This window comes from Bacillus sp. FSL K6-1106 (assembly GCF_038005245.1).
In the GTDB taxonomy this organism is placed as follows: Bacteria; Bacillota; Bacilli; order Bacillales; family Bacillaceae; genus Bacillus; species Bacillus altitudinis.
This window is the reverse complement of record NZ_JBBOSV010000001.1, coordinates 1,093,872-1,151,542: the sequence shown is the minus strand read 5'-3', so window position 1 is coordinate 1,151,542 and position 57,671 is coordinate 1,093,872. Positions and strand designations below refer to the sequence as shown.

The window sequence follows — 57,671 nt, the reverse complement described above, 5'->3', positions numbered from 1 at the left end:
AACTACTGGGGCAGAAAAGGCGCAACACGTGCTGTTCTTGCCAAAGAACTCAATATGGATAGCGTGATTGATATCAAAGAAAACGCCGAAGTGGAGATTGAAATTCAAGTCCACGGCATGACCTGTATGTTCCAATCCAAACGGACACTTGTTGGCAACTATTTTGAATATCAAGGCAAACAAATGGACGTGGAAGGCAGAAATATGGAAGAAGGTCTATTCCTTCACGACCAGGAGCGTCAAAACAAATATCCTATTTTTGAGGATGAAAATGGCACACACATTATGAGTCCAAATGATGTATGTATGATTGATGAATTAGAAGAATTTGTCGACGCAGGCATTGACTCATTTAAAATTGACGGAATTTTAAAGTCACTTTCTTATATGACAGAGGTGACATCCCTCTATCGAAAAGCCATTGATTTACTAGTGACTGATAAGGAAGCCTATGAAGATCAGAAAGATGAATGGGTGGAGCGTATTGAAGAGATCCAGCCTGTCAACCGTTCAATCGATACAGGGTTCTTCTTTAAAGAAACGGTTTATTAAGATAAAAGGAGGCAGAGGAAATGGCACTTTTAAAAGATGGAATTTCTGAAGTGATCGATGGAAAACGTGTCATTACAAAAAAACCAGAACTGCTAGCGCCAGCAGGAAACTTAGAAAAACTAAAAATTGCTGTGCATTATGGAGCGGACGCTGTTTTTATTGGTGGGAAAGAATTTGGACTTCGTTCCAATGCAGATAACTTTTCAATCGAAGAAATGGCAGAAGGTGTCGCATTTGCGAACAAGTACGGTGCTCGCATTTATGTGACAACGAATATTTTCGCCCACAACGAAAACATGGACGGGCTAGAAGAATATCTTCAAGGGATTGAAGGAGCCGGTGTAGCGGGAATTATTGTCGCTGATCCACTCATCATTGAAACATGCAAACGAGTAGCTCCAAAGCTTGAAGTTCACTTAAGCACACAGCAGTCTCTTTCAAATTGGAAAGCGGTGCAGTTTTGGAAGGAAGAGGGGCTTGAGCGTGTGGTCCTTGCACGTGAAACAAGCGCCCTAGAGATTAAAGAAATGAAAGAAAAAGTGGATATTGAAATCGAAACGTTCATTCACGGGGCGATGTGTATTGCTTATTCTGGCCGCTGCGTGCTCAGTAACCATATGACAGCGAGAGATTCAAACCGCGGGGGCTGCTGCCAATCTTGCCGCTGGGATTATGATCTTTATAAACTAGAAGGCTCTGAGGAAGCGCCTTTATTCAGTGAAGAAGATGCACCATTTGCGATGAGTCCAAAAGATTTAAAACTCATCGAATCCATACCGCAAATGATCGAAATGGGAATTGATAGCTTAAAGATCGAAGGACGAATGAAGTCCATTCATTATGTAGCAACAGTTGTCAGTGTCTATCGTAAAGTCATTGATGCTTACTGTGCGGATCCAGACAATTTCGTCATTCAACAAGAATGGCTCGATGAATTAGACAAATGTGCCAACCGTGACACGGCTCCTGCCTTTTTTGAAGGTGTACCAGGAACGGATGAACAAATGTTTGGCATTCACGGAAAGAAAACGACCTTTGATTTCGTCGGTCTTGTACTTCATTATGATGAACAAGAACAAATTGTCACATTACAGCAGCGTAATTTCTTTAAAGCTGGCGACGAAGTTGAATTTTTCGGTCCAGAAATTGAAAATTTCACATGCAAGATTGAGACGATTTGGGACGAAAAAGGGAACGAACTCGATGCCGCTCGTCATCCACTGCAAATTGTGAAATTTAAGCTTGATCAAAAAGTATACCCTAGCAACATGATGAGAAAGGGGAAATAACCGGCACATGGGGAAAAAACCAGTGGTGATTGGAATCGCTGGCGGCTCGGGTTCAGGTAAAACGAGCGTCACCAATTCCATTTACGAAAAATTTAAAGGACATTCAATCCTCATGCTTCAGCAAGATTTATATTATAAAAATCAAAGTCATATGCCATTTGAAGAGCGCCTGCTGACCAATTATGATCATCCGCTTGCTTTTGACAATGACCTGATGATTGAGCATGTAGAAGCGCTGCTAAAGTACGAGTCCATTGAAAAACCAATTTATGATTTTAAACTAAACACACGTTCAGAAGAGACGGTACATGTTGAGCCCAAAGATGTCATCATCGTTGAAGGAATCTTTGCTCTTGAAAATGAACGTCTAAGAAACTTAATGGATATTAAACTGTATGTGGATACAGATGCAGATCTTCGGATCATTCGCCGTATTTTACGTGATACGAAAGAAAGAGGCAGATCGATTGATTCCGTGATTGAACAATATGTATCTGTCGTCAGACCGATGCACAATCAATTCATTGAACCGTCAAAACGATACGCGGATATCATCATTCCAGAAGGTGGACAAAACCATGTCGCAATAGACCTCATGGTGACAAAAATTCAAACGATTCTTCAAAACCGCGGAGAGTAAATGGTGGAGAAGAACAAAGACCTTTACGACGTAAAGGTCTTTTCAACATCATGCTCTTGTAGTCAATACTTTAGTAATGGCTAGTCCGAAATCATCGGTGAGCATTGTAAGAAGCAGTCCTCTGAATAAAAGATTTGATATGATAGGAAAACAATGCTGCGAAATGGAGACAGGAAAATCACGATGGGATGCTGAAAGTTTCAGTTATTCCTGCTTTGTAAAAGTATATTAAAAAAACGACAAACAAATCATCACAAATTTTCAAACAATTCTTGATCAAAATGCAATTTTGTAATAATATAGCATAGACATATCGTACACTGACCATATTATGTATTGGAAGATGGAGAATGGATAAGCTATTCTTCTACATATGATCGAAATGGCCGAACGAGGTACAGGAGCTTCCTGTGCCTTTCCACAGTTTGTGCGATGAAGATAATATATCATCATGAGACCGCTGCTGTTCCTGCCTAATAAAAAGGCATAATAGTTGCATCTAAAAGGGACGCCATGTAAGATGGACTTTTACGAATATGGGACAGAAGGAATGAGGGCCGGAATATGTCCTCATTCTTGTATATTTCAGTCGTCACTCACATGCAGAAAGCTTGTATGATGAGGATTAATAGAAGGAGTGAATGATTCATGGCACAAGAGAAAGTATTTCCAATGACAGAAGAAGGAAAGCGCAAATTAGAAGAAGAGCTTGAATATTTGAAAACGGTTAAACGTAAAGAGGTTGTAGAGCGTATTAAAATCGCTAGAAGTTTTGGAGACCTCTCTGAAAACTCGGAATATGATTCTGCTAAAGAAGAGCAAGCGTTTGTAGAAGGTCGTATTACAACGCTTGATAATATGATTCGTAATGCCAAAATTATTGAAGATGAAGGTAACTCAAATATTGTTTCACTCGGTAAAACGGTCACATTCGTTGAATTACCGGACGGTGAAGAAGAGTCTTATACGATTGTAGGAAGTGCAGAAGCTGATCCGTTTGAAGGCAAAATTTCAAACGATTCACCAATTGCAAAAAGCCTTTTAGGCAAACAAGTAGACGACAAAGTCACGGTTCAAACACCTGGCGGAGAAATGTTCGTCCAAATTGTAAAAATTTCATAATTACGTTTATACGATCAACACCTCGTCCACAATAGGGACGAGGTGTTTTTATGCTGAAAACAAGAAGAATCCAATGGACAGGTGTCATTATTTTTATCTTATTGCTCGGTCTCCTATTTAGACTAGCGGAAATTCAGTTGTTTTTCACAGAATCTTTTTCAAAGCTGGATATTAATTTGATCCAAGAAAGTGTCAGGCAGCGGACAGAAGAAGTAGTCATTTCAGACGGACGCGGCGAATTTTTAGATCGAAACGGCGAGGCACTTCTCACAAAAGAAGAGCCTGCGGTCATCATATTTCCTTTCCTGCAATATGACCTCCCTCACTTAAAACAAACCGCTTCTATACTTGAGATGGAAGAAGATGAATTGAAGAGCCAGCTGACAGAAACGAAGAAACCACTCATTTTAAAAGATGATGTCACGAAAAAAAAGCTGAAAGACATCAATGATATGAAATATTCAGGTGTTTACGGCGTATATATGAAAGAGAAGGACAAAAAAAGACTTGCCCTCCACACATTAGGTTTCACAAGCGAGAATCCAGAACTCTTGAGAAAACGTTATCCGGACAAAAAAGAGCTTTCAATCCGCACTGAGATCGGTACATTCGGTTTGGAAAGTACATTTGACGAATTTCTATTACCAGAGCAAGACACAAAATTGTTATATCATGTGGACGGAAGGGGAAACCCTTTGTTTGGGATGGACGTCAAATATACAGCAGAAGCTCATTCGTTTTATCCGCTGCAAGTGCAGACAACCATGGACGAAGACATGCAGAGGGAAATGGAGAATGTTCTCAAAGCACAAGGTGTTGAAAAAGGCGGAGCGGTTCTGCTCGACATTCAAAATAGCAGTGTGCTGGCGATGGCGAGTGTTCCAAATGTGACCAGCAAAAACCGGCATGAGGCAAGAAATTACATGCTGACCGCAATGGCTCCCGGTTCTGTATTTAAAACGGTCGTACTTGCCGCAGCGATTGAAAAAAACTTGAACCAGCCACAAACGATGTATGATTGTCGAAAGAATTTATATGGAGAGCCAGAAGGAAAGCAGGAAGTACTGAATCTGTCTGAAAGCTTTGCGCAAAGCTGTAATTATACATTTGCGACACTCGCTGAGCAGCTCATCCAAACAGATGATCAAATCCTTGAAAAGACAGCTTCAAAGCTTGGGCTTGTGGATCGAGCCGGCTGGGAAGGGGATGTATACCATAAGCAACAATTCAAACAGTTTGATCGTGAAGAAACAGGCAGTGTGTGGGGAGATAAAAGAGACAAGCATGTCAAAAAAGCCATTGCGCAAACGGCGATTGGTCAAAAAAATGTCAAAACAACCCCCTTACAAATTGCCAATATGATGGCAACGATTGCAAGGGGCGGAGAACGAAAAGAAGTGAGGATTGCAGATAAAGTGATGTATCAAAACGGAACAACGATGCTATCCTTTCAAAACAAACGACCTGATGGTGACAGTATTGACCGCTATACAGCTCAAACCTTGCAAAAGTATTTAAGGCAGGTGGTGACGTCTGACAAAGGAACAGGAAGAAGATTTCAAGACCTGCCGTTCCATATAGCAGGGAAATCAGGCACGGCCCAAACCGGCAGCAAAGATAAACAGGGGAATCCACTTTATCACAAGTGGTTTGCCGGATACTTTCCGGCAGAAAAACCAAAATACGCTCTCGTCGTTGTTCACCTTGATGAGGCAAGTGGCCGGGCTAAGACAAATGAAGCGTTTTATGATATTGTAAAAAAGGTCAATGAAATTGAAAAGAAACAGACATAGAACATTCCTTCATGTCATGTTAGAATAGTAACGACTTAGGGAACAGAGGCAAAGGAGTGCAGAGATTTTGAGTAGAAATTCTCGATTTGAACATCGTGATAAGCGCAGAAAGGCGAATATGGTGCTTAACATATTAATTGGTATCGTTGTGGTGCTTATTTTGGTTGTCGCATCGAGTTTGTTAATTTTTAATAAACCGAAAGATACAAATGTAGCAGACGAACCATCCAAAACAGCACCGGCATCGAGTGAAAATAAACAAAACTCAGAAGAAGATGTGAAAGATCAAAAGAAAGATACATCCGATGATGCGGATGCAAAAAAAGACGATTCATCTGACAAAAAAGACGATACAAAGAAAACAGATGAAGAAGAAGAGCCAAACAAAGATGCGTTAAAAGATGCCACAGAAACAGATGGCGGTAAAACAAGTGACGTAGACAAAACATATGAAAACGATAACTGGGAGCCTGTAGGAACAGAGCAATCGGGATCACATACAGCAACCTATGATGCTAACTCAAAAGACTGGAAAGAAATGATCAAAGCCATGTCCTATGCGACAGGGATCTCAGAAGATCAAATGACTGTTATTTGGTTAGGAAATAACGGAGGACCTCAAGATGCAAAAGGAACCATCCGTGATAAATCAACAGGTGAACGCTACCGTGTAGAAATTACGTGGGTGGACGAAAAAGGCTGGAAACCTGTGAAGGTTGAAAAATTAAAATAAAATAAAAAAGTTGCATGCAAAAAGGCTAAAATGAACTTCATTTTAGCCTTTTTCTTCTTTTTAGCGTGATAGAAAACCTTTGCAGTCTAGGAAGGACTAGCACCGGCGCACAGACCTGACTGCCTACACGCTGATCTTTTTTATGAGACATTCGCTTTAAAATGAACAACTGCTGTATACAAAATCTTATCATCAATGACAGTCGTTTGATGACTCACAGAATGAACAGTCAGCAAGATCGCCTGATTATGTTCAATTTGTTTTTGGATCTTTTGTTCAAGTTCTTTTAAAGACGTTGCTTCAAAAAATTCAATTTTGTCCTTTAAAAAATCCAGTTGAAAATCCATTTCATTCATCCCTCCATGCTCTAGATTCATCATAATCTCTCCCATTCAAAAGGGCAAATATTTTTCTACCCACTCAGTATTTTTTAGTAGGAAAGAATCAGAAGATGTGGTAGGATAGGAACTGTTCGACGGAATAAAACATACTATACGGATAGGAATAAATAGATAAAGTGGAGGGAAAGAAAAATGGGACGTGAGTTTCTTTCTTTATTTGATCATTGGGCTGAATCTTATGATGACACTGTAAGTGGTCATGACGAGCAGTATAAAGAAGTGTTTCGCCGGTATCCGGCCATTCTAAAAGAGATTACTCGCCGTGCAGGTCAACATGTCATTGAGTTTGGAAGCGGCACAGGAAACCTAACGGCGGCACTGCTTCAAGCAGATAAGAAAGTGTTTGGCGTTGAACCTTCAGAGGCCATGAAGAAAGCGGCTCTTCAAAAAGGAATACCAAATGTATTTCATGACGGAGATTTTTTATCGTTTCCAGCCCCACCTTTTGAGCCTGATACGATCGTCAGTTCATATGCTTTCCATCATTTAACGGACGAAGAAAAAAAACAAGCCATCCACACCTATGGCAACATCCTTCCCTCAGGTGGTAAAATAGTCTTTGCTGATACAATGTTTCAAAATCAAGCAGCACATCAAGCTGCAACGAACAAAGCGAAAGCCGCTGGGTTCGATCAGCTTGCAGAGGATTTAGAAACGGAATATTATCCATCCATAGGTGTGTTAAAGCAAATCTTTGAAGAAGAAGGTTTTAGCACATCTTTTCATCAAATGAATGATTTTGTGTGGATCGTAGAAGCGAAGAAAAGGGAATGAAAGGATGTTTATGATTTGAAAATCGCAGTGATAGGTGCAATGGAAGAAGAAGTGACGATTTTAAGAGACCAACTAAAGAATGCCACACAAGAAAACATCGCTGGGTGTGAATTTACAACAGGTGTTTATGAAGATAAAGAAGTGATTTTATTAAAATCAGGGATTGGAAAAGTGAATGCAGCGGTCAGCACAACACTTCTGCTTGACCGCTTTCAGCCAGATTATGTGATCAATACGGGATCAGCTGGCGGTTTCCATCACTCATTAAATGTAGGTGATATTGTCATCTCTACTGATGTTAGACATCATGATGTGGACGTGACGATCTTTGATTACGAATATGGACAAGTGCCAGGATTACCAGCTGCTTTCATCGCAGATGATCAGCTTGTGAAGCTGGCAGAGGAATCTGCTTCAGAAATCGATCATATTCAAGTGGCAAAAGGAACGATTGCAACAGGAGATTCATTTATGGATGATCCTGGTCGTGTCGCGTTTGTGAGAGAGAAATTTCCAGAGCTGTATGCAGTGGAAATGGAGGCAGCAGCAGTTGCGCAAGTTTGCCATCTATTTGAAACGCCATTTGTGGTCGTTCGAGCGTTATCAGATATTGCTGGGAAAGAATCCAATATCTCTTTTGATCAATTTCTAGAGCAAGCAGCGATTCACTCAACAGACCTTGTCCTGCGTATGATAAAGCAAACACAATAAAAGAAGGGGTTTCCCCCTTCTTTTCCATACAAAGGAAGGGATTTATATGGCTGTCATACATGATATTACGGAATTAATCGGCCACACACCGCTTTTAAAACTGTCAGGGATGGGTGTGCCGGCAGGTGTTGAAATTTATGCAAAACTTGAAATGATGAACCCAGGCGGAAGTATTAAGGATCGCTTAGGTGATATGCTGATTAAAGAAGCGCTGGCATCGGGGAAACTGCGCCCAGGCGGAACCATTATTGAAGCAACTGCAGGAAACACAGGCATCGGGCTTGCGCTAAGTGCAAGAAAACATCAATTGCATCCGATCTTCTGTGTACCAGAACATTTTAGTCAAGAGAAACAACAGCTCATGAAGGCGCTTGGTGCAGAGATTATTCATACACCAAGAAAAGATGGGATGAAGGGTGCGATTGATCGAGCCCTTGAACTAGAGGCAAGCCTTGACAATGCTTATTGTGTCTTACAATTTAAAAACCAAGTAAATCCATTGACTTACTATAAAACGCTCGGGCCAGAAATATGGTCTGACCTCCAGGGGAACATAGACGTGTTTGTAGCAGGAGCGGGCTCTGGCGGAACGTTTCAAGGCTGTGCTGCCTATTTAAAAGAGCAAAAAGAAGCGCTAAAAACAGTAATCGTGGAACCAGAAGGATCTATTTTAAATGGCGGAAAGCCGGGACCGCATAGAACGGAAGGAATTGGCCTTGAATTTATTCCAGATTATATGGAATCGACTTTATTTGACGAGATTTATACCGTCAGTGACGATGATGCTTTCCGAATGGTGAAAGAAGCAGCTGAAAAGGAAGGTGTTCTGATCGGAAGCTCGTCTGGAGCCGCTCTATTTGCCGCTTTAGAGGAAGCGAAAAAGGCATCACCTGGGACGGTGATCGTGACCATTTTTCCTGATAGCAGTGAACGTTATCTAAGTAAAGGTATTTATGAGGGAGGAAAATAAAATGAAGCCAAAAACAATGATGATTCATAGTGGAATCACTGGTGATGAAAAAACAGGAGCCGTGTCTGTTCCCATTTACCAAGTCAGCACCTATAAGCAGCCTAAAGCAGGCGAGCACACAGGATATGAATATTCCAGAACTGCGAATCCAACAAGAACAGCACTGGAAACAGTCATTCGTGATCTTGAAGGCGGGGCAAACGGCTATGCATTCGGTTCAGGGATGGCTGCAATTACAGCTGTGATGATGCTGTTTAACAGCGGAGATCATATCGTACTGACTGACGACGTGTACGGCGGAACCTATCGTGTGATGACAAAGGTGCTCAACCGGATTGGCATTAAAGCCACATTTGTAGACACAAGTGATCCTGAAGCGGTGAAAAAAGCAATTTTACCAGAAACAAAAGCCGTCTATATTGAATCACCAACCAATCCATTGCTGAAAATGACCGATCTACAAGCCATAAGCCGGATCACAAAAGAAGCTGGCATCTTGATGATTGTTGATAATACGTTTTTTACCCCATATTTTCAAAAGCCGATTTCATATGGGGCTGACATTGTCTTGCACAGTGCCACAAAATATTTAGGCGGCCATAGTGATGTGGTGGGCGGACTTGTCGTGACAGCTACTGAAGAGCTTGGTGAAGAACTGCACTTTGTTCAAAACTCTACAGGCGGTATTCTTGGACCGCAAGATGCGTGGCTTCTAATGCGAGGGATGAAAACGCTCGGACTAAGAATGGAAGCACATCAACAAAACGCGCAGAAAATTGCTGAGTTTTTAGAACAGCATCCTGCGATTACACGTGTCTATTACCCAGGTTTAAGCGCTCACCCAGGTCATGAGCTTGCAAAAACTCAAGCAACAGGCTTTGGCGGTATGATTTCTTTTGATATTGGAAAAGAAGAAAATGTCGACGTGTTTTTAAGCCAATTGAAATTGTTTACAATCGCAGAAAGCCTAGGGGCGGTTGAAAGTTTAATCTCTGTTCCTGCTCGTATGACCCATGCATCCATTCCAAAAGAGCGCAGAGAAGAGCTTGGCATCACAGATGGTTTAATCCGTATTTCTGTCGGTATTGAGGATATTGATGACTTATTACATGATATTGAACAAGGGCTCGACGCAGTAACGAATGGATAGATTTACATGCCCCTCGCTTTCTCTCACTATGGTAAGCTATCAATAGACATTGATAACGGGAAGGTGAAACAAGTGAAGAAAAAGTGGGATGGTTTAGTGACAGATTACAAGCAATACGCTTTTATTTTGCTTGCTGTCAGCACCTTTTTATATATTGGTACGATTTTACCGAATCAGCACATAGAAGCATCACCAAAAATGCTGATGCTGGCAGTTGATTGTGTTTTCCTATTGGCTGCTTTCCTTTGCGTGAAACGTGCGATCTTTTTTCAAAAAAAGCTACAAGAACTAGATGAAGATTAAGCAAAAAGTCTCCTCATATGATGAGGAGACTTTCAGCGTGTAGACAAACCCTCGCATTCTTTGTCAGTCCTGCGTGCCGGTGCTCACGAATGTCAAATTCGCTCCGCGCCGGTACTCGTCCTTCCTAGAATTCAAAGGTTTTCTATCACGCTGAAAAGAAGACAAAGGGCTAAAATCAAGTTCATTTTAGCCCTTTGTCAACATTCTGAAGTTTCCTCATGTGATGAGGAAACTTTTTTTTAATTGCACTGGATAATCGGACAAGAATCACTGTAGAAATTTAGTCAAACACACAAAAATCATCTAATTTACTAAAAACAGGTTTACAAAATGGTGCTTGCTGGATATACTTACAAAGTAATTAAAAACGTAAAGGAGGCTGAAGAATATGTTATTCGTATCTACTTGTGATCAATTCAACAACCAATTTCATCATGTCATCAGCCTGTGGAAGAGCTCGTGTCCTTCCTTTACCTTTTACGGTTCACGCTACAAAACTGTTTAAGTAAACGAGGATTTCACGTATCATCCATCGCAGGTTAGAAGACACTGTCTTTTGATCTGCATTTTTGTGTGCCCGCAGGTCAACTGATAAAGAAGATCTGCGGGCTATTTCGCGTGCTGCGAACTGAAGGGAGGTGAGCGTATATGACAATCCATTTATTTTTTATTACTTTGACGATCCAACGTAAATACAAGGACATTGAAACCGTTCTTTATGAACAACAAGTCGAAACGTTTTATGAAGAAATGAAGCAGAAACAACTAAAGTACATGAACTAAAAAGGACAATAAAAACATGAAAAGGAGGAGATTGGCATGTTTATGATGCTTGCAATGCTTGATTGTTATACAAGGGAGAAGGACCAGGTTTAGACACGCTCCACATTGATCACCTGCACATATGATAACCGTAAAAGGAGATTGTGAGGTGATCAATGAATGTCGATGTCACCATATATGAGGTTTCCGTCAGTGGGGCACGGGTATGCGTCTATTCCGCATTCTTTAAAGCACGGATACGGCAATCCATACAGAATGCAAAGAGAGCAAGAAGAAATGCTCAGACGCTATATGTACAATTATCCAACCTATTGGTATTAAAGAAAAGGAGCAGGAAACGTTATCGTTTCCTGCTCCTTTTACATTAGCAAATCCAGCTTGCACCGATGATGATTAACAAAATGAACAGTACAACAAGCAATGCGAATCCGCCTGCAAAACCGCCACCGTAGCCACCGCAGTAGCCTCCAGAATAACCGCCAAAGCCCATAATCTAGCACCACCTTTATCTAATCAAGATACATTCATAAAATATGCAGCTCATGCAGAAAACGAAATCAATCTGAGCACAATTAATGAAAATGCCTATTTGTTTAAATATTTTTCATTACGTGCGAAACATTTTCAGAAAAGGTGCCGTCTAATAAAAGACAAAGAAATTAGGACTAGGTCTTAACTTTTGTTAGGCGAGAGCCGATATGAAAAGTAAGAAAATTCGTAAATAGTTTTATTTACTGGTGCAAAGCAGGTGTTGACATTGATTCAAAGCTGGATTGGAAAACAAATGAGGGAACCAAAGGGCTTGTTCTCAAAATGGGTTGCCCGCTATATGGAAAAAAATCATCATAATATCAATCAATGGACGATTCAACTCTTAAATATACAAGAAAACGACCGGATTTTAGAAATTGGTACTGGAAGAGGTATGACATTATCTAAAGTAGCGGAAAAACTTGATCGAGGAAAAGTATATGGAATCGATGCTTCGCGTCATATGGTAAAATACGCGAAAAGAAAACATAAGAGGCTTGTCGAGCAGGAAAAAGCCGTTATCACACTTGGAAAAGCTGAGAAATTACCTTTTGAAGACAGATCATTCAATAAATTGTTCACAGTGCAGACCATCTATTACTTGCCAGATATCGAACAAGTCATGAAAGAGGTATATCGTGTTCTTCAAGTGGATGGAGAAGTATTCTTATCTTTTCAAAAGCAGGAACTAATGAAGGAACAAAAACGCTCACAGTCTCTTTCAACGTACAGTGAAGAAGACATCAGCTGTCTTTTTTCAGCGTATCACTTTAGAGACGTCTCTGTTTACCATTATGATACATACATCTGTATCAAAGCCTTAAAATGATGAAAATATTTCCCAGGTAATGAACAAGCACTCAAAAAAAGGCTCTTCGCCAGAAGGGCCTTTTTTGCATGTGGGAATTGATCATTCATCAATAAAAAAGACTCTTCACAAGAAGAGTCTTTTGCATTCATTTCATACATTTCATATGTAGGGGCCAGCCAGGTGTGTAAGGAATGATAGTATATATAAGGAATTTGTTTGTCGATTAAGGATACCTGTCTGGCTTATTCCTTATATCGACAATGTTCTGCAAATGTTTAGCTTTTTTTTCAATATTTTCTTTTTTATTTGACTGGAAAATACATTTTTCTCTCCTAGATAGACATTTGTCACTTATTTTTTGAGTCAATGTGCGGTTAAAAGAAGGAAAAAGCCCGAGAAAGAGAGAATTTTGGAGAGACTTCATTTTTAAACAAAAAGGGAGGAATGAAAACATGTCGGGAAACAAAGGTGTCGTTTACAAAGGAGCAGGAAATGTAGCAGTTGAGGATATTGGATACCCTGATTTGGTTTTAAGGGATGGCCCTGGTGTACCTAAAGCCAATGTTGGACGTAAGTGTGAGCATGGCGTCATTTTAAAAGTGGTGACAACAAACATTTGCGGGAGCGACCAGCACATGGTAAGAGGGCGTACAACTGCGCCTGAAGGACTTGTCCTTGGTCATGAAATTACTGGTGAAGTCGTTGAAGTTGGACGAGATGTAGAGTTTATCCAAAAGGGTGATCTCGTATCAGTTCCATTTAATATTGCCTGTGGTCGCTGCGTCATGTGTAAAGAACAAAAAACCCATGTGTGTTTAAATGTGAACCCCGATCGACCTGGCTCAGCTTATGGTTATGTAGATATGGGCGGATGGGTTGGCGGCCAATCAGAGTACGTCATGGTGCCATATGCTGATTTCCAGCTGCTTAAATTTCCGGACAAAGATCAGGCGATGGAGAAAATACTTGATTTGACAATGCTTTCCGATATTTTCCCGACAGGTTTTCATGGTGCGTATTCGGCTGGCGTAAAACCAGGCTCTACTGTCTATATTGCTGGTGCAGGGCCAGTAGGTCTTGCAGCAGCGCATTCCGCTCAGCTCCTTGGCGCTTCTGCTGTCATCGTCGGCGATCTCAATGAACAAAGGCTCGAGCAGGCGAGAAGCTTTGGCTGCGAAACGATTAATTTACGAAAACATGATCGAATCGGTGAACAAATGACAAACATCCTTGGAGAGCCAGAAGTCGACTGTGCGGTCGATTGTGTCGGTTTTGAAGCTTCAGGTCATGGAGATCAAGGAGAAGCACCAGCCACCGTTTTAAATACAATTATGGATATTACCAAAGTTGGCGGTAAACTTGGAATTCCAGGACTTTACGTCACAGAAGATCCAGGTGCTGTGGATGAAGATGCAAAAGTTGGATCTCTGAAAGTGCGAATTGGACTTGGCTGGGCCAAAGCCCATACTTTTGTGACAGGCCAAACCCCTGTCATGCAATATCACCGCAGCTTGATGAAATCTATTTTAAGCGGAAGGGCACAAATCGCCAAAGCCGTTAATGCAACCGTCATTTCCCTTGATCAAGCCCCTAAAGGATATAGCGATTTTGATTCGGGTGTGGCGAAGAAATTTGTGATTGACCCGCATGGCATGATTTCTAAATAATGATCCATCGAAAAAAACTTACAGGATTTTTCCTGTAAGTTTTTTGTTTGTTACATATAAAAAGATGAAGCTTTTCTGCTACATTCCATGTCAATTGTTAGCCGTGCCTGAGTATATATTCCTCTGTTAAATCAACAAACGCCTTCAAAGCAGGAGACATCCATTTATTTTTATGCCAGAATAGTTGGATTTTCGTTGTGAGACAGGGTCCCATCCAATTGATTTTAATCATATGGCCTTCTGTTATTTCTCTTTTTATAGAAATTTCGGGAAGTACAGCAATTCCTAGACCAGCCATTACACATTTTTTAATGGCTTCTACATCTGCTAGTTCTAGTTTACTTCTCGGTTTTGCTCCTGCCTGTGTCAAAGAGTGTTCGAAGGCATAACGATAATCGCAGTCTTCAGTTAACAACAATCTTTGCTCGTCTAAATCGATAGGATATACTTTTTGTTCTTTGCTCAATGGATTTGTTGGACAGCATACAATGGCCATCGGTTCATCTTTTAATTCTTTTACAATTAAATGTGAGGATACGACAGGATTCATTGATAATAGGGCGACATCAATTTGTCCTTCTAGTAATAGATTTAAAACATCCTTTTCAGCTATTCCGGGACGGAAAATCAGTTCTACTTTAGGATACGTTGTTTGAAAGTCCGTTAAAATATGAGGAAGTCGATAGGTACATTGTGTTTCAGATGCACATATTCTCAAAATGCCGCTTGGCTCACTCATCCCGCCAACAGCCTCTAATGCTTCTCCTGTTAAACCTAAAATCTTATCCGTATAATCTTGAAACTTCATACCAGCTTCTGTTAAAATCACCCTTTTTCCAAGCCTTTCAAAAAGAGGGGTTCCTAACTCTTCTTCTAATGCAGCGATATTTGCCGTGATACTAGATTGAGCATAGCCAAGTATTTGTGCTGTTTTTGTAAAGTTTAATACTTTTGATGCTGTTTGGAACATCATCAGTTGCTTTATTTCCAACGTCAATCCCTCCTAAATCGGATAAGCCGATTGATGCAATCAGAAAACTTCTATAGATAGATCATAACATTTTTACTATGATAAAAGTAGGCGCTTTCATTATTTAGAATGTTCAGATTTTATAGGGGGGATGGCTTTGTTTGAAACGATTGTCAATTCAATAAATGACTTTTTATGGACATATATTTTAGTCGTTATGTTAATAGGGATTGGAATCTACTTTACGGTGAGAATGAAGTTTATGCAAATTGTCTTACTAAAAGAGGTCTTCCGTTCTATTTTTGAAAAAGCCCCAAAAATAAAAGGGAGTCAAGACATTTCTTCAATGCAAGCTTTCTTTATCGGAGCAGCGACGAGGATTGGAACTGGAAATATGGCAGGTGTTGCTATTGCCATCACAGTTGGTGGTCCTGGAGCTATTTTTTGGATGTGGTTTGCAGCAGTTTTAGGGGGAGCTTCTGCATTTGTCGAAAGCACACTCGCTCAAATATATAAAGTGAGAACAAGTGATGGTTTTAAAGGGGGGCCAGGCTATTATATACAAAAGCAATTTGGACTGAAATGGCCAAGTAGGATCTTTGCCTTTTCTGTTATTCTTAGTTTTGGCTTAATTTTTAATGCAGTACAAACGAACACCATCACAAATGCCTTTCGATATTCATTTGGTATCAGTCCAATTGGTATGGGGGTATTCGTAACCATTCTTACGGCTTTCATCATTTTTGGTGGTGTAAAGAGAATTGCCCGCTTTACCCAAATCATTGTGCCAATCATGTCCTCATTTTATATTATCTTAGCACTTTATGTGATAGTGACAAATATCGCTGATGTACCCGCAGCATTAGCAAGTATTATGAAAAGTGCGTTTGGATTAGAGCAAATGGTTGGAGGCGGAATCGGCGCTGCAATAATGAACGGTGTCAAACGCGGTTTATTTTCCAATGAAGCAGGAATGGGAAGTGCGCCAAATGCAGCAGCTGCTGCCCATGTTTCACACCCAGTAAAACAAGGGTTTGTTCAATTATTAGGCGTATTTTTTGATACATTAGTTGTTTGTAGTTGTACAGCATTTATTATTATGCTATCAACAGTAGAAACAGCAGGTGATTTGTCAGGTATTGAAATTACTCAAGCTGCAATGGCGCAGCATTTCGGTTCTTGGGCTAGTATTTTCTTAGCATTTGCGATCTTTACTTTTGCATTTAGCTCCATTGTAGGTGGCTACTATTACGGTGAAGCCAATATCGGTTTTATTCATCACAGTGTAACCGCGCTATTCGTGTATCGAATCACTGTTTTAATGATGATCATGTTTGGTGCTCTCGCCAACTTACAAATCGTTTGGACGTTAGCGGACTTGTCGATGGCGATTATGGCTATTGTTAACTTGGTTGCCATTGCGATTTTAGGCAAATTTGCTTTTGCGGCTCTAAATGATTACATGGGACAAAGAAAGGTAGGAAAGAACCCTGTTTTTTACGCTTCTACCATTCCAGGTTTAAAAGGAATAGAATGGTGGGGAGCAGAAAAACAAGCGATTAAATCAACAAATGAAGGGGTAGAAAATCAATGATAAATTTTGAATATGATTGTCATACGAAAATGAGGATGGGGACCGGTAAATCTAAAGATATTGCCTCTATTGTAGAGGACATTGTTTTGCCTAGTGCTACAATTATGATTGTGACTGACCCTGGTGTAAAAAGCGCAGGATTGGTGACGCCTATTGAAGCATATTTGCAAGAAGCTGGTTATTCCGTTGTCGTCTTTGATCAAGTATCTCCAAACCCAAGAGATCATGAATGTCTAACGGGTGCAGAGCTCTTTAGAAAAGTACAAGCATCAGCGGTTATTGCGATTGGTGGAGGCAGCCCAATGGATACGGCAAAAGCCATTGCTTTATTAGGTCCAAATGGCGGTAATCCTGAAGAGTATATAGCAGGGAAGAAGGCGTACACAAATGTATCACCCTTAATTTGTATTCCAACCACGGCTGGAACTGGCTCTGAGGTGACCCGCTCATCTGTGATTACGTTAGCTGCTTCACATAAAAAAATCACCTTAAAACATGCCTTGCTTCGACCAACTATTGCGATTTTGGATCCTGCTCTTACTTCTACGGTGCCAAAAAGTATAACAGCGGCAACAGGTGTTGATGCACTGGTCCATGCGATTGAAGGCTATACATGTAAAGAAACAAACCCTATATCTAAGGCGATGGGGGCAAGCGCAATGAAAACCATTGTGACCTATTTACCGAAGGCGTATGAAAACGGATCTGATTTAGAAGCAAGATACAAAATGCAGGAAGGTAGTTTACTCGCTGGCTTATGCTTCGGTTCCGCTGATGTAGCAGCCGTGCATTGTTTAGCCGAAGCGCTCGGCAGTCTTTATGATACGCCTCATGGTATCGCAAATGCTGTGTTTTTACCTTATGTCATACAATTTAATGCAACTGAAAACAAATCATTGCACATAGAGCTTGCAAACATAATGGGCTTTGCAGATAAAACGGATGCAGATGATGTGGCGATTCAAAAATTAATGGATGGTATGTATACATTCACAAAGAATTTAGGTATTCCATCACTAAAAGAATTATCTTATGTAAAAGTAGAAGATTTTGAAAAAATGGCTGAACTAGCAGAACAAAATAACTCTACAAAAAGCAATGTTCGTGCCGTTACGAAAGCGGACTACTTAGATATACTAAAGGCTGCTTTTTAATTATAGTCATACAGAAAAAGAGCCGAATAGAATGACTGAATGATAAACACAAACTTTCCCAGACTTTACACAAGAAGCAAACGACTATGTCGTCAATATGGAGAATTACAAATATACCACCCTCCTAATGTATGATTTAGGTGGTGGTTTTTCTATGTCCCATTTGACTAGGTATCATGTATACATGAGTGGTATGATAGACGACAACATCTCAAGAGAGAAAGGATAGGATAAACGATGAACTTTCACAATAAAACAGTTGTCATCACTGGCGCAGCCAATGGAATTGGTGAGTCGATTGCGTATGGCTATGCGAAAGAAGGGGCGCGTGTTGTGCTTGCGGATATTGACGAAGAGAAGGGCAAGCGCTTGGAAGATCAGCTGAAAAAGGAGTCCTTTGAGGCTTTTTTTAAAAAAACGGATGTGAAACAAGAGAAGGATATTCAAGACATCATGTCGGCTGCTGTGGCTCGTTATCAAACGATCGATATTCTCATCAATAATGCAGGGGTTATGTGTACAAAATCGCCTTATGAGCTAACGGTTGATGAGTTTGATCATGTGCTACATACAAACCTACGAGGTGCTTTTTTATGTGCAAGGGAAGCGGCACGTTATATCAAAGAGAATCCAAACGGCGGTTCCATTGTGAATATTTCATCTACCCGTGCGACCATGTCAGAGCCTCATACAGAAGCGTATGCTGCATCAAAAGGCGGGATATCAGCACTTACTCATGCGCTGGCTGCTTCTTTTAGTCAGGATCACATAACAGTAAACAGCATTTCCCCTGGATGGATTGAAACGAAGGATAAGAAAAGCCTGCGAGAAATTGACCATCAGCAGCATCTTTCCAATCGAGTAGGAACGCCAAAGGATATTGTCAAAGCTTGTTTTTATTTAACAGATGAAGACAATCAATTTGTGACAGGAACAGATTTGGTTGTTGATGGCGGCATGACTAGAAAAATGATTTATGCGGATTAACATGAAAAAACATTGACGCCCTGACGGAGGCGCAGTACAATATAGAACAATTCAGCTGAAGATCGTGATGAAAAAAAGATAAAGCGCAAATAGAGAAGAGTATGTAATGGCTGCCTCACACAGAGAACTCCGTGAAGCTGAGAAGGAGCTGGGAAGCGTTACAGAACCAAGCCTCTTAGCTCTGCACCGGATTCATTGTGATGGTGGTGCAGCGGCATTCTCCCGTTATAGAGAAGGGTTAGCGATAACCTGCTAAGGTTCATCTGGTAACGGGTGAATGAACTGAGGTGGCAACGCGGAGTCAATCCCGTCCTCAAGACAGAAATGTCTTGGGGGCGGGATTTTTTTATGACAAAAAGGAGGGCACCACGATGAAAAAACATTGGCGGGATATGAGCATGTTACTTGGAGCGATTGGTATTGCGAACATAGGAGAATGGATTTATATGATTGCTCTCCATCTGCTGATTTTTCAGGAAACGGGCTCCGTTCTTGCTGTAACAGCCGTCTATATGTTAAGACCTGTCTCGGCTCTTTTAACAAATAGCTGGTCTGGTAGTTTAATAGATAGACTGAATCAGCGGAATGTCATGATCAGTCTAGATTTATGCCGGGCCATTCTGATTGCTTGTTTACCCTTTGCCTTATTTTCAGGCCACTTATTGATCGTATATGTGATGCTATTTCTCATTCATATGGCACAAGCCATGTTTCATCCAGCTTCGATGGTGTATATGACAGCACTAATCCCGGCGGATAAACGAAAACGGTTTAATGCCATTCGATCTTTGCTTCAGTCTGGTGGATTTTTACTCGGACCCGCCGTAGCAGGGTTGCTTTTTCTCATTGGTACACCAGTCCTTTCAATTTATGTAAATGCAATCTGCCTTTTGATATCTGCTGTTTTGACGATGTGTTTACCGATTTTGTCAAAAGCAGCCGGGGCACAAAAGGGCTTTTCTCTCTCGGTATTAAAGGAAGATGCAAAACTTGTATTTCGTTTCAGTCTCACATCCCGGCAAGTGATGGCCGTGTATTTATTATTTAGTGCCGCCATCACGGTGCTGCCGACTGCGATTGACTCACTTGAAGCAGCTTTTGCAAAGGAAGTGCTGATGTTGACCAATACCGAATATGGATTTCTTGTCAGTGTAGCTGGAGCAGGGATTATCGCAGGGGCATGTCTCAATACGGTCATTGTCGAAAGGCTGCCTATTTCAGTGATGCTTGGTGCGGGAAGTTTGTTTGTGGCTTTTGGATACTTGATCTATGCTTTTTCAAGCACATTGACTGTCGCAGCAGCTGGCTTTTTTGTTCTCGCTTTCTTTTTAGCATTTGCAAACACTGGTTTTATGACTTTTTATCAAACGAATATCCCGGTAGAGGTTATGGGGAGAGTGGCAAGTTTTTATGCGTTATGTGAAGCTGTTCTGACGATGATGATGACAGGAATATGCGGCGCATTGGCGCATGTTTTATCGATACGTACTTCTGTCATGATTGGCTGCCTATGTATGCTTCTTATTTGTCTGTTGCTATGTTTTGTCATTTTTCGTCCATTGACTGTCAAAAAAATAGTGCATCTTACTTAGAAAATTAAAAAAATTATGTTATCATTATTTAAGTAAGTTAATTAAATTGATGAGAAAAGGAGTCTTACAAATGAAAGCACTACGCTGGCACGATCAAAAGGACATTCGACTAGAGGAAATTGACGAACCAACAGTTGCTCCAGGAAAAGTGAAACTGAAAGTAAAATGGTGCGGCATTTGTGGTAGTGATTTACATGAATATTTAGGCGGACCGATCTTCATTCCTGTGAACGAACCTCATCCACTTACAAAAGAAAAAGCACCCATTACACTGGGACACGAGTTCTCTGGTGAAATTGTAGAAGTTGGAGAAGGCGTGAGTAATTACAAAGTAGGCGATCGAGTGGTTGTTGAACCTATTTTTGCAACTCACGGGCACCAAGGTGCTTACAACTTAGATGAAAACATGGGCTTCTTAGGACTTGCTGGTGGCGGTGGAGGATTCTCTGAATATGTATCTGTCGATGAAGAATTACTTCATTTGTTACCAGACGAAATTTCATATGAGCAAGGTGCACTTGTTGAACCTTCTGCAGTTGCTTTATATGCCGTTCGTTCTAGTAAAGTACAAGCTGGGGATACAGCAGCTGTGTTTGGCTGTGGACCAATCGGTTTACTTGTCATTGAAGCATTAAAAGCAGCTGGTGCTACTGACATTTATGCAGTGGAATTATCAAAAGAGCGCCAAGAAAAAGCAAAAGAACTTGGAGCGATCATTGTAGATCCTTCTCAGTATGAAGATGTTGTTCAAGAAATCGCACGCCGCACAAATGGTGGAGTCGATGTTTCTTTTGAAGTGACAGGTGTACCTGTTGTATTGAAGCAAGCAATCCAATCAACTAGAATTTCAGGTGAGACAGTCATTGTAAGCATTTGGGAAAAAGGCGCAGAAATTATGCCGAATGACATTGTCATTAAAGAACGTACAGTCAAAGGAATCATCGGCTACAGAGATGTTTTCCCATCTGTATTAAACTTAATGAGAAAAGGCTATTTCTCTGCAGATACACTCGTCACGAAGAAAATCAAGCTGGACGATGTGATCGAAGATGGCTTCCATGCATTAATCAATGAAAAAGATCAAGTGAAAATTTTAGTCAGTGCTGAATAAGTAGGACGATAAAGAGAATGGCAGATGCCGTTCTCTTTTTTTATAAGAGCATGCGATTTTTCATAAAGAGGGGATCGGCTGAATAGTGATAAGTGCAAAGATGTTTGTAAATAAAGGAGATGACATCATGTTTTATCACATTAAAGAACTGCAATATGAAGCAAAGCCCTCTAAGCCGGACCCTCTTTATGCGAAAAAATTACAAGAGGTGTTAGGCGGTCAATATGGAGAAATCAGCGTGATGATGCAATATTTATTTCAAGGGTTTAACTGCCGAGCGGATCAAAAATATAAAGATTTGCTCCATGACATTGGAACGGAGGAAATCGGTCATGTCGAAATGCTGGCAACGATGATTGCTCGATTACTTGATAATGCCCCAGTTAAAGAACAAGAAGAAGCGTATCAAAGTGATCCAGCACTTGCAGCCGTCATGGGCGGAATGAATCCTCAACATGCAATTGTTGCAGGCTTAGGGGCAATGGCAGCAGATAGTCAAGGGTATCCGTGGAATGCAAAATATATCATTGCAAGTGGAAATTTAATGGCTGACTTCCGGGCAAATTTGAACGCGGAGTCACAAGGCAGACTTCAGGTTACACGGCTTTATGAGATGACCGATGACCGCGGAGTGAAGGATATGCTCTCCTTTCTCATTGCTCGTGATACATATCATCAAAATATGTGGCTGGCTGCAATTAAGGAATTGGAAGAACGAGAAGGGGATGTTGTTGTCCCAACCATCTTCCCGCGCTCACTGGAAAAACAGCAAGTATCCTATGATTTGTTTAACTTCTCAAGAGGAGAAGAAAGCAAAGAAGGCAGATGGGCACATGGCCGAAGTATGGATGGAAAGGGGGAATTCAGATATATTTCTGCTCCTGTCGTGTTCGGCTCTGCGCCTAAACTCAAACCAGCACCGAAAGAGCTATATAACACACCGAAAAAAGGAGAATAAAAAAGTCGATCAGGGTTTGTACCTGATCGGCTTTTTTAACGTCCAAGAGATTTTCCGTACACGCTGACTCGTTTCTCTAACAAAGCAAAAGCGAGTTCAAAGAAAATACTAAGCATCCAATAGATCAAAGCAGATACGAGATACGTTTCTAAAAACTTGTAGCCGTCATTTGCAATGATGCGAGAGATTCCCATGATTTCCAGTACACCAATTGTAAACGAAAGGGATGTGGCTTTTAACAGCTGAATGAGCTGATTCCCTAGGTTTGGCAGGGCAACCACAAACGCTTGCGGTAAAATAATGCGAATCATCGCCTGTCTGGTGGTCATGCCAACGATTTTCGCCGCTTCAAGCTGCCCTCTGTCTACCGCAAGGAGTGCGCTGCGGACCACTTCTGTTAAATGTGCGGCTGAATGCAGGCTGAAGGTGATAAGGGCAACGGTAAGCGGGGAGACCATATCCGGGTGAAAGGTCAACCCAAAAGTGCTATTCATTTTGGTCAGAACAAATGGAATGCCATAAAAGAAAGCAAACAACTGAACAATGAGAGGTGTTCCTCTAAAAAATGAGACATAGAGCGTGACCAGCTGGCGGAGCACAGGGATACGAAAGAGGCGAATGAAAGCAAAAACAGATCCAATCAAAAGGCTCACAGCCATAGAAACAAGTGCAATCAATAAGGTAAAGGGAACGCCTTTTAGAATATGTGGTATTTGGTCAATCGCAAATGATATATCAATGGTTTGCATCAAATCGCCTCCTTAGCGTGACAGGCTGGTGCGGCCTTTCACAAATTTTCTTTCCAGTAGCATCGTGATCAGTTCAATACTGATGCAAATCAGCCAATACACAATTGCAATGATGACGTACACTTCAAACATCCCTATCCCGTAGTTATTGCCTAGGATGATTTTGACCTGTCCCATCATATCAATGAGTCCGATTGTAAATGCAATGGCGGTATCTTTTACGAGATCAATGGTGTAATTTCCGAGGTTCGGAAGTGCAATGAGAAAGGCTTGCGGAATAATGATCCTCATTAATGCCTGCGTATCTGTCATCCCAACAATGTAAGCTGCTTCAAGCTGATCTTTCCCAACAGAGGAATATGCACTGCGAAAGACTTCAGATAAATAAGCGCCCGTATGTAACGAGAATGTGATCATCACAAATAACACACGATCCCAATGATTGATTTGAATTCCCGCCATGAGTAAAAGCTGAGGCAGGCCAAAATAAATCAGAAATAACTGAACAATGAGCGGCGTACTTCGTGTAAATGACAAATAAATGACCGCCAATTGTTTCAGCACTGGAATTTGTTTGATTCGAATGCAAGCAAACAGCAATCCGATGATGATGGCAAAAAACAATGACACCACAATCATCAGAAATGTGAGTGGCAGACGATCCACCACTTGTAAAAAGATTCTTAGCCAATCTCCAGCTGTAAACGTCATGGCGATTCCTTCCTTTCTTCATATTGATAGCCTTGCTCTGATATATAGTCAATATCTTGAAAGAAATCAACGCCAAACCATTTCTTCGCAAGGTTAGGTAATGTTCCGTCTTCTATCATCTCTTGTGTCACTCGGTCCAATTGTGATGCTAGTTTCTTTTGACTAGGCTGTAAGACAAGATAAATAGGTTCCTTTGAGACAATGCCGCCCACTTTGACTTTCAGGTGAAGATGTTTTTGAATCGTATCAAAGGTCGAAATATTCATAAAAGCCGCATCGGACCGTCCACTTTCGACTCGTTTTAAATTGAGTTCGTTTGAAGGACTTTCAATGGTCGTGAGCGGAATTTTCCGATCATTTTCTTCATTATATTGATTTAATATGGAACGAAGGCCGCCGCTAGGACTGACGGGAGCGAGCTTTTTTGATGTCATATCGTCTAGAGATTCAATATCTTGCTCTGATTCATTCACAATTAAACCTGTCATCGAATAGCCGTATGGAACCTTAGGATAAAGAAAGCGTTTTTCACGTTCAGGATTACTAAAAAACCAATTAGCCGCCATTTCAAATTTCCCAGCGCCGATCCCAATTAAATTGGATTCTTCCTCGCCAAAGATATAATCAAAATGAATGTGTGGCAAACGTTTCTCGACTTCATTTAAATAATCGATGTTATAGCCAATCGGCTCGTTGCGGTCATTTGTGGCTAAAAAAGGCGGATTGACTTCTGCGCTTAGTGCGACTTTGACAATTTGTCTGCCATCATCTGTTGTCGTTTTCACACTGCTGCAGCCAATGAGAGAGAGGAGAAACAGAAGGATACTAGCGGCAGTGAATAAAGTCTTGCGCTTCATCTGTCTTCCTCCAATCCTTGCCACATCCCGCGATGAATTCTTGATAAAAATTGTTTCGTCCGTTCATGCTGAGGCTTCATCAGGACGTCTTCTGGTGAGCCTTTTTCAACGATTTCCCCATCTGCCATAAAGATCACTGTATCCGCTACATCTTTTGCAAACGAGATTTCATGCGTCACAATGACCATCGTCATGCCTTGGCTCGCAATATCTTTCATCATTTCAAGGATTTCTCCGACCATCTCTGGGTCCAGTGCGGACGTTGGTTCATCAAACAAAAGCACCGCAGGATTCATGGCAAGAGCACGGGCAATCCCAATCCGCTGCTGTTGACCGCCGGATAATTCACTTGGAAACGCATCTTTTTTATGAAGCAGCCCAATTCGCGTTAACAATTGCTCTCCGATTTTTTCCGCCTCTTTTTTAGACATGTTTTGAGACACAATCAATCCTTCTGTGATGTTTTCAAGTGCTCGTTTATTTTGAAACAAGTGATAATGCTGAAACACCATAGACGATTGCTGTCTGAGTTTTAGAAGATCTTTTTTTCGATATTGTTCAAATTGAATCGTGGCTTCTCCAACTGTCAGCGTTCCTTTGTCTGGGATATCAAGGCTGTTTAAACTGCGGAGAAGGGTTGTTTTTCCTGATCCGCTCGGTCCAATAATGGCGACCACTTCACCTTCTTGTACGGTGAAATCAATTCCTTTTAACACATGAGTTGACCCATAGGATTTATGTAGATTAGTAGCAGAAATCATAAAAGCATCACGTTCCTTTGACATATGTACTTAATATTGATAAAATTTAACACATTAAATCCTATAAGTAAAGTGTGTTTTAATAATACCTATTGGATAAATCGGATATGATAGATTGAGAGAAACAGAGGAGTTGGATACGTTTTGTCTAAAGCATTATTTGTCGATACAGATTTTCAAAAAAATTGGCTAAATCAACTAGAATCCCTTCGTGAAACGATCGAACAATCTGCAAAAGAACATGATGAGGGTGCCTATTTTCCTAAACAGAATATCGAATCATTAGTAGAACTGGGCTATACAACGTTGTCTCTGCCTGTTGAGTACGGGGGCGGGGGTCAATCTGTAAAGGATATGGTCCTTTTTCAAGAAACACTAGGAAGTATGGATGGAGCAACTGCCTTATCGATCGGCTGGCACCAAGGAGTTGTTGGTGAAATTTATGAAAAGAAACTATGGAATGAGAAGCAGCTGCAATTTTTTGCTGAAGAAATCAAAAATGGGGCTCTTGTGAACCGGGCCGTCAGTGAGGCGCAGACAGGGAGTCCAACAAGAGGAGGCAAACCTGGAACAACTGCAACGAGATCAGGAGATCATTGGGTAATCAATGGCCGGAAAACATTCACAACGATGTCACCAGCGCTCACATACTTTCTCGTCGGTGTATGGATCGAAGAAAAAGAAGCGATGGGCTTCTTCTTAATTCACCGTGATACAAAAGGTGTTTCTATAGAAGAAACGTGGGATGTTGTTGGCATGAGAGGAACAGAGAGCCATGATTTAATTCTAGATCAAGTGGAAGTTCCAGATGACATGTTGGTTGAAGTGCAAAAAGGACCTCGGGGCGGTACGCTGAATCCTTGGATCGCACATATCCCTTCTTGTTATTTAGGGATTGCGCAAGCGGCAAGAGACTATGCTGTTCAGTATGCCATTACCCATTCACCGAACAGTATTAGCGGAACGATTAGCGAACTGCCAAATGTCCAAACACTGATTGGCGAAATTGATTTACTACTAAAGCAAGCACGCCATGTCATCTATTCAACGACAACATTGTATGAGCAGCCAGAGAAAAGAGAGCTGTTAATCAATGAATTCGGTGCTGTGAAGCATACAGTCGTTAATGATAGTCTGCAAGTGGTCGATAAAGCCATGCGTTTAGTCGGTGCAAAAAGCTTAAGCCTTAGCTGCCCGCTTCAACGTTACTATCGAGACATTCGTGCTGGCCTTCATAACCCACCAATGGACGATATGACGATTTCGAAAATTGCAAAGCAAGCGATTGAAGAGAAAAAATTGAACGTACAATAAACAGAAAGCCGGATAAAACCGGCTTTTTTTATTTAAAAAAAGGACGAGCGGCTCTTATTTCTGATCAGTCAGCATGCTACAATCGATTGCAATCATGAGCAAAGAGGGTGATTGTTTGCAAAAAAAGAAGATGAAATGGCTGATTGCTGGCGTGATGCTTGCAGTACTTTGTATGAGCAAGCCTGCATCAAGTAAAGGAACATCTCCAAAATGGTCCGTCGATGAATTCATAAAAGAGCGGGAAGGCACATTTGTGATTCAAGAAGTAAAAGAAAAATCACCATGGGTGTATAACAAAAAAAGAGCGAACAAGCGCTTTGCACCTCAATCAACGTTTAAAATAGCAAATGCCTTAATTGGACTTCAGACAGGTGCAGTTAAAGATGAATACGACATTAAATATTGGGACGGGGTAAAAAGAGAGATTGATAACTGGAATAAGGACCATACACTGGGCTCTGGCATGAGAGATTCAGTCGTCTGGTATTATCAAGCTATGGCACGTGACATCGGGGAAGAACGCATGGGCCATTGGATAAAAGCCATTCATTATGGGAATCAAGACATATCTGGCGGAATCGATCAATTTTGGCTAAGCAGTACGTTGCGCATTTCTCCAGTAGAACAAGTCCATTTCCTAAAACAGCTATATGAAGAAAGTCTCCCATTTGACCTATCGGTTATGAGAACCGTCAAACGAATGATGATACAAGAAGAAGAGAAACACACCACGCTATACGGAAAAACAGGCTCCGGATCAGGAATCGGCTGGTACGTAGGCTTCATCAAACATGAAAACAAAACCTACATCTTCACCACAAATATAGAAGGCACCGGACTAGAAGCAAAAGAAATCACCTATCGTATTTTGAAAAAATATCATTTGATTGAAGCATCCGTTTAGGATGCTTTTTTGTATGCGAAAAAGGGGATATATTGATAAGTTGATGATATATGGGTTAGTTTAAAAGTATGGTATATTTATAGAAAAATATTGAAATTGATTAGAAACCAAAAATCTCTTCTTAAGCAATTACATAGGAAGTACAAGAGTTGGAATGATGAACAAAATAAAATTGAATGTTTTGACCAAAGAATTTAACAAAGATATCGGAAAAGATACGACAAATAAGGTGATTAAAATCTCATTAGGAGGCTTATAAGAAGTGCATTTGAAAAATATACAATTAATGTCAGATGACGATCGTGGGAACTTAGCCAGCCAATCCCTTTGTATGACTGAAATGTTTTTATACGAATTAGAAAAGAAATTTCAAACGAAAGATTGTGAGGCTATTGTTTTGATATGTGGGTCTTTTAAAGACTACAAATTAATTAGTACTTTAAAAGATGAACCAGATATCTTATTTTTAAAAAATACGTACGAGCTGGAAGTACCCTTCCGTTACAGTGAATTTGAAAATGCAACAAATAAGAAAAAGATATTAGCAGATACTTTGGAAAAAGCGATACTCTATCTTTGTGAACTGAAGAATTGGGACAGTCAGCTAGTCAAAGCAACATTTAAGAAAATGAAAGAGAAGGAATATAAAGCGGAGATTAAAGGGAGAACAAAACTAAGTCCCGATAAAAAAAGAAAAGCTTACCCACTTATCGAATTAGATTTAAAACAGTTTACTCTTTATCTTGTAGTTGAAGACAATAAAAGAAATATCTTAGATAAAAAATTATTTGCTAAAACCGATACTTACTTAGAAGAAATTTCCTATCATATGAGAGAGCTTAAGTGGTTAACGGATCATGAAGTGGCACTTTTCAAACGTGCACATAAAACAGTTTATACAAGTATACGTTTATCGTGATAAAGCAAATTGAGAATAATATAAAGAACACAATATATAAAGAAAAGAGGGTATTCTAAATGGGTATGGAAAGTCATTACAAAAATAAATCAAGATTTTATAAAAGAAGAGGATCTTCAAAATCTGAAATTCGTGGAATACCGAGATGGAAATTATTACGTAAGCAAGGGGAAAGAAGGTCACAATGCACCTGTTATGGACTTAGAGGTTGCTGACCCAAAAACGGCTAAAATGATATTTAACCCGATTGGTATGCTTGGCGAATATACTATTATAAGTATTCTTTCATTATATTTTAAAGGTATGTCAATGGAGGATATTATTAAATATGAAATATAGGCAGTTTACAGCGTAAAATGAGTTTTAGAAAGGAATGGTGTAATAAATGGCTGAACCAAAAATGCTAGACTGTTTAAATAAAATACGAAATGTCTTAAAGGGGACGATCACAAGAGAACAAGTGTCTGATTGGGCTGAAATTTACGTTTCTGCAGACGATCCAGAAATAGACGATCAAGTTTGGGATATGCTGATTCTTTTAAGTGGAATTGATTTGAAAGATTCACCTAATTCTTACTTACACCCTGTAGATGATTTGAATGACTGGTTAGAAGAATGAAGAATTAAAAAACTATTAGTTCGACAAGAGTGGAGGTAGTTGTTTGAAACGGCTTGAAGACTTATTTATTCGTTCAGAAAAAGAATTCAAATTCTATCAGAATTTAGTAGACCATGTGTTTGAAACAAGTAAAGAGCTGCCACAACAAGTCTTTCGTAAGACATTTGATTGTTTTTTGTTTCAAGAGTTTGATTGGGCATTGAGTGATGATATTTTACCAACCATAAAAGAGTTATCAACTGTTACACAAGATAGAGAATTTTTGACTGCAGTCCTTCAACCAGATCCAACCGCATATTATTTGAAGGAATTTGGTTATTATCATTGGCTGAAAGCGAGTGTGAACATTTCAGGTGAGGATTATGTAAATGCACTATGGATGCACCCAAAAGGTTCCATAGCGGATAATATAATCACGAATTCGAATATAGTTGTCTGGTTATCTCATTCTTTGCAGTGGGCGATTTGGGCAGATAGAGATATGGAAATTTGTATCATAGGGATGGTATCAACAAAAGATTCTGCAAAAAATATGTTATTAGAAGAAGGATGGAAGCCACTGGATCACCCTGTTTTAGCAAAATGGCTACAACTATTATTAAAGGATCAAAAAACATTCGATGACTATTTCACTCAAATGCTTTCTAGTTATGCATAATGTTCCAAGCGGTGGAATTGAGAATCAATGACTGATAATAGCCTTACCCTAAGATATGAAAGGAGCATAAAGTGAAACATTTGTTTATATCCGATCCAAAAGAATTTGAACATGTTCTATCGTTTGTTCATTCGCTCATTCACAGTACGAAGACATTCCCTGACCAAGTGTTGAAAACGAAAACCCCTCATTATTTATTCGAAGAATTCCATTGGTTGTTATCAGATGATGGCTGGGAAATGTTAAAAGGTTTAGCTTTGAATCATCATGATGACTATATACTCATGGCTGTATTAGATGAGCAGAAGAGCATGGATGATTATTATCATGATTTTGGTTATTATCCTTGGGTGAAAGTACCGTTAAACCTCACACCAAGTGATTACCTCGATCTCTTAACGGATTATCCGATAGAGAGTGTAAATGATAGCTTGATGAATATTGCTTCACGCGTGATATGGGTTTCCCCTTCTGCGAAATGGATTATTTATGGCGAAAGAGGTTATGAGATAGGAGTTTTAGCGATTCATCAATTAGAACATATGAATAAACAATTGCTAAAAACGTGGAGAACTTTAGATGAGATTGTATTAGGCTGGATTTCAGTTGTATTTCCGAATCAAAAACTTCCTGATGATTTTAAAAAAGAACTGATTCGAAATTATACTAATTTTTGGGGGAGTGAATGAGATGTTTAGCAGTATTGAGAAATGGATCGATTATTTAGATGGTGTCTGTGAGGTACTGGCATTCTCATTTGATTTTTTTCGTAAAGAACTAGTCATAAACATTAGTATAAGTGAAATAAATGATGCTCGGTATCATGAATTGCGATTTATGAATGTGGCGAGTCTTTATTATAATGGGGGTGAAGGTAATGATAGATTTGAAGAATTGATACAAGAAGAGATGAATTGGCAAATTTTTGAATGTAGTTACCATCCTAATGGGATAGGGAACCTTAAAAATGTACTTCTTGAAGAATTTGATTCAAATGCAAATTTTCTATTTAACATCAATGGGATGTTACTCGCAATAGAATGATCGAAAAACGTATGTTTCGATTCACAAGAATTTATTTGCAGTGTATAGGAAGATCTCATTAGCGTCTAAATAAGAATTAAAAACAATGAGAGATTGGGGAAAAATCCATGAGAATCAGCCGTGATAAACAAGGTTTATTCGATGATTTAAAACAACGTTATCAATACTTATTAGATTCATCTTATCCAGATGAAATCGTCTCTTTTGAAGCAGAAACTGGTATATTTTCAGATGACTTTTATTTATTTTTTTCACTTGTTGCAGGTAGCCTAAGTTATGTGATCGATCATAAACGAATACCGAAAAAACAGTTAAACGTGCTACGTCAGTCATTTGAAGAGCAATATCCCCAAATCAAATCATATCAACAGATCCTTGAATCGTATCCTTTATTGCATTCCTATGTTCAATACCATGAAGAAACAAGAAAACGAATCATTGCACTTATACAATAACCTCTTGGAGGCCAAACAATGACATGGTTTTTAGATGAAAAAATCCAGAAACAAATCCCTGATTTCGATATCAAGCATCTAAAGCAAATCAATGAATTTCACTACTTTAAAGAGTATAATGAACATTACGACTTGATCAACTGTATTGTAATACACATCCCATATGATTCCCCGAATCTGCAAGCAGACATTCATCTGAAATTTACCAACGTCTCTTCTGTTCAAATCAAAGATTTGGAGTTAACAAACGATTCCTATCTTTTTTTGAACGTTCAACTTTTGGATAGAGGCTGGGAATATTTGAATTACTTTGTCGAAGATTATGAAGAACAGTATTTCTCTTTTTACTGTCAAACAGTTCAAGTCATACAAGTCGTATCAAATGAATCGGGCTAGTCGCTCTACATATGTGCGAATCATACTTCCCCATCCCAACACAGAAAGGTGCAATGACATTGAATCGAATCATGAAATGGCTCTTATTTGCGGCGGTCATCGCTGGATTATTGGTATGCGCATTCTTTGTGTTCCGTTTCAACCAGCCTAAGCCGACGACGAACATCCATTATGCAGACACACAAAATAAACAGCAAACACTGGATATATATATGCCAAAGGGAAAAGATGAAGACAAAAAGAAGAAGCATCCAGTCATGATCTATCTCCATGGCGGCGGCTGGACAGGCGGCGATAAGAATAGAGTCGCTTCAAAGGCTGATTATTTTACGGGTCAAGGGTATGTGTTTGTTTCAATGAATTACAGGCTTCACCCTGATGCCAACTTCGAGCAGATGGCAGATGATACGGCAAGCGCTATTAAATGGGTGAAGGATCATGCAGATGAATATCAAATCGATTCGTCAAAAATCAATGTCATGGGTCACTCAGCGGGTGGTCATTTGACAGCATTGGTTGCTACAGATTCGACTTACTTAAAACGTGTGGGGCTGTCGCCAAAAACGATCAATTCTATCGTGATTTTAGATGGACCGTTAAACATCAATCAATTTATACAAGCCATTCCATCGTACAAAAAAGTCTTTGGCAAACAAGAGGAAAACTGGACAAAGGCATCACCGGTCACTTATATGAATCAAACGAATGTACCGCCTGTTTATTTGGTCACAGGCTGGGAAAATCCTGAAGTGTACCGATTTGCAGAAAAACTGAATCATGAGAAAGGCTCTCGGTTTGTGTTTCGGGTTCATTCGCTGAGCCACAGTGATTTAAATAAATGGTTTGGATCTGACAGAGCGCCAAAAGAAGCGCAAGAGATGACAAAGGCTGTGATGGCTTTCGTCAAAAAACAAAATCAATAACAAAGACTGTATGCTAGGGCAATCCATTTTGCCGAAGTATATGATAAAGTGGTTTGAAATTAAAGGAGTGTATGTTGTTGTCATCACGTATGGAAAATAAAGTGTTCAATTGCGAAAAAGAGCTGACGCTGAATATTATCGGCGGGAAGTGGAAAATGTTGATCTTATGGCACCTTGGCAGAGAAGGGACAAAACGGTTTGGTGAGTTAAAGTCGTTAATGCCTGGAATTACGCAAAGAATGCTTGTCAATCAGCTAAGAGAATTAGAGGAAGATCACATTGTGCACCGAGAGGTTTATCCTGTCGTTCCGCCAAAGGTTGAGTATTCTCTCACGGAACTCGGAGAAAGCTTAATGCCGATTTTAGAGGCGATGTATGATTGGGGCAAACAATATCTCGACAGCAATTTCTTAAAAGATGATAAATAGAAATACCTACATGAGATACTGGTCGAAAGACAGTATCTTTTTTGTGCCCATATGCGAAAAAGTATAGTATGTAAAAAAAAAGTGCGTACTAGGATTGCGCCATTCCTGTTGTTATACTCGTTTCATGCAAGAAAGATTCAAGATGCATCATCCGCGGAGCTCTTGAAGATGACATGATGAAACAGGAGTGAATGTAGATGAAATTACAATTAGCGTTAGATTTAGTGAATATACCAGAAGCGATCGAGCTGATCAAAGAAGTAGAAGCGTCTATTGATGTGGTGGAAATTGGGACACCTGTTGTGATCAACGAAGGACTTCGTGCTGTAAAAGAAGTTAAACAGGCATTTCCGAATTTACGTGTGCTGGCGGATCTCAAAATTATGGATGCTGCCGGTTATGAAGTGCAGCAGGCATCCGAGGCTGGAGCGGATATTGTGACCATTCTTGCGGCAGCGGAAGATATGTCTATCCAAGGAGCGGTGAAAGAAGCAAAAGCAAGAGGGAAACAAATTTTAGTCGATATGATTGGTATCAAAGATATCGCCGGCCGCGCGAAAGAGCTTGATGAGCTTGGGGTAGATTATATTTGTGTGCACACAGGTTATGACCTGCAAGCGGTTGGTCAAAACTCATTTGATGACCTCATGACCATTAAACAAGTGGTCAAACAGGCAAAAACAGCGATTGCAGGCGGTATTAAGCTTGATACGTTACCTGAAGTCGTCAAATTAAATCCAGATTTGATTATTGTCGGCGGCGGCATTGCGAGCCAAGACAATAAAGCAGAAGTGGCTGCGCAAATGAAGCAGTTGATTGCACAATCATGAAAACAAGTGACTATGTGAGAGCGATTCTAAGCGAGCTTTCTGAGCACTCGCCCGCGATTCAAGACGAACAAGCAGAGCAGCTTGTCAAAAGCATTTTAGCGGCTCGAAAGGTCTTCGTCGCAGGGGCTGGCAGGTCTGGTTTGATGGGGAAATCGTTTGCGATGAGACTCACGCATATTGGTGTCGAAGCTTATGTGATCGGTGAAACGAATACGCCTGCTTTTACATCTGAGGATTTATTGATTGTAGGGAGCGGTTCTGGCCGAACAGAGACGCTGCTTGTGCTCGCGAAAAAGGCAAGGGCGATTGGTGGAAGCGTGGCGTCGTTCACGCTTTCAGCTGAGTCACCTATAGCTGATCTATCGGATGAAGTCATCTTACTGTCAGGTGCGCCAAAGGATCAACATGAAGGAAACCATCATACGATTCAGCCGATGGGCTCATTATTTGAGCAAACTTTGCTTCTTATGTATGATGCGGTCATCTTGAGATTGATGGAAATGAAAGAGCTTGACACCCATAAAATGTACGGTCACCATGCGAACTTAGAATAGCCGTGATGAAAACCTTTCCTTTTTTGAAGGAAAGGTTTTTTTAATACATGGTACTTAAAAAGAAGGATCACTTGACATAAACGATAAGATGTAACTATAATAGTTACATCTTGAAAGAAAAAACGTAAGCAACGGAAGGAAGATGAAGATGAAAGTGCAAATTTGGTCAGATATCGCCTGTCCTTTTTGTTATATAGGAAAAAAACAGTTGGAAACAGCGCTTGAGCAATTCCCTCATAAAGAACAGGTAGAAGTAGAGTTTAAAAGCTTTGAGCTTGATCCGAATGCACCTGTTGCAGTGGATTATGATGTGCATGATATGCTTGTCAAAAAATATGGCATGAGCCGTAGCCGGGCCATCGCGATGAATGAACAGGTGAAACAGGCGGGCAAGGAGAAAGGAATCGATTTTCAATTCGATCCACTCGTTTTGACAAACACCTTTGATGCCCACCAGCTCGCACAATATGCTGGAAAAATGGGAAAAGGCGATCTCGTCATGGGAGAGCTGTTTCAAGCGTATTTTACAGATGGAAAGCATGTTGGTGATCGTCAAATCCTTTTAGATATCGCAGAAAAAGCAGGCCTTGATCAGAACGAAGTACAAAAGGTTCTAGACGGGCAAGAATTTGCAGACGATGTACGAGAAGACGAAAAAGAAGCAAGACAGCTCGGGATTTCTGCTGTGCCTTTTTTCTTGATCAATGATCAATATTCGGTTGCTGGTGCACAGCCAGCAGATACGTTCCTTCGTGCACTAGAAACGGCTTGGACAGAAGAGGCAGCACAAACAGAGAAAGCGGCTGATGCTTCATTTGAAGAAGCATGTGCAGATGGCGTATGTGCAGTACCTTCACCTAAAGAAGAAGTATAATCGGCATTTTCCCTATCTTTGATAAAAGATAGGGATTTTTGTTGATTAATAATTAACATACCTTTATACTTAAGTTATCTTAATTATGAAGGTGATGACAGTGACATCCAAAACAACGATGATCCAAGAATTAAACCAAATCGAAGCGCGCATCCATCAAAAGCTCCGATTGGAGTTTGAAGAGTTATTTGTAGATGAGTTAACTGATAAGCAGCACATTGTCCTGGATTTCATAGAGCGAAAAGGGGGGAGCTCACCTATTCAAATTGCTCAGCAACTAGGCATCACCCAAAGTGCTGTGAGCCAGTTGTTAAACACGCTTGAAAAAAAAGAATGGGTTCGCCGCAGCATCAACCCGCAAAATCGTCGGGAATTGCACGTTGAACTTTCTGAAAAGGCAAAGACGTACTTGGAGAATATGAGAAAGATAGAACTTGCGATCATTGAAAAATACTATTCAAAATTAAGCCTCGAAGAGATCAACACATTGACATCCATTTATACAAAGCTTGATCAATTGATTGTAGATCAAAATGAAGGGGAAGGATGATGATCCATTGATGATGCTCAAACAAGAAGTACAGCGAATTGCCTCTTCTTATACGGAGAAAAAGAAACAGGCACTGCTCGTGATCGGCCTGATTCATCAAGGAGAAAGACACGTTTTTCATTTCGGAGATCACCCCATACAGCAGCGCGTGCAGCCTGAGGAGGTCATTTTTGAAATCGGCTCTATTTCAAAAGTCTTTACGACAAGTATATTGGCAAGCATGATTCAAAAAGGGCAGATGAAGCTAGACGATTCCATTTCACTGTATTGTCCCGAAATAAGAAAGAATCACCCCATCCAATTGGAACAGCTGGCAACCCATACGTCTGGACTTCCTTCACATCGTTTTCTCAGAGATTTACAACTAAGGTTCCTTCCAAAAGTGAGAAGAGATATGTACTGTCAATACTCCCTTGATGAATTAATGAAACTGTTACACTCGAAAAAATGGAATGAGCGAAAAGAATACCCATCTCGTTACTCCAATGTAGGGATGGGACTCCTCGGGTTGATCATGGGATGGTCTCTTCACAAAACATATGAAGAGCTGCTGACTGAATATATCGTGGATGAGCTGAAACTATCGAACACCTTTATTACGATCAAGGAGGACGTCAAAGAGAAGATGATCCTCGGTCATCAAGAGAATGGAAAAGAGGTTCCTCCGCTTCAGATGCATGACTATCAAGGGGCTGGTGCGATTCGTTCGACGATCACGGATTTGCTTTCATTTCTCTCTGCGCATATGAGTGCAGACGTCGCTTCTCCATGGAAAATGACCCACGAGCCAAAGGTGAAGATAGGGAAAAACATGTCAATGGGACTCGGGTGGGTCATAGATGATACGGGATTGATTTGCCATAATGGTGCAACTTCTGGTTTCTCCAGCTTCATGGGCTTCCGCCCGCATTCAAAAACGGGAGTGGTCGTCTTGTCTAACTATCGCAATTGTATGACGCAAGATTCTCCTGACCGAATTGCCTATGACGTGATGAATATGCTTGAACAAGAGCCTAAAGCCAAATGAGCCTCCTATGAAGAGGGCTCATTTTTTCTTGCGTTCAGCGCTTTAATCGTTTCACCAGGAACGAGTTCAGGCTCATAAAATGTTTGATCAGGGAGATTCTTTTTCCCTTGTACTTTTTTAATCATCCAGTCTGCCGCATCTCGTCCCATTTGCTCTTGAGGGTGTGTCAGCGTTGTCAGTTTCACATGGGCATTTTTTTGGGCAATATACGAGTTATCCTGTCCAATAATGGAAAGATCATCTGGAATAGATAAACCCATTTCACTACATACATTTGCTACTTCTAACCCGACTTCATCGTTATAGCAAACAAGGGCGGTCAGCTCATGCTGGTGCGCTTGTAAAAAGGTTTTGATATGATCCCCCAAATACTGCTTCGATTCTGTATCGAAAAAAAGGACATGCTCTGGCAGGAAATTGAGCTTGGCTTCACCAAGTGCCTGAATATAGCCCTTCATTCGATATTTCCCTTGTAAATCATCTGTTTTTGAAATCAGTCCAATGTGCTGATGTCCAGAGGTGATCAGCTCCTTTGTCGCTAAATAGCTGGACTTCACATCATCCAAACAAAGGAAGGGAACCTCTAACTGCTCATAGTAGGCATTGATCATAATAAGCGGGACATCCTGCTCTTTAAAGGATAGGTAGTACGAAATGTTTGGATTATATAAATTGCTTTTTGTCGGTTCGACAATTAATCCGTCCACACCAAAGGACAGCATCATTTCAAGCGCTTTTTTCTCCTGCTCCACATCGTTATTTGTACTCGCCAGTAACAAAGAATAGTTCTCTTCATTTAATCGGCTTTCGATGCCCCGAATGATCGACGGGAAAATGTAATCGGATATGTATGTGGTGATGACGCCAATCGTTTTCATATGAGCATGTCCAGCAGGTTTTGTTTGATATTGATTGGTGACAAATGTGCCCGAGCCTTTTTCGCTTCGTAAAAAACCTTCACTTGATAATTCTAAGATGGCTTTTCGCACCGTATGCCGGCTTACTTGATACATCTCTTGTAAGCTTGATTCGGTTGGAATACGCTCCCCGATCCGGTAATCCCCTGTCAGTATTTTGCTTTTTATATCATCCATAATGATCTGGTACTTCTTTTTCATCGTTTCACTTCTTTCACAGTTGATCCTCTACTCGGATTGAGAAGAACTTGTATGGACATATTTTAACATGGTTGCTTAATCAAAAACAGGCGCTTGCAGTGTCTACCGTCTAATCCTTAGAGAATATGAAAGTTTTTGTCTGATTATGTATGCACAACTATATTTATTATTGACATATGTACGTACAAATATTATATTGTTTTTGTGCACAGGTAAAGATGGATCAAACGAAATAGATATTTGAAACCGCTATCATCATGGGGGTGAACAAAATGAATCGTGAAGAGACGGCCAAAGCCATTAGAGAAGGCAGGACATCTTTGGGCATTGAATTTGGTTCGACACGAATTAAAGCCATTTTAATAGATGAAGAGTTTCAGCCAATTGCGCAAGGTGCATTTGAATGGGAAAGTTCTCTTCAAGAAGGAATATGGACGTACAACTTAATTGAGATCATTACAGGTCTTCAAGTGGCGTACCGTCAGATGAAAGAACAGGCTGCACAATTGTATGGGGTGACGATTCAAACCATTGGCTCCATCGGGATATCTGCGATGATGCATGGCTACGTCGCCTGTCATCATACAGGAGAGCTCCTCGTCCCGTTTCGAACGTGGCGGAATGGAACAACGACCGAGGCGAGTCAAAAGCTAACAGATGTATTCCAATTTCATATTCCGGAAAGATGGAGTATCGCTCACTTATACCAAGCGATACTAGGAGAGGAAAAACATCTGTCCCGGTTAGAGTATGTGACCACTTTGTCCGGCTACATTCACTGGCTGTTAACAGGGAAGCAGGCCATCGGAATTGGCGATGCGTCGGGAATGTTCCCCATTGATGAAAAAACGAAGGATTACAACGAAGTGATGCTTCATCAATTTGAAGCATTGATTGCAGAAAAAGACTACCCGTGGAAGCTTCGTCATCTTTTGCCGCGCATCTATTTAGCAGGCGAAGAAGCTGGTGTGTTAACAGCAGCTGGAGCATCGATTTTAGACCAAGGCAAACAGTTGCAGCCAGGTATCCCTTTTTGCCCGCCAGAGGGTGATGCAGGAACAGGGATGGTCGCAACAAACAGTGTGGAAAAGAGAACTGGGAATATTTCAGTTGGGACATCTGTATTTGCCATGATTGTGTTAGAGCAACATCTAAAAGGTGTGTACCCAGAAGTGGACCTTGTCACGACACCAGATGGCCTGCCAGTCGCGATGGTTCATGCCAACAATTGTACAAGTGACCTCAACGCTTGGATGAATCTATTCAGAGAAGCGTTTGAAGCAATGGGTCAGCCAGTTGAAACAGAAAGATTGTACGAAACCCTATTAAATCAAGCTTTAGAAGCAGATCATGATGGGGGCGGGCTTTTAAGCTATGGCTATTATTCTGGTGAAAATATTACGAGACTAAAAGAAGGAAGACCCCTTTTTGTTAGATCTCCTCAAAGCCGGTTTACCCTTGCTAATTTCATTCGGACACATCTCTTCTCTGCATTTGGCGCAATGAAAATCGGGATGGATCGGTTAAAAGCACATGAACAAGTCAAGATTGATCGCTTACTAGGACATGGCGGTTTATTTAAAACACCGATAGTTGGGCAAAAAATGGTCGCTGCTGCACTCGGGACACCTGTATCCGTCGTATCAACGGCGGGAGAAGGCGGTGCGTTTGGGATGGCGGTCCTTGCTTCATATATGATCAATCACCAGCAGCAAACACTGAGCCATTTTCTCAAGCATCAAGTATTTGCCCATACATTAGAAGAGCTTATTGATCCTGATCCACTGGATGTTAAAGGTTTTGAGGAATTTATAAAGCGCTATCAAGAAGGACTCCCGATAGAAAAAGCGGCAGTAGAACATCTCACGTCACAGAAAGGAGCGGCACCTGTATGTTAGAGCGGTTAAAAGAAGAAGTGTTTCAAGCGAATCTAGATCTACCAAAGTACGGACTTGTGAAATTTACATGGGGCAATGTCAGTGCGTGCGATCGTGACAGTGGACTGTTTGTCATTAAGCCAAGCGGCATAGCGTATGACAAATTATCAGCAAAAGACATGGTCGTGGTCGATTTTGACGGTCAAGTGGTCGAGGGAGAATTCAATCCTTCTTCCGATACTGCCACACATGCTGTTCTTTACAAACACTTTGAGGAAATTGGCGGCATTTCACATAGCCATTCAATGTGGGCAACGGTATGGGCGCAAGCTGGACTTGATTTACCAGCAATGGGCACAACACATGCAGATACATTTTACGGACCTGTTCCGTGCGCTCGATTTCTCACAGAAGAAGAGGTGAATCGCGGGTATGAGGTGGAAACAGGACACTTGATCATTGAAACGTTTGAGAAAAGACAGATAGATGTCATGGCGGTTCCTGGTATTTTGCTACAAGGTCATGGTCCCTTTACGTGGGGAAAAGATGCAAAAAGTGCGGTAACGAACAGTGTCATTTTAGACGAAGTAGCGAAAATGAACCTGTTTGCAAAGCAATTGAACGAATATGCGGAGCCTCTTCCGCAGGTGATTTTAGATAAACATTATTTAAGAAAACATGGAACGCATGCGTATTACGGACAAAAACCTTCAAGATAAAGAAAAGAGGAATTTCTATGTTAACAAGTCAGAAGAAAGAATGTTGGTTTGTCGTCGGGTCACAGCACTTATATGGGGACGAGGCACTGAAGCAAGTGAAGGCAGATGCGCAAAAGATAACAGATGCCTTAAATGAGAGCGGTTTGCTGCCTTATCCAATTATTCTGCAGGAACTGGCGGTCAGTGCGGATCAAATCACAGAGCTGATGAAAGAGGTCAACTATCGTGATGAGGTCATCGGTGTGATGACTTGGATGCATACGTTTTCTCCAGCAAAAATGTGGATACGTGGTACGTCTCTTTTGCAAAAGCCTCTTTTGCATCTCGTCACGCAATACTATGAAAACATTCCGTGGGACACGATTGATATGGACTATATGAATCTCCATCAATCGGCACATGGAGACAGAGAGTATGGCTATATCAATGCACGTTTAAATAAGCAAAACCAAATCGTTGCAGGTCATTGGTCGAAGCAGGAGGTGAAGCAGCAAATCGCTGATTGGATGGACGTTGCGGCTGCCTATCATGAGAGCTTCCACATTAAAGTGGCTCGGTTTGGTGACAATATGCGCCACGTTGCGGTGACAGAAGGAGATAAAATTGAAGCGCAGATCCAGCTGGGATGGACCGTTGATTACTTTGGAATTGGCGATCTTGTGAACTATGTAAATGCTGTGGAAGAAGCAGAAGTTGATGCTCTGTTTGCTGAGTACTTAACGTTATATGACGTGGATTATGGGAGCTATTCGGCAGAAGAATGGGAACAAAGTGTGAAAGTACAGGCACGATATGAAATTGCCATCAAACGTTTTTTAGATGAAGGCGGCTACAATGCCTTTACGACAAACTTTGAAGATTTACATGGCATGAAGCAGCTTCCGGGTTTAGCCGTTCAGCGCCTCATGGCAAAGGGGTATGGCTTTGCAGGTGAAGGGGATTGGAAAACCGCCGCACTGGATCGTTTATTAAAGGTGATGAGCCATCATCAATCGACTGGTTTTATGGAAGATTACACATATGAAATGACTGCTGGTCAGGAAGCAGTGCTGCAATCTCATATGCTAGAAGTAGATCCAGCGCTTGCACATACAAAACCTGTCATTGTCGTGTCTCCGCTAGGCATTGGAAACCGGGAAGACCCAGCACGTCTTGTGTTTGATGGAAAAGCAGGCGAGGGCGTTGTTGTCTCCATTGCTGACTTTGGAACACATTTCAAATGGCTGATTCAAGAAGTGGAAGCCTTTGAGCCGCAGGAAGCAGCACCTCAATTACCGGTAGCACGAGTCCTCTGGAAAATCAAACCGAACTTTCAAGATGGCATCAAAGCATGGATTAAGCACGGCGGAGGTCATCATACAGTCGTATCTCTCAATTTAACGGTTGATCAAATTGTTCATTTTGCAAAGCTTGTGAATGCAGAATATGTGGTTTTATAAAGAAGGGTGAAATGCATTCTACTGTGAACGGTAGAATGGCAGGGAGAAATGAAAGCGGTTTATTAAGTGAGGGGGGTCATCCACTTGGAGAAAAAAGTATCAAGTAAATTTATCTTCTTTTTCGGGTCCTTTGCAGGTATCTTATTTGGATATGATATTGGTATTATCGCAGGGGCAGAAGGGCACATTCAGGAAGAATTTCAGCTCAGCCCGTTATGGCTTGGCATCGTCGTTTCTTCATTAATGGGCGGGGCGATCATTGGTTCCATTTTAAGCGGTCTGATGGGGGATAAGTTTGGCCGCAGAAAGCTCATTTTGGTGTCATCGATTATCTTTTTTGTCGGTGCGCTTGGCTCAGCCATTGCACCAGAAGAAATCTCATTAACCATTGCCCGGATTTTCTTAGGAACAGCTGTAGGGACAGCCTCATCGCTCGTGCCTGCTTACATGTCTGAAATCGCTCCGGCCAAAATTCGCGGGAAATTGTCCGGCCTGAATCAGCTGATGATTGTGAGTGGATTATTGCTTAGCTATATCGTCGCATTTGTGTTTGAACCAATTCCAGACAGCTGGCGCTGGATGCTGGGAAGTGCTGCTTTATTTGCGATCGTGCTTTATATTGGCATGCTGAAACTTCCTGAATCTCCAAGATATTTAATTAAACACGGAATGGCTCATAAGGCACGTGAAGTATTAGGATCACTTCGTTCATCACGTGAAGAGATTGAAGCAGAAATGCAAGAAATTTTAGAAGTGGCAAAAGAAGAACGCTCAGGCATTCGTGAATTATTTCAAAAGAAATTCCGAATGGCTCTCTTTATTGGGGTCGGAATGGCGACACTCCAGCAAATACAGGGGGCGAACTCCATTGTGTATTATGCAACGAGTATCGCAAGAAATGTAGGTCTTGCTCCGCAAGTTGCCGCAGGTTTTACCGTCATTGTTGGTGTCATATTTGTTGTGACGACCGTGATCTTTTTACAATTCGTCGACCGGTTCGACCGCCGAACGATTCTCACAGTTGGGGGAACGGGGATGGCCCTGTCTTTCTTTGCACCAGCGGCATTAGGTGCGCTCGGAGTGAGTGAAGGCATATTAAACTGGGTCACATTGATTTCACTTTGCTGCTTTATTTTGTGCTATGCCTTCTCATGGGCACCGATCACATGGATTATCATTGGTGAAATTTTCCCACTTTCTGTTAGGGGTATTGGAGCGGGCATTTCATCTGCCTTTAACTGGACGGGATCATTAGCAGTTGGCCTTGTGTTCCCAATCTTGGCTGACCAATTCAGCTTTGGCGTCATTTTCTCTTCATTTGGGGTCATCTGCTTAATTGGCCTGTTGTTCACTCGCTTTGTATTAGTTGAAACAAAAGGAAGAAGCTTAGAACAAATCGAAACCGATATGGCTGCACGTGTCTAAAGGAAACCATCTATCCACACAGGATAGATGGCTTTTTTAATCAAGTATTTGTTTCAGTTCATCTGGCAGTAAATCCATTAATTGATCAGATGAGGATACGTCCAGTACTTCAAGAAGCGCATAATATTTCGCATAAATTTCACTCAGCTGATCAGGATGATTTGCTTCATATCGATTCAAATGCAATTGCGTCAGTTCAAGTGCAATGTCCAGTTTGTTTCGTTCGATGGTTTGTGTTGTGTTGATCAAATCGTTCACCTCTAATTTTAAAGTTATTGAAAAATGTTATGGTGCAGTTCCGCAGCTGACCTTATTATTCATGGTCTTCTATCTTTTTTGAATAACAGACGGAAGGTGTCATTCCTGTCTCGCTTTTCCAAGCCTGCCAATACACATCATACAGCTGACCATATTGAGGGTCTACATCGTCCTTTTTTTGCAAAATAGCAAAATAGCAAAATAGCTTTGGTAAGGGTAGCCTTCTTGATAAATGGCATGCCGTATCGCTCCTCTTTCAGTCGCATTTGTAAAAACCATAGGCGACAGCAAGGGAAGGGTGATAACTACGACGAGCAGGATGAAAAATGAAAAAAGTTTATGTCTTGTCGTCATCAATGAATGTCCTTTCCTTCACAAGAGATCATTTGTATAATATGTTAAAATTGTCCTGTTGTAAAGAAAGAGACTACCAGATCACAAGCGGATTTTTTCAAAAATAGACAAGCATCTAATCACTAATCGTGCCTCTGACATACGATAGAGTGTAAGTGAAAGACAACTTGAAGGGGTGTTGAGAATGAGCCGGAATCGATTAGACAATTTTTTCTTTGGGCCTCGCAGAGGGAATCATGGAGAAGTTGAAACGGTTGTATCCCCTACACGTCAAATTGTCAACACGACAACAAATGAACAAACGATTAGAAAAATTCATCCAACTCATATCACAAACGTCAATAAAAACATCAAAAGAATTGAAAACTACTACCCTGTGACGCAATCTACTCGAAATGAGTATATTGTGGAAGAATATGACTGTGGCAGCGATATCAAGAATCCTTGCTGCCGCCCGGTCAAACGCTGTAAATGGTAAGATAATGGTATAAAGAAGTGAGGCATCCTGTGATGGGATGCCTTTTGTATGTTTAACGCTCTATTTCATTTAATTGTCCGTGATCAAGCTCGAAAAAACGATTTCCTAATTCTGAATAAAGGTAGCGCTGATGGCTTGTAAATAAAACACATTGATCAGAGAATTCTTCTTTTAATAAAGAAATAGACTGCATTTGAGATGCCTCATCAAGAGATGTAAAAGGTTCATCAAGAATGATTAGCTCTGGTGATCTGGCCGCCATACAATTAAAGAAAAGTTTATATCTCATACCTAGTGAATATTGTTTGACAGGCATCTTGAGTGCATGAGTTAAATCAAATGCATCACAAAGCGAGAGAAAGGTCTTTTTGTATATCTCTTTTTCTGACTGATTCATTTTCCATAGCGACTGTATAAGAGTCATATGCTCGATACCAGTCAGCGCATCATAAACCAAAGGCTTATCTGGGATGTACGCGACCAATCCTTTATAAAGAGCTGACCCAGGATGATGCTGTTCATTGAGTAAAACAGTTTCGGATACTGAAGGAAGCAGACCTGCGATGATCTTTAAAAGTGTCGATTTACCGCTGCCGTTTTTTCCGATAATACAAGCACAATCACCTTCTTTCAGATGAAAGGATACTTGATCAAGGAGGGGAGAGCTTTCTTCAGTTGTTTCATAACGAAAAGATAGCTGAGACACTTGCAAACTAGCCATTGATAAATCCTCCAATAACAAAAACGGTGGTCACCAGCATATACAAGATGACGGTCGCAAGGGCGGCTTTTTTTGATCCTTTAGCATAATAAATGATCCCATCATATAGGATGCGTAAAAGGTACAAGTTGATCAAAAACGAAACCGCTTGGATGAAGATAAAATAATGATCTAAATCAAGTACCATCACACAATAGATTGCTGCGCTATTCACTAATAGAAGAAACGCATTATAAAGCAAGATGACAAAATACATTTTGCGCAAAATAAACGTTTTATGAAAAAAGTACATATAAATTGAAGTCACGACAGTACCGAGAAAATTCAATATGAAATAAAGTGGGATTGTCAGTAAAAAGATAAACACAATGCTGGCTAATTGTTTTCCCGCAGATAATGGTTCCTCTACTAACAAATCAATAATGAAAAATGTTAAAAAAACAGTTGAAACAAATAAAGATAGTAAGACTAAACCTATAACAGTTTTGGTCGATTGATGTTGGTTGAAAAATTGCTTAGGGCGTAGAAGTAGCTCCATAGAACCACATTCTCCTTTCTTCTAAGATAGATGTACATGGCTGACATATTCCTCTAAAAGAGAGGCAATCAACAAGAGCACTACAGCGGCAAAGATTAACTGAATCACAGTCCGAGTCAGCTTTCTTACATCAATGGCCTTACCTTTCATAAACCGGTAAAGATAAATAAATGGAAAAGCACTGACGATTGAAAAGAGGATCAAACCAAGAACCTCAACAAAAGCATGTGGCATGAGGCCAGTGAATAACTGCTGTACTTCATGCTGAGCTATCAAAAACTGAATGAGTTTTCCAATGATATAGCCATTATAAAAAAGAATGCCAGCAGACATAATGCCGCCAGTAAAAGCCCCGATACCTAGAATGGCAAGCCCAACCTGTAAATTGTTTGAAAAAATAGAGAGAAAAAACATGTCTTCATCCTTTTTTAAATAAGGAATCTGATCATAAGGAAGGAGACTTCCAATGAGCAAAGCTACAATAAATACACCGGCGTAAAGATAGCCGAGGCGTAGAATCAATCTATTCTCCGATAGAAAATATCTTATTTTTTTCAACATACTCAATTCCTTTATAAATGGTCTTGCGGCATAATATCCAGCAAATCACTGAAACGATCACAAAATATATAGCGAACAGCACGTTTACGAGCCCTGAGGATTGCTGCAATATAGGGAGAAAAGAGGTCAAAATCAAATAGTACATAAAAGGCAGAACAAGAAAGTTTCTTGCAAATGCCTGACCTTTATCGATGATCTCTAGTTCCTCATTTGTTGTCCCTATTTCATGCTCATGAATAAAATTGAATTTCGTTGTGAATGGAAACAAGTAAAGCTGAATCAAAGGAAAAATGAAAAAGCCAACCCCTAATACCACCAGTTGAATGAGCATCTGAACATGAAACAGTTGATACACAGTCATAATAGATAGATTAATGAATAGTAAAAAGAGCGCTGGTATGGAAAATAAACAATAAAATAACTGGATTTTTGATAAGAAAAATTGCAAAAGAGATATTTGAGAAAGCTCGTAAAGCCAAATGTTCTTTTTTTCAGCACTTAAAGCAAAAATAGAAGGTGTCAGCATTCTCATCTCATAAGATTGATTCGCTAGTATCATAATATTGAGTGTGAATAGCAGCTGAATTTGCAAGGCCTGTAGATCGATGATCGAGATCAATCCGGTAAAAACACCAATATAAAAGAAGGCTTCATATGACATGAACATATAATTAAAAAATTCTTTAGATAAGAGCCACCTTTTTTCTTTCAGCAGCTTGATGTCTTTTTGGATCAACACATTTTGTCTAAACAGCGAACCCTGAATTTTATGCAGTACTTGAAAGTACCAATAAAATAAATCCCGAAAATGCTTTGAGCTTTGGTCTTGATCTTTTTCCGTTGGAATCCATCGAACAGGACTTCTCATGACAAGCGCACTACCTAATAGCACAACAATCAATGTAATAGGTGAATGGAACAGAGCTTGAAATTGTAGAAAAATCGAGCCATCTGAAAATAAAGTATGATGCATTTGCTGAAGATCATGTTGATATAAAGAGATCAGCTTGTTTGAAAGAGTGATCCAAAACGAATCCTCTGCAAGCGATGAGATCGATTGAAATAGTTGCCGGAAGGTGTGATAAAAAGGGAAAATGATGTTTAATATGAGAACCCTTCCGAATAAGAAAAAAAGCAAAGCGATGCTTGCAAAAAAGAGGACACGAATAGCCCCGATTTTTTTCACGACGATGTTATAGATATAAGCACCGAATATCTTATTGCTGATGATAAATAGGAAGATACTTGTCAGCATCACATTGACATGTTTTAACCAGAATGCCAGATCGTGTGTTTGAACAATATCATATTGGAACAAAAAATAGATCAAATAAGTGCTCAAACTCGTAAACACAAGCCAAATCAATTCTGAAAACAGAAGCGTTTGAAAAAGTTGTCTAGAGGAAACAGGTGCTAGCTGTATCAATTCTTTAAAAGGAAGAAGATGAGTTCTTCTATAAGATTCAATTCCTTTGACGATAGAAAATAAAAATAAAAACATCACAAAAGCACTTTCCCATTCTATTTGATAGACGGGGGAGTAAAGAAATGAAGATATAACGAATACAATCATGCATCCGAATATGATATCAAGAATACAAGAAAAAAATATGTACTGTTTTGAAGAAAACGACTTGAGAAATGGAATTTTTCGTATAACGAACTGAGCGATATTAGAATACTGTTGCTCCAGTCTAATGGATAGAAGTAGTGATAATAATGGATATAACATCTTCTCACCTGCACTAAAATTTAAATAGAAGGAGAACAGAGTCTCCTTCTATTGAGTCGTTAAATAAATTACCAAGCGATAACGGCTTTACGGCCTTTTTTCTTAATTTCGTTTTTAAGGTATTGACGAATTGTCTCTTTACCAGCCGCAGCAATAAGAGAAAGACCGCCTGAACCTACAGCAGTTAAAATGGAGACAATTGTAGTGACAGCTCCACCCGCTTCAACCACATTAAGAACTACAGCGGCAACACTGCCTGGAATACCAAATTCTTTTGCTAGATCAGCAACTGGCAGTACTTGTAGCGAGAAGGAAAAAAGAGCTAGCATAAGGAATCCTACTGCTAAAGCACCAAAAAGAACATGTAGTTTGATTTCATTTCTTGTTTCTGTCATATCAAATTCCTCCCTTTTTTGTCTTTTTATTACTATTCTATCTTATGATATGTTTTTGTTCATATCAATCCTTTTTTTTCTTTTTTTTATGAATTAGTTATAGGTTAATATAAAAAAAGTGAAAAGATAAGTGAGAAAAGAATCGTTTTGGATAGGAAATATCGAGTGAACATGATCAAAATGACCTTGTTTTCACAAAAACGAAAGAGAGCCTAAAAGTCTATAAGAAATGTGCTATATGTAAATGAACCAATATTCTTTGATCAAAAGCGCCTTTCAAGATAAAATTGGAAGTATCAATTCATTCTGATGGAGGCGATTTTCTGAATATTCGATTGTTAACACCAGAAGATGCTCAAGAATATGCGAACTTGAGATTAGAAGCACTCCGATTAAATCCAGAGAGTTTTGCTATGAGTTACGAGGAAGAGAAGCTAGATACGAAGAATAAATATAAGGCTCGTTTTGCCTCTACACAATCTATGTGGACATTCGGCGCCTTTCATCAAGGTCAGCTGGTCGGCTCGGTTACACTCATACAAGAAACCTTGCAGAAATTAAAGCACCGTGCCAATGTGGCAGCGATGTATGTAAAGGCTAATGGCCGTGGAAAAGGAATTGGGAAAGCGCTCCTGACAAAAGTTCTTTCTTTTGCGCGCGAAAGAAAAGATATCGAACAACTGTATTTAACAGTGGTCACAACAAACGACTCAGCCAAACATCTTTACAAGTCTGTTGGATTTAAGTCGTATGTGGTAGAGGAAAAAGCACTAAAAATAAATGGTGCTTATGTAGATGAGGAAAAAATGGTGCTATGTTTATCATCGTTTGGAGGGGATATAAATGAGCCAGCCAGTCATGCGCATCACATTGGCAGCCGGACCAAATAGTGAGCTGGAATCCTTTGCGCTGCGTGCCGCACTTGAAAACTTTGGTGCAAAAGTCGATATGCATTGGATAGGCCGACCGAATGACCTGATTGATGTTTTATCAGGGAAAAATAGAGGCGAGACGGACTTCATTCTTTTATCCTTTCACGGGGAAGAAGGAGCGTTTCTCATACCGGAGTTAGGAGAAGATGTATACGAAGAGGGTGAGCCGAGAGGTGCTGCTTTTGGTGCGGATGACATAAAGCGGTATGCTTCGTTAAATGGAGTCCACATTATATGTACAGGCTGTACATTAGGCGAAAAAAAGGTGGCAGAAGCTTTTTTAGAAACAGGGGCGATATCCTATACAGCGCCCGATGACTACATTGATGGAAATGCGTCATTTATTTTTGTTCTCACCATGCTGTATGAGCTGGTGAACAACTCAAAGACAGTCAGAGCAGCTTTTGACCAGGCACGCTCTATTGATGAAGAAACAAAGTTATTCCAACTGTATATGCAAAAATAAGGGCTGAGTGATCAAGCCCTTTTTATATGTCTCTCGTAAAATATGTCGAAAATGTGACAAATGTGTTTTTTGCAAACTAAAAAGGGGCTGCGAAAAGTCTATCCTACAAACACACGTCATCCAGACAGGACGGCATCACGAGAGGAGAATCATTGTGTCAACGAAAGGGAAGATCAGTCTCGTCCTATGTGTACTTACGATCGTCATCGGTATCGCTGCGTTTTATCATAACCAGCAGGCAAGCGGGACAGAGAGAAAAAAAGTAGAACAAGATGCGAGCTACAAACAAGTTGAAATTGTCACACTTGTGAATGACGGGAAATTCATGAGATATGCTGTCAACTATCCGCTGTTTCATCAAGAAAAACTAGATCAGGAGATCAAAAGATTTGCAGAGACCGCGTTAGAAAGGTTTAAAACATCATTTAGTCAAGCGAGTGATGTCAATGAAGAAAAACGATACGAATTAAACATCGATTATGAGATCATTCATTATGCCAAGCAAACAGTCGCAATCAAATTCAATACATATGAAGTGAAGGGCGGAAAGCAAGGCGTCAATCAAACGAAGGTGATGAACTTTGATTTCAAGAAACAGACATTTTTATCAATCAACGATATTTTTCTATCAAAGAAGGACAATCTTCAAAAATTATCTCATATGACTTTTGAGGAATTAAAAAAAGATCGAACGCTAGCTGAAAATCAGCCGCTGCTCAAACAGGGAACGTCTCCTGTGGCGAAGAACTATCAGTATTTTGCCATCAAAGATTGCTATATCGAATTCTACTTTCCAAGAGGACAAATCGCTCCAAATCATCAAGGCTCTCAAGTGTTAGCGATTAAGAAAACACTGCTGAAAGGAATATTAAAACCTGAATATATGAAGAAAGAAATGAACAAAAACGAGAAAAAAGAACCGATTCCAACAAGAAAGATTGTGAAACTGCCGAAAACATCCACATTTCATCCGAATCAAAAAGCCATTGCACTCACATTTGATGATGGGCCCAATCCATCAACGACCTCAAAAATTTTAACAGCATTAAAAGAGAACAAAGGACATGCCACATTTTTTGTATTAGGCAACAGGGTTCAGTATTATCCCGATATGTTAAGTGAAATCAGAAAGGGTGGAAATGAAATTGGAAACCATTCCTATAACCACCCTTTGCTCACAAGACTTCCTTTAAAACAAGCGGTCAAACAAGTAGAAGACACGCAGCAAATCATTGAAAAAGCGAGCGGGTTCACACCGACTCATTTTAGACCGCCATATGGCGGGACAAACGGGCAAATCAACGAAGCTCTTCACATGAAAGTGACCCTTTGGGATGTGGATCCTGAAGACTGGAAATATCGAAACAGCCAATACGTCGCGAACTACATTCTAACTCATGCATCTAGCGGTGAAACGATCTTAATGCACGACATCTATGACACCTCAGCCAACGCAGCCGTCACGATTATCAAAGAACTCACCAAACAAGGATATCAATTATTGACGGTATCTGAGCTTGAGCAGTGGAAGGAAGCGCGTGAGAAGAGAAGTGAGTCGAATAAGTAATACCCCTTTTGGTGTGAATCTTAGCGGATTCGCATCTTTTTTTAGGCAGGTCATGAAAAAAAAAGGGAAAATCTGTTATGGTGAATATGAAGGGGGACTTCAAGTGGTATTGATAAGATTTATAAGTCTCGTTATGCTGACAGTGGTTGGTTTGGCTTTTGTCATAAACAATGTACCTCGTTTGATGCTGCCCATCTATATACTTTCAATGATCGGGCTTATGTTCTGTCTCGTTCACATTGCGCTCCATTATCTACAGCGGATCAGATATTTGTTATACGATGAGAAACAATTGAAAGAGAATCAAATAAACAAACCTCCTGCTAAATGAAGGAGGTTTTTTACTTGTCTGTTTTTCAATGATTTTCTCGTTTGACTCCTTGAATTGTCTCAAAAGAGAGACGATGTTCCTCGTAAATCTGATTTGGACAATCAATAAGAGCATAATGATCCACGAGCTAAGCCCTCCAATCTTTCGTAACAAGGATACAGTATAATGAGAAAAGATTGATATGAACAGCTCGTTTTATATTTTCGACAATGGGTGAGGAGGATTCAGTTGAAGAGAGTAGACGTGGTGTCAGCTTTGATTTATGACATGGATGAACATATTCTCATGGTGAAAAATGTGAAAGGTTATTGGGAGTTTCCCGGTGGTGCAGTGGAAAAAGGAGAACATCTGCAGCAAGCTGTGATCCGTGAGGTGAGAGAAGAAACAGGATATGTGATCAAAGTAAATGAACTTCATTCTGTTAGAGAAATACTTTTTCAAGATAACATGCATCATGCACTTATTTTTACGTTTTTTGCGGAAATCATCGGGGGAGACATGAATATTTTAGATCCTGATCATGATATTGAAGAAGTAAAATGGGTAAGCATCCAGGATGCTGAAAAATTAAATCCACAGTTATTCAGCATGCTAAAATTAAATAAACAGACGTGTGGATTTTACACATTTGAAGGAAAGAGAACAAGGGATCAATAAATGAATAAGGAGAGAATGGAATGTTTTTGTATTATGGACCAACCGGTGCTCCAGTGGAAAATCCAGGAGAAGAATGGATGAAAGAAATCTTCTTCCATAAGGGTGAAGACTATTGGAAACAAGGGAATGGAGAATCTTCTATTGAAGTGGATGAAGATTGGGAAACGGAAAGTCTTGTTTTCTTTTATCATGAACCTTATGGCTTTTTTCTCATGAGATATCCAGATTTTTTGGTTCCTTTTAAAAAAGTAGAGAAGATAGAAACGATCAAGCATGTCGTTGCAGGCGCACCATTGTATGTACCTTCATGCAGCTACGTCGATCGACATCAAGCTTATGAAATCGTTCAACATTTTCTAAAAACAAAATCGATACCTGATAGTGTTGAATGGGTGGAGTTGAGGACGATTGAATTTCAGCAAGATCTATAAATTCTTACGGGGAACGAGAAGGAGAATAAAATGTGTCGTTTAGATGATACCATGCATGTACATGTTGGCTATTACGAACAGGGTCTTGATGTTGAAGGAGTGTTTTTTAAGAGTTTAGAAACAGGAAAGTGGCAATTATTCTTTGATCATACATGGTATGGGATAACGCTTTTAAAGCATTATGAAAAATATGAAGATTTAGGGCTGTTGATTGGCGAGTATTCTATTGAAGATGACAAAATTGAAGAGGAAGGAAATCAGCTGTTTGAGCGTTTTTTAAAAGAAAACGGGGTAGTGAGATAAATACAGAATGTGAAACATCACTCAATGAAAATGACGAGTGATGTTTTTTTATGTTGGATACTGTTTTTCTAAAATTTTGCTCTATGTAATCTAAAGAGCATCTTATACAAATCTGCATTGATTGTTTAAAAATTCAAAAAATAGATAGACAAATGCTTGCAAGAATTGTATAGTGTTCTCATAAATTACTTGTCATACAAGTGAACAAGTAACTAAGAATATAAGATTGGATTTTAAATAATAAAATGAGGTGATCCAGTGAAAGATGTAAGTTTGGCGAATTTAAAAGCAAAAGCGATTGAACTTAGACAAACGGCGATTACGATGATTTATGAAGCGCAATCGGGGCATCCTGGCGGCTCTTTATCAGCTGCTGATATCATCACGGCCCTTTATTTCAAAGAGATGAATATCGATCCTCAAAATCCTAACTGGGAAGATCGAGATCGTTTTGTTTTATCGAAAGGCCATGTTGCACCTATTCAATATGCTGCCTTAGCGCTAAAAGGTTATGTCCCTTTTGAAAACGTATACAAATTGAGACAGTACGGTTCACCGTTCCAAGGTCATCCTGATATGAAGAAATGCCCTGGAATTGATATTTCAACAGGTTCATTAGGCCAAGGACTTTCTTGTGGGGTTGGTATGGCGCTTGCGGGTAAACGGGATGAAAAAGATTATCGGGTATTTGTGATGGTAGGCGATGGCGAATGTCAAGAAGGACAAATTTGGGAAGCGGTTCAAACCGCAGTCAAATATCGTCTTGATAATTTAATTGTTTTTGTTGACAATAACCGTCTGCAAATTGATGGTTTCTGCGAGGAAATCATGCCGCTGCAAGACATAGAAATGAAGTTTGAAGTATTCGGGTTTGAAACAAAGCGAATTGACGGACATTCGATGGAAGAGATAGTCGAAACATTGAATCAAGTGAAAAACATGAAAAATGGAAAGCCGAAATGTATTGTAGCAGACACGATTAAAGGCAAAGGCGTTTCCTACATGGAAAATATCTGCTCATGGCACGGTGTTGCGCCAAATGAGAAAGAGTATGAACAGGCATTAGAAGAATTAGCAGGAGGTTTGAGATCATGAGCCAAACTGAAAAAGCGGTCATTAAGAAAAAAGCGACACGTGAAGCCTTCGGTGATGAAATTGTTAAGTTAGGAAAAGAGAATCAACATATTTACGTGATTGATATTGATATCGGCAAATCATGCAAAACAGGAGAATTCATTAAGCAGCTTCCCAATCAGCATGTGAACGTTGGAATTGCCGAACAAAATGGTGCCGGGCTGGCAGCTGGTCTTGCGACAACTGGAAAAATTCCATTTGTAAGCACTTACGCAGTTTTTGGCTCGCTGCGCATGGCAGAGCAAATCCGTCAAGAAATATGCTATCCGAATTTGAATGTAAAGATTGCCTGCTCGCACGGAGGATTGACACCGGGAAGTGACGGTGGAAGTCATCAAGCGATAGAAGATATGGGCGTTTTAAGAACATTTCCCAATATGACGGTCATCATGGGCTCTGATTACTATTCGACGAGAAAATTGATCAAAGAGGCAGCGAATACGTATGGCCCCATGTATTTGCGCTTTACCCGAGATGCTGTGCCGATGATTTATGATGAACATGAGGAGTTTGTGATTGGAAAAGCCAAAAAATTAAGGTCTGGCAAAGATATTGCGATCATTGCAAATGGTGATACAGTATACCTTGCTTTGGAAGCGGTTAAAAAACTAGAAGAACAAGGGATTGAAGCATCACTTTTAGATATGCATACGATCAAACCTCTAGATCGAGAGGCGGTTGTGGAGTGTCTCGATATTGGACGTATGATCACTGTAGAGGATCATAACATTTTGAACGGATTAGGCAGTGCTGTATGTGAAGTAGCAGCAGAAGAAGGTCGAGGAAAAGTCAAACGGATCGGAGTGCAAGACCGTTTTGGAGAATCTGCACCTTACGAAAAACTTTTAGAAATAAATGGAATAACAATCGAAAACATCATAAATACAGCAAAAGACATGCTGAACAATCACATTTGAAAGTAGGTTATTTACAATGTTTACATTAAACAATCAAGTAGCTATTGTAACAGGGAGCGGTTCTGAAAAAGGAATTGGCCGAACAATCGCTCTAACACTTGCTAAACAGGGTGCTGCTGTCGTGGTAGCAGATATCAATGAAGAAGGGATTCGCTTCACAGTAGAAGCCATTCAAAAAGCCGGAGGAAAAGCGTTAGGCGTAGTAGTAAATGTAACAAATAAGGAATCAATTGATCAAATGGTGGCTGTAACGCTTGAGGCGTTTGGCCGCATTGACATATTGGTGAATAATGCAGGTGTTTCTCAAAAAGTAACCGTTCAGAACATGACACTTGAAGATATGACAAGAGTATTTAATGTAAATATGTTTGGTTTGTTCTTGTGTACACAAGCCGTGCTAGAACCAATGATCAAGCAGCAATATGGGCGTATTATCAACCTGTCTTCTGTATCGGCTAAAAGGGGAGGAGGCGTATTTGGAGGAGCACATTACTCAGCTTCCAAAGCAGCAGTATTAGGTTTTTCTAAAAACCTTGCCCGTGAAGTAGGGAAAGATAGTATCACAGTGAATTGTGTGGCACCAGGCCTTGTGAATACGGATATTTGGAAGTCACTTCCTATCGATGAAGCCGAAAAAGTAATTGATAATATACCACTTGGCCGACCAGGTGAAACGAAAGAAATCGCAGCCGCCATTACATTTTTGGCTACTAAAGAAGCATCCTACATTACAGGAGAAGAAATCGATATCAATGGTGGTTCACATATGGACTAGTAGAAAGAAATGGAGCAGGCACATGAACATGCCTGACTCTATTTTAAATAAAAAGGATGTAGAGTCACAGTCAAAATGATTGATGAAATGATATTTTGTAAGCGCTTAATAAAAATGTGTCATGCCATTTAGACATCTTCACGCAGTTGGTCAAAGCAACTTGAAGGGGGAATCATGTTGAATCAACAAGCATTAGAAAAGTCGACGACTCGTAAAGTTACACTTCGCCTTATCCCATTTTTATCCTTATGTTTTGTTATCGCTATTTTAGATCGTGTGAATATTGGATTTGCTGCTCTTCAAATGAATGAAGATTTGGGATTCTCAAATGCTGTATTTGGACTTGGGGCTGGAATATTCTTTTTAGGGTATTTTTTATTAGAAGTTCCGGGAAGTGCCATTATGGCAAAGATCGGTGCGAGTAAATGGATCAGCCGAATTATGGTGACATGGGCAATTATTGCGATTTTAATGGCTTTTGTCCAAGAACCATGGCAGTTTTATACAGCACGTTTCTTATTGGGTGCGGCAGAAGCTAGTTTTTATCCATGTATGGTGTTTTATTTGAGCGGTTTTTATCAAACCAAACATCATGCCAAAGCCATTGCTGGATTTATGCTGGCGATTCCGGGAGCGAATGCCCTAGGTGCACCACTTTCTACATTTCTATTAGGTGTTGATTGGCTGGATATGTCTGGATGGCAGTGGCTGTTTATTTTAGAAGCCATTCCAGCACTCATTCTTGGAGTAATTGCATTCTTTTATTTGGATGACAAACTTGAAGATGTAAAATGGCTGAATCAAGATGAAAAAGAGTGGCTGATTCATGTCACAACAAAAGAAAAGCTTGAAAAAGAACAGGTCAAGCGATATACATTCACTCAAGCTTTAAAAGATCGAGATGTACTCATTTTATCGGCAGGCTATTTCTGCTGGATGGTTGGATTTTACGGCATCAATATGTTTTTGCCGACAATCTCTAAAGGATTATCTGACACCATTTCCTTAAGTACGCAGGGAATGGGCTGGCTGTTAGGTTTCATGTATACCGTCGCTATCATTGTAATGGTGCTGGTCGGGAATCATTCTGACAAGAAAAACGAGAGGCGATGGCATGTATCTGCCTGCTTAACTGTCAGTGCGATGGCCATGATCATTAGCAGTTATATAGCAAATTCCAGTGTGATCTTATCCTTTGTGTTTTTAACCATTGCCTTGTGCGGAGCCTTTGGTGCTTATTCTCCATTTTGGGCCATTCCCCCTTCTTTTCTAACAGGAGCAGCCGCCGGTGGAGCGATCGCACTAATCAACAGTATTGGCAATCTTGGCGGTTTCTTTGGGCCATATATTGTCGGGTACATTAAGGATGTCACA

At 40.3% G+C, this 57,671-nt stretch carries 66 protein-coding genes and 1 pseudogene (2 of these 67 cut by a window edge); 52 read left to right on the top strand and 15 right to left on the bottom strand.

Translation table 11 applies throughout. From position 1 onward, the window contains the following. From MHI20_RS06055 to MHI20_RS06030, 6 genes are all read left to right on the top strand, one after another. A protein-coding gene (locus MHI20_RS06055) for a peptidase U32 family protein (protein ID WP_008342670.1) crosses the window boundary here: on the top strand, positions 1-552 show its 3' portion. It extends 378 nt beyond the left edge of the window; 552 of the gene's 930 nt are visible here — the last part of the coding sequence; its start codon lies off the left edge, out of view; the stop codon is at positions 550-552. A gap of 20 nt (positions 553-572) precedes the next feature. Next, complete coding sequence (locus MHI20_RS06050; RefSeq protein WP_056705818.1) at positions 573-1,841, top strand: peptidase U32 family protein; 1,269 nt, start codon at positions 573-575, stop codon at positions 1,839-1,841. 7 nt (positions 1,842-1,848) lie between these two features. Beyond that, positions 1,849-2,481: a uridine kinase gene (gene udk, locus MHI20_RS06045; protein ID WP_007501435.1), complete on the top strand. Its 633-nt coding sequence runs from the start codon at positions 1,849-1,851 to the stop codon at positions 2,479-2,481. Between the two features lie 648 nt (positions 2,482-3,129). After that, complete coding sequence (greA, locus tag MHI20_RS06040) at positions 3,130-3,603, top strand: transcription elongation factor GreA (protein WP_007501433.1); 474 nt, start codon at positions 3,130-3,132, stop codon at positions 3,601-3,603. Positions 3,604-3,653: 50 nt separating this feature from the next. Next, entirely contained in the window at positions 3,654-5,396 is a 1,743-nt protein-coding gene (locus MHI20_RS06035) for a peptidoglycan D,D-transpeptidase FtsI family protein (protein ID WP_060832468.1), read from the top strand. A 67-nt stretch (positions 5,397-5,463) separates the two neighbouring features. Then, complete coding sequence (locus MHI20_RS06030) at positions 5,464-6,129, top strand: YrrS family protein (RefSeq protein ID WP_144625302.1); 666 nt, start codon at positions 5,464-5,466, stop codon at positions 6,127-6,129. 140 nt (positions 6,130-6,269) lie between these two features. On the opposite strand, the gene MHI20_RS06025 is transcribed toward MHI20_RS06030, so the two are convergent. Continuing rightward, on the bottom strand, positions 6,270-6,476 hold the full coding sequence (locus tag MHI20_RS06025) for a YrzA family protein (RefSeq protein WP_024718362.1): 207 nt from the start codon (positions 6,474-6,476) through the stop codon (positions 6,270-6,272). Between the two features lie 186 nt (positions 6,477-6,662). Here MHI20_RS06025 and MHI20_RS06020 point away from each other — a divergent pair, with 186 nt between their 5' ends. From MHI20_RS06020 to MHI20_RS05990, 7 genes are all read left to right on the top strand, one after another. Further along, positions 6,663-7,304 carry a class I SAM-dependent DNA methyltransferase gene (locus MHI20_RS06020; protein ID WP_041506826.1) on the top strand — a complete coding sequence of 214 codons (642 nt, stop codon included), beginning with the start codon at positions 6,663-6,665 and terminating at the stop codon, positions 7,302-7,304. 15 nt (positions 7,305-7,319) lie between these two features. Next, on the top strand, positions 7,320-8,015 hold the full coding sequence (gene mtnN, locus MHI20_RS06015) for a 5'-methylthioadenosine/S-adenosylhomocysteine nucleosidase (RefSeq protein WP_007501428.1): 696 nt from the start codon (positions 7,320-7,322) through the stop codon (positions 8,013-8,015). 46 nt (positions 8,016-8,061) lie between these two features. Then, positions 8,062-8,985 (top strand): PLP-dependent cysteine synthase family protein, encoded by a 924-nt coding sequence (locus MHI20_RS06010; protein ID WP_340937171.1) that lies wholly within the window; start codon positions 8,062-8,064, stop codon positions 8,983-8,985. Position 8,986: 1 nt separating this feature from the next. Beyond that, entirely contained in the window at positions 8,987-10,135 is a 1,149-nt protein-coding gene (locus MHI20_RS06005) for a bifunctional cystathionine gamma-lyase/homocysteine desulfhydrase (protein ID WP_008342652.1), read from the top strand. A gap of 72 nt (positions 10,136-10,207) precedes the next feature. After that, the gene (locus MHI20_RS06000) at positions 10,208-10,438 is read left to right on the top strand and encodes a YrhC family protein (protein WP_017358091.1); all 231 of its coding nucleotides are present in this window, start codon (positions 10,208-10,210) and stop codon (positions 10,436-10,438) included. A 648-nt stretch (positions 10,439-11,086) separates the two neighbouring features. Next, a complete protein-coding gene (locus MHI20_RS05995; RefSeq protein ID WP_008342648.1) occupies positions 11,087-11,221 on the top strand; it encodes a YrzI family small protein in 135 nt (44 codons plus the stop codon). Positions 11,222-11,380: 159 nt separating this feature from the next. Next, positions 11,381-11,542: a hypothetical protein gene (locus MHI20_RS05990; protein WP_154666048.1), complete on the top strand. Its 162-nt coding sequence runs from the start codon at positions 11,381-11,383 to the stop codon at positions 11,540-11,542. A 43-nt stretch (positions 11,543-11,585) separates the two neighbouring features. Here MHI20_RS05990 and MHI20_RS19190 read toward each other — a convergent pair whose 3' ends face one another. After that, on the bottom strand, positions 11,586-11,711 hold the full coding sequence (locus MHI20_RS19190) for a YjcZ family sporulation protein (RefSeq protein ID WP_008342643.1): 126 nt from the start codon (positions 11,709-11,711) through the stop codon (positions 11,586-11,588). 267 nt (positions 11,712-11,978) lie between these two features. On the opposite strand from MHI20_RS19190, the gene MHI20_RS05980 reads away from it, so the two are divergent. Beyond that, the gene (locus MHI20_RS05980) at positions 11,979-12,581 is read left to right on the top strand and encodes a class I SAM-dependent methyltransferase (protein ID WP_081114971.1); all 603 of its coding nucleotides are present in this window, start codon (positions 11,979-11,981) and stop codon (positions 12,579-12,581) included. A gap of 434 nt (positions 12,582-13,015) precedes the next feature. After that, positions 13,016-14,230, top strand: a complete 1,215-nt coding sequence (fdhA, locus tag MHI20_RS05975; protein ID WP_017367682.1) for a formaldehyde dehydrogenase, glutathione-independent — start codon at positions 13,016-13,018, stop codon at positions 14,228-14,230. A 97-nt stretch (positions 14,231-14,327) separates the two neighbouring features. Here the strand turns inward: fdhA and MHI20_RS05970 are convergent, their stop codons facing one another. After that, a complete protein-coding gene (locus MHI20_RS05970) occupies positions 14,328-15,221 on the bottom strand; it encodes a LysR family transcriptional regulator (RefSeq protein ID WP_340937167.1) in 894 nt (297 codons plus the stop codon). Positions 15,222-15,351: 130 nt separating this feature from the next. On the opposite strand from MHI20_RS05970, the gene MHI20_RS05965 reads away from it, so the two are divergent. The 6 genes from MHI20_RS05965 to MHI20_RS05940 all read left to right on the top strand — a co-directional run bounded on the left by MHI20_RS05965 (position 15,352) and on the right by MHI20_RS05940 (position 22,596). After that, complete coding sequence (locus MHI20_RS05965) at positions 15,352-16,794, top strand: alanine/glycine:cation symporter family protein (RefSeq protein WP_327861745.1); 1,443 nt, start codon at positions 15,352-15,354, stop codon at positions 16,792-16,794. Further along, a complete protein-coding gene (locus MHI20_RS05960; RefSeq protein WP_327861746.1) occupies positions 16,791-17,948 on the top strand; it encodes an iron-containing alcohol dehydrogenase in 1,158 nt (385 codons plus the stop codon). The genes MHI20_RS05965 and MHI20_RS05960 overlap by 4 nt, the downstream gene beginning before the upstream one ends. Before the next feature lie 237 nt (positions 17,949-18,185). Then, a complete protein-coding gene (locus tag MHI20_RS05955; RefSeq protein ID WP_159144943.1) occupies positions 18,186-18,935 on the top strand; it encodes a glucose 1-dehydrogenase in 750 nt (249 codons plus the stop codon). 371 nt (positions 18,936-19,306) lie between these two features. Beyond that, positions 19,307-20,527 carry an MFS transporter gene (locus tag MHI20_RS05950; RefSeq protein ID WP_096881665.1) on the top strand — a complete coding sequence of 407 codons (1,221 nt, stop codon included), beginning with the start codon at positions 19,307-19,309 and terminating at the stop codon, positions 20,525-20,527. A gap of 70 nt (positions 20,528-20,597) precedes the next feature. Beyond that, the gene (locus MHI20_RS05945) at positions 20,598-21,638 is read left to right on the top strand and encodes a 2,3-butanediol dehydrogenase (RefSeq protein WP_008342621.1); all 1,041 of its coding nucleotides are present in this window, start codon (positions 20,598-20,600) and stop codon (positions 21,636-21,638) included. Positions 21,639-21,765: 127 nt separating this feature from the next. Further along, positions 21,766-22,596, top strand: coding sequence for a manganese catalase family protein (locus tag MHI20_RS05940; RefSeq protein WP_340937162.1), 831 nt, complete (start codon positions 21,766-21,768; stop codon positions 22,594-22,596). Between the two features lie 35 nt (positions 22,597-22,631). Here the strand turns inward: MHI20_RS05940 and MHI20_RS05935 are convergent, their stop codons facing one another. The 4 genes from MHI20_RS05935 to MHI20_RS05920 are packed head-to-tail and all read right to left on the bottom strand — an operon-like array spanning position 22,632 to position 25,674. After that, positions 22,632-23,345 carry an amino acid ABC transporter permease gene (locus tag MHI20_RS05935; protein WP_008342619.1) on the bottom strand — a complete coding sequence of 238 codons (714 nt, stop codon included), beginning with the start codon at positions 23,343-23,345 and terminating at the stop codon, positions 22,632-22,634. 12 nt (positions 23,346-23,357) lie between these two features. Continuing rightward, on the bottom strand, positions 23,358-24,056 hold the full coding sequence (locus MHI20_RS05930) for an amino acid ABC transporter permease (protein WP_008342617.1): 699 nt from the start codon (positions 24,054-24,056) through the stop codon (positions 23,358-23,360). Next, a complete protein-coding gene (locus tag MHI20_RS05925) occupies positions 24,053-24,913 on the bottom strand; it encodes an amino acid ABC transporter substrate-binding protein (protein WP_340937158.1) in 861 nt (286 codons plus the stop codon). The genes MHI20_RS05930 and MHI20_RS05925 overlap by 4 nt, the downstream gene beginning before the upstream one ends. After that, positions 24,910-25,674: an amino acid ABC transporter ATP-binding protein gene (locus tag MHI20_RS05920; RefSeq protein ID WP_024718348.1), complete on the bottom strand. Its 765-nt coding sequence runs from the start codon at positions 25,672-25,674 to the stop codon at positions 24,910-24,912. The genes MHI20_RS05925 and MHI20_RS05920 overlap by 4 nt, the downstream gene beginning before the upstream one ends. Positions 25,675-25,818: 144 nt before the next feature. Here MHI20_RS05920 and MHI20_RS05915 point away from each other — a divergent pair, with 144 nt between their 5' ends. From MHI20_RS05915 to MHI20_RS05840, 16 genes are all read left to right on the top strand, one after another. Further along, positions 25,819-26,988, top strand: coding sequence for an acyl-CoA dehydrogenase family protein (locus MHI20_RS05915; protein ID WP_340937157.1), 1,170 nt, complete (start codon positions 25,819-25,821; stop codon positions 26,986-26,988). A gap of 115 nt (positions 26,989-27,103) precedes the next feature. Beyond that, entirely contained in the window at positions 27,104-27,892 is a 789-nt protein-coding gene (gene blaBPU, locus MHI20_RS05910) for a BPU family class D beta-lactamase (RefSeq protein ID WP_340937156.1), read from the top strand. A 262-nt stretch (positions 27,893-28,154) separates the two neighbouring features. Then, positions 28,155-28,811: a hypothetical protein gene (locus tag MHI20_RS05905; RefSeq protein WP_340937154.1), complete on the top strand. Its 657-nt coding sequence runs from the start codon at positions 28,155-28,157 to the stop codon at positions 28,809-28,811. 385 nt (positions 28,812-29,196) lie between these two features. Then, positions 29,197-29,430, top strand: coding sequence for a DNA-binding protein (locus MHI20_RS05900; protein ID WP_340937152.1), 234 nt, complete (start codon positions 29,197-29,199; stop codon positions 29,428-29,430). Positions 29,431-29,473: 43 nt separating this feature from the next. Then, positions 29,474-30,088: a hypothetical protein gene (locus tag MHI20_RS05895; protein WP_047946475.1), complete on the top strand. Its 615-nt coding sequence runs from the start codon at positions 29,474-29,476 to the stop codon at positions 30,086-30,088. Between the two features lie 71 nt (positions 30,089-30,159). Continuing rightward, the gene (locus MHI20_RS05890) at positions 30,160-30,777 is read left to right on the top strand and encodes a hypothetical protein (protein ID WP_144667367.1); all 618 of its coding nucleotides are present in this window, start codon (positions 30,160-30,162) and stop codon (positions 30,775-30,777) included. Between the two features lies 1 nt (position 30,778). Next, a complete protein-coding gene (locus MHI20_RS05885) occupies positions 30,779-31,132 on the top strand; it encodes a YxiG family protein (RefSeq protein WP_268413110.1) in 354 nt (117 codons plus the stop codon). Positions 31,133-31,239: 107 nt separating this feature from the next. Next, entirely contained in the window at positions 31,240-31,587 is a 348-nt protein-coding gene (locus MHI20_RS05880) for a YxiJ family protein (protein WP_144667373.1), read from the top strand. Between the two features lie 18 nt (positions 31,588-31,605). Beyond that, positions 31,606-31,983 carry a hypothetical protein gene (locus MHI20_RS05875; RefSeq protein WP_144667376.1) on the top strand — a complete coding sequence of 126 codons (378 nt, stop codon included), beginning with the start codon at positions 31,606-31,608 and terminating at the stop codon, positions 31,981-31,983. 53 nt (positions 31,984-32,036) lie between these two features. Next, on the top strand, positions 32,037-32,906 hold the full coding sequence (locus MHI20_RS05870) for an alpha/beta hydrolase (protein ID WP_035390910.1): 870 nt from the start codon (positions 32,037-32,039) through the stop codon (positions 32,904-32,906). A gap of 71 nt (positions 32,907-32,977) precedes the next feature. Beyond that, positions 32,978-33,334, top strand: coding sequence for a winged helix-turn-helix transcriptional regulator (locus MHI20_RS05865; RefSeq protein ID WP_029708013.1), 357 nt, complete (start codon positions 32,978-32,980; stop codon positions 33,332-33,334). A 197-nt stretch (positions 33,335-33,531) separates the two neighbouring features. After that, on the top strand, positions 33,532-34,164 hold the full coding sequence (gene hxlA, locus MHI20_RS05860; RefSeq protein ID WP_045034095.1) for a 3-hexulose-6-phosphate synthase: 633 nt from the start codon (positions 33,532-33,534) through the stop codon (positions 34,162-34,164). Next, positions 34,161-34,718 carry a 6-phospho-3-hexuloisomerase gene (hxlB, locus tag MHI20_RS05855; protein WP_041506847.1) on the top strand — a complete coding sequence of 186 codons (558 nt, stop codon included), beginning with the start codon at positions 34,161-34,163 and terminating at the stop codon, positions 34,716-34,718. Before hxlA ends, hxlB begins: the two co-directional genes overlap by 4 nt. 148 nt (positions 34,719-34,866) lie before the next feature. Next, positions 34,867-35,592, top strand: coding sequence for a DsbA family oxidoreductase (locus MHI20_RS05850; RefSeq protein ID WP_340937145.1), 726 nt, complete (start codon positions 34,867-34,869; stop codon positions 35,590-35,592). Between the two features lie 94 nt (positions 35,593-35,686). Next, positions 35,687-36,142, top strand: coding sequence for a MarR family winged helix-turn-helix transcriptional regulator (locus MHI20_RS05845; RefSeq protein ID WP_243173041.1), 456 nt, complete (start codon positions 35,687-35,689; stop codon positions 36,140-36,142). Positions 36,143-36,152: 10 nt separating this feature from the next. Next, on the top strand, positions 36,153-37,169 hold the full coding sequence (locus MHI20_RS05840; RefSeq protein WP_340939260.1) for a serine hydrolase domain-containing protein: 1,017 nt from the start codon (positions 36,153-36,155) through the stop codon (positions 37,167-37,169). Positions 37,170-37,174: 5 nt separating this feature from the next. Here MHI20_RS05840 and MHI20_RS05835 read toward each other — a convergent pair whose 3' ends face one another. Beyond that, positions 37,175-38,287, bottom strand: a complete 1,113-nt coding sequence (locus tag MHI20_RS05835; RefSeq protein ID WP_039167175.1) for a GntR family transcriptional regulator — start codon at positions 38,285-38,287, stop codon at positions 37,175-37,177. Between the two features lie 272 nt (positions 38,288-38,559). On the opposite strand from MHI20_RS05835, the gene MHI20_RS05830 reads away from it, so the two are divergent. The 4 genes from MHI20_RS05830 (at position 38,560) to MHI20_RS05815 (ending at position 43,747) form a co-directional block, all read left to right on the top strand. Then, positions 38,560-40,185, top strand: a complete 1,626-nt coding sequence (locus tag MHI20_RS05830) for a xylulokinase (RefSeq protein ID WP_340937143.1) — start codon at positions 38,560-38,562, stop codon at positions 40,183-40,185. Then, the gene (locus MHI20_RS05825; protein ID WP_007501382.1) at positions 40,179-40,883 is read left to right on the top strand and encodes an L-ribulose-5-phosphate 4-epimerase; all 705 of its coding nucleotides are present in this window, start codon (positions 40,179-40,181) and stop codon (positions 40,881-40,883) included. Before MHI20_RS05830 ends, MHI20_RS05825 begins: the two co-directional genes overlap by 7 nt. Before the next feature lie 17 nt (positions 40,884-40,900). After that, complete coding sequence (gene araA / locus MHI20_RS05820; protein WP_025207667.1) at positions 40,901-42,322, top strand: L-arabinose isomerase; 1,422 nt, start codon at positions 40,901-40,903, stop codon at positions 42,320-42,322. A gap of 84 nt (positions 42,323-42,406) precedes the next feature. Continuing rightward, positions 42,407-43,747: a sugar porter family MFS transporter gene (locus MHI20_RS05815; protein ID WP_007501378.1), complete on the top strand. Its 1,341-nt coding sequence runs from the start codon at positions 42,407-42,409 to the stop codon at positions 43,745-43,747. A 36-nt stretch (positions 43,748-43,783) separates the two neighbouring features. On the opposite strand, the gene MHI20_RS05810 is transcribed toward MHI20_RS05815, so the two are convergent. After that, the gene (locus MHI20_RS05810; protein ID WP_224558471.1) at positions 43,784-44,005 is read right to left on the bottom strand and encodes a hypothetical protein; all 222 of its coding nucleotides are present in this window, start codon (positions 44,003-44,005) and stop codon (positions 43,784-43,786) included. Positions 44,006-44,032: 27 nt separating this feature from the next. Then, positions 44,033-44,359, bottom strand: a pseudogene (locus tag MHI20_RS05805) (hypothetical protein). Between the two features lie 184 nt (positions 44,360-44,543). On the opposite strand from MHI20_RS05805, the gene MHI20_RS05800 reads away from it, so the two are divergent. Continuing rightward, positions 44,544-44,837, top strand: a complete 294-nt coding sequence (locus MHI20_RS05800) for a CotD family spore coat protein (protein WP_008342559.1) — start codon at positions 44,544-44,546, stop codon at positions 44,835-44,837. Between the two features lie 52 nt (positions 44,838-44,889). Here MHI20_RS05800 and MHI20_RS05795 read toward each other — a convergent pair whose 3' ends face one another. From MHI20_RS05795 to MHI20_RS05775, 5 genes are all read right to left on the bottom strand, one after another. After that, complete coding sequence (locus MHI20_RS05795) at positions 44,890-45,558, bottom strand: ABC transporter ATP-binding protein (protein WP_138278752.1); 669 nt, start codon at positions 45,556-45,558, stop codon at positions 44,890-44,892. Further along, entirely contained in the window at positions 45,551-46,096 is a 546-nt protein-coding gene (locus MHI20_RS05790; RefSeq protein WP_045034088.1) for a hypothetical protein, read from the bottom strand. The genes MHI20_RS05795 and MHI20_RS05790 overlap by 8 nt, the downstream gene beginning before the upstream one ends. Before the next feature lie 21 nt (positions 46,097-46,117). Further along, a complete protein-coding gene (locus MHI20_RS05785) occupies positions 46,118-46,618 on the bottom strand; it encodes a stage II sporulation protein M (RefSeq protein ID WP_039167181.1) in 501 nt (166 codons plus the stop codon). A gap of 1 nt (position 46,619) precedes the next feature. Further along, positions 46,620-48,158 carry a hypothetical protein gene (locus tag MHI20_RS05780; RefSeq protein WP_340937130.1) on the bottom strand — a complete coding sequence of 513 codons (1,539 nt, stop codon included), beginning with the start codon at positions 48,156-48,158 and terminating at the stop codon, positions 46,620-46,622. 299 nt (positions 48,159-48,457) lie between these two features. After that, entirely contained in the window at positions 48,458-48,784 is a 327-nt protein-coding gene (locus MHI20_RS05775) for an uberolysin/carnocyclin family circular bacteriocin (RefSeq protein WP_017358050.1), read from the bottom strand. Between the two features lie 287 nt (positions 48,785-49,071). Here MHI20_RS05775 and MHI20_RS05770 point away from each other — a divergent pair, with 287 nt between their 5' ends. From MHI20_RS05770 to MHI20_RS05725, 10 genes are all read left to right on the top strand, one after another. Further along, on the top strand, positions 49,072-49,674 hold the full coding sequence (locus MHI20_RS05770; protein ID WP_349773989.1) for a GNAT family N-acetyltransferase: 603 nt from the start codon (positions 49,072-49,074) through the stop codon (positions 49,672-49,674). Then, positions 49,628-50,182 (top strand): hypothetical protein, encoded by a 555-nt coding sequence (locus MHI20_RS05765; protein ID WP_024718788.1) that lies wholly within the window; start codon positions 49,628-49,630, stop codon positions 50,180-50,182. The genes MHI20_RS05770 and MHI20_RS05765 overlap by 47 nt, the downstream gene beginning before the upstream one ends. 154 nt (positions 50,183-50,336) lie before the next feature. Then, positions 50,337-51,749 carry a polysaccharide deacetylase family protein gene (locus MHI20_RS05760; RefSeq protein ID WP_340937127.1) on the top strand — a complete coding sequence of 471 codons (1,413 nt, stop codon included), beginning with the start codon at positions 50,337-50,339 and terminating at the stop codon, positions 51,747-51,749. A gap of 559 nt (positions 51,750-52,308) precedes the next feature. Then, complete coding sequence (locus MHI20_RS05755) at positions 52,309-52,737, top strand: NUDIX hydrolase (RefSeq protein ID WP_327871856.1); 429 nt, start codon at positions 52,309-52,311, stop codon at positions 52,735-52,737. 20 nt (positions 52,738-52,757) lie between these two features. After that, entirely contained in the window at positions 52,758-53,168 is a 411-nt protein-coding gene (locus MHI20_RS05750) for an Imm1 family immunity protein (protein ID WP_251210973.1), read from the top strand. A gap of 30 nt (positions 53,169-53,198) precedes the next feature. Further along, positions 53,199-53,471: a DUF3986 family protein gene (locus MHI20_RS05745; protein WP_056705295.1), complete on the top strand. Its 273-nt coding sequence runs from the start codon at positions 53,199-53,201 to the stop codon at positions 53,469-53,471. 258 nt (positions 53,472-53,729) lie between these two features. Then, entirely contained in the window at positions 53,730-54,566 is an 837-nt protein-coding gene (locus MHI20_RS05740; protein ID WP_327871858.1) for a transketolase, read from the top strand. Then, positions 54,563-55,522 (top strand): transketolase family protein, encoded by a 960-nt coding sequence (locus MHI20_RS05735; protein ID WP_138278747.1) that lies wholly within the window; start codon positions 54,563-54,565, stop codon positions 55,520-55,522. The genes MHI20_RS05740 and MHI20_RS05735 overlap by 4 nt, the downstream gene beginning before the upstream one ends. 16 nt (positions 55,523-55,538) lie before the next feature. Then, on the top strand, positions 55,539-56,297 hold the full coding sequence (locus MHI20_RS05730) for an SDR family NAD(P)-dependent oxidoreductase (protein ID WP_340937120.1): 759 nt from the start codon (positions 55,539-55,541) through the stop codon (positions 56,295-56,297). A gap of 177 nt (positions 56,298-56,474) precedes the next feature. Beyond that, positions 56,475-57,671: the 5' portion of an MFS transporter gene (locus MHI20_RS05725; RefSeq protein ID WP_024718794.1), read on the top strand. It continues 144 nt past the right edge of the window; 1,197 of the gene's 1,341 nt are visible here — the first part of the coding sequence; it begins with the start codon at positions 56,475-56,477; its stop codon lies beyond the right edge, outside the window.

Excerpts from the sequence above, each read along its gene's own strand:
- MHI20_RS06050 (WP_056705818.1), top strand. The coding sequence starts at position 573 with ATGGCACTTTTAAAAGATGGAATTTCTGAAGTGATCGATGGAAAACGT.
- udk (WP_007501435.1), top strand. The coding sequence starts at position 1,849 with ATGGGGAAAAAACCAGTGGTGATTGGAATCGCTGGCGGCTCGGGTTCA.
- greA (WP_007501433.1), top strand. The coding sequence starts at position 3,130 with ATGGCACAAGAGAAAGTATTTCCAATGACAGAAGAAGGAAAGCGCAAA.
- MHI20_RS06035 (WP_060832468.1), top strand. The coding sequence starts at position 3,654 with ATGCTGAAAACAAGAAGAATCCAATGGACAGGTGTCATTATTTTTATC.
- MHI20_RS06025 (WP_024718362.1), bottom strand. The coding sequence starts at position 6,476 with ATGGATTTTCAACTGGATTTTTTAAAGGACAAAATTGAATTTTTTGAA.
- MHI20_RS06020 (WP_041506826.1), top strand. The coding sequence starts at position 6,663 with ATGGGACGTGAGTTTCTTTCTTTATTTGATCATTGGGCTGAATCTTAT.
- MHI20_RS06010 (WP_340937171.1), top strand. The coding sequence starts at position 8,062 with ATGGCTGTCATACATGATATTACGGAATTAATCGGCCACACACCGCTT.
- MHI20_RS06005 (WP_008342652.1), top strand. The coding sequence starts at position 8,987 with ATGAAGCCAAAAACAATGATGATTCATAGTGGAATCACTGGTGATGAA.
- MHI20_RS05995 (WP_008342648.1), top strand. The coding sequence starts at position 11,087 with ATGACAATCCATTTATTTTTTATTACTTTGACGATCCAACGTAAATAC.
- MHI20_RS05990 (WP_154666048.1), top strand. The coding sequence starts at position 11,381 with ATGTCGATGTCACCATATATGAGGTTTCCGTCAGTGGGGCACGGGTAT.
- MHI20_RS19190 (WP_008342643.1), bottom strand. The coding sequence starts at position 11,711 with ATGGGCTTTGGCGGTTATTCTGGAGGCTACTGCGGTGGCTACGGTGGC.
- fdhA (WP_017367682.1), top strand. The coding sequence starts at position 13,016 with ATGTCGGGAAACAAAGGTGTCGTTTACAAAGGAGCAGGAAATGTAGCA.
- MHI20_RS05965 (WP_327861745.1), top strand. The coding sequence starts at position 15,352 with ATGGCTTTGTTTGAAACGATTGTCAATTCAATAAATGACTTTTTATGG.
- MHI20_RS05960 (WP_327861746.1), top strand. The coding sequence starts at position 16,791 with ATGATAAATTTTGAATATGATTGTCATACGAAAATGAGGATGGGGACC.
- MHI20_RS05955 (WP_159144943.1), top strand. The coding sequence starts at position 18,186 with ATGAACTTTCACAATAAAACAGTTGTCATCACTGGCGCAGCCAATGGA.
- MHI20_RS05950 (WP_096881665.1), top strand. The coding sequence starts at position 19,307 with ATGAAAAAACATTGGCGGGATATGAGCATGTTACTTGGAGCGATTGGT.
- MHI20_RS05945 (WP_008342621.1), top strand. The coding sequence starts at position 20,598 with ATGAAAGCACTACGCTGGCACGATCAAAAGGACATTCGACTAGAGGAA.
- MHI20_RS05940 (WP_340937162.1), top strand. The coding sequence starts at position 21,766 with ATGTTTTATCACATTAAAGAACTGCAATATGAAGCAAAGCCCTCTAAG.
- MHI20_RS05935 (WP_008342619.1), bottom strand. The coding sequence starts at position 23,345 with ATGCAAACCATTGATATATCATTTGCGATTGACCAAATACCACATATT.
- MHI20_RS05930 (WP_008342617.1), bottom strand. The coding sequence starts at position 24,056 with ATGACGTTTACAGCTGGAGATTGGCTAAGAATCTTTTTACAAGTGGTG.
- MHI20_RS05925 (WP_340937158.1), bottom strand. The coding sequence starts at position 24,913 with ATGAAGCGCAAGACTTTATTCACTGCCGCTAGTATCCTTCTGTTTCTC.
- MHI20_RS05920 (WP_024718348.1), bottom strand. The coding sequence starts at position 25,674 with ATGATTTCTGCTACTAATCTACATAAATCCTATGGGTCAACTCATGTG.
- MHI20_RS05900 (WP_340937152.1), top strand. The coding sequence starts at position 29,197 with ATGGCTGAACCAAAAATGCTAGACTGTTTAAATAAAATACGAAATGTC.
- MHI20_RS05885 (WP_268413110.1), top strand. The coding sequence starts at position 30,779 with ATGTTTAGCAGTATTGAGAAATGGATCGATTATTTAGATGGTGTCTGT.
- MHI20_RS05880 (WP_144667373.1), top strand. The coding sequence starts at position 31,240 with ATGAGAATCAGCCGTGATAAACAAGGTTTATTCGATGATTTAAAACAA.
- MHI20_RS05875 (WP_144667376.1), top strand. The coding sequence starts at position 31,606 with ATGACATGGTTTTTAGATGAAAAAATCCAGAAACAAATCCCTGATTTC.
- MHI20_RS05870 (WP_035390910.1), top strand. The coding sequence starts at position 32,037 with ATGACATTGAATCGAATCATGAAATGGCTCTTATTTGCGGCGGTCATC.
- MHI20_RS05865 (WP_029708013.1), top strand. The coding sequence starts at position 32,978 with ATGTTGTTGTCATCACGTATGGAAAATAAAGTGTTCAATTGCGAAAAA.
- hxlA (WP_045034095.1), top strand. The coding sequence starts at position 33,532 with ATGAAATTACAATTAGCGTTAGATTTAGTGAATATACCAGAAGCGATC.
- hxlB (WP_041506847.1), top strand. The coding sequence starts at position 34,161 with ATGAAAACAAGTGACTATGTGAGAGCGATTCTAAGCGAGCTTTCTGAG.
- MHI20_RS05850 (WP_340937145.1), top strand. The coding sequence starts at position 34,867 with ATGAAAGTGCAAATTTGGTCAGATATCGCCTGTCCTTTTTGTTATATA.
- MHI20_RS05845 (WP_243173041.1), top strand. The coding sequence starts at position 35,687 with ATGACAGTGACATCCAAAACAACGATGATCCAAGAATTAAACCAAATC.
- MHI20_RS05840 (WP_340939260.1), top strand. The coding sequence starts at position 36,153 with ATGATGCTCAAACAAGAAGTACAGCGAATTGCCTCTTCTTATACGGAG.
- MHI20_RS05835 (WP_039167175.1), bottom strand. The coding sequence starts at position 38,287 with ATGAAAAAGAAGTACCAGATCATTATGGATGATATAAAAAGCAAAATA.
- MHI20_RS05830 (WP_340937143.1), top strand. The coding sequence starts at position 38,560 with ATGAATCGTGAAGAGACGGCCAAAGCCATTAGAGAAGGCAGGACATCT.
- MHI20_RS05825 (WP_007501382.1), top strand. The coding sequence starts at position 40,179 with ATGTTAGAGCGGTTAAAAGAAGAAGTGTTTCAAGCGAATCTAGATCTA.
- araA (WP_025207667.1), top strand. The coding sequence starts at position 40,901 with ATGTTAACAAGTCAGAAGAAAGAATGTTGGTTTGTCGTCGGGTCACAG.
- MHI20_RS05800 (WP_008342559.1), top strand. The coding sequence starts at position 44,544 with ATGAGCCGGAATCGATTAGACAATTTTTTCTTTGGGCCTCGCAGAGGG.
- MHI20_RS05795 (WP_138278752.1), bottom strand. The coding sequence starts at position 45,558 with ATGGCTAGTTTGCAAGTGTCTCAGCTATCTTTTCGTTATGAAACAACT.
- MHI20_RS05790 (WP_045034088.1), bottom strand. The coding sequence starts at position 46,096 with ATGGAGCTACTTCTACGCCCTAAGCAATTTTTCAACCAACATCAATCG.
- MHI20_RS05780 (WP_340937130.1), bottom strand. The coding sequence starts at position 48,158 with ATGTTTTTATTTTTATTTTCTATCGTCAAAGGAATTGAATCTTATAGA.
- MHI20_RS05775 (WP_017358050.1), bottom strand. The coding sequence starts at position 48,784 with ATGACAGAAACAAGAAATGAAATCAAACTACATGTTCTTTTTGGTGCT.
- MHI20_RS05765 (WP_024718788.1), top strand. The coding sequence starts at position 49,628 with ATGAGCCAGCCAGTCATGCGCATCACATTGGCAGCCGGACCAAATAGT.
- MHI20_RS05750 (WP_251210973.1), top strand. The coding sequence starts at position 52,758 with ATGTTTTTGTATTATGGACCAACCGGTGCTCCAGTGGAAAATCCAGGA.
- MHI20_RS05745 (WP_056705295.1), top strand. The coding sequence starts at position 53,199 with ATGTGTCGTTTAGATGATACCATGCATGTACATGTTGGCTATTACGAA.
- MHI20_RS05735 (WP_138278747.1), top strand. The coding sequence starts at position 54,563 with ATGAGCCAAACTGAAAAAGCGGTCATTAAGAAAAAAGCGACACGTGAA.
- MHI20_RS05730 (WP_340937120.1), top strand. The coding sequence starts at position 55,539 with ATGTTTACATTAAACAATCAAGTAGCTATTGTAACAGGGAGCGGTTCT.